This is a genomic window from Pseudomonas sp. GW821-FHT09C08, from assembly GCF_059418125.1.
Window position 1 is genome coordinate 859622 of sequence record NZ_JBWKPG010000002.1, and the last position, 57671, is coordinate 917292.

Genomic DNA, 57671 nt, shown 5'->3' on the forward strand with positions numbered 1-57671 from the left:
GCCATCAGGAACGCTTTGTCGCCGATCAACTCACGGGCTTCGCGGATGTCTTCCGGGCGTTGCACGAACGACAGCGCCACCCAGTCCACACCCAGTTCCAGGCCGAACCTCAGGTCGTTGCGGTCCTTGGCGGTGAGCGGGCTGAGTTCCAGCAGCGCCTGTGGGACATTCACACCTTTGCGGTCGGACAATTCGCCGCCATTCAGCACCGTGGTGTCGATGGCATCCGCATGCTTGGTGATGACCCGCAGGCGCAATTTGCCGTCATCCAGCAGCAGGTCCATGCCCGGCTCCAGCGCCGCGATGATTTCCGGGTGCGGCAGGTTGATACGGCGCTGGTCGCCCGGTGTCGGGTCCAGGTCCAGGCGCAGGGCCTGGCCACGCACCAATTGCACCTTGCCTTCGGCAAAGCGCCCGACCCGCAGCTTCGGCCCTTGCAGGTCCATGAGGATGCCCAGCGGGTAGTTCAGCTGGCGCTCGACCTGGCGAATCCACTGGTAGCGCTGGGCGTGATCGGCGTGCTCGCCGTGGCTGAAGTTGAGGCGGAAGATATTCACGCCGGCCTCCACCAGCTCGCGGATATCATCGATACCGTCGGTGGCCGGGCCCAGGGTGGCGAGGATTTTGACCTTCTTGTCAGGCGTCATGTTTGGCAGTCTCAAGGATCAGGATGGCGCGGAAATCATTGACGTTGGTGCGCGTAGGTTCGGTGACGATCAAGCCCTCGAGCGCGGCGAAATAGCCGTAGCCGTTGTTGTTATCCAGCTCATCGCTGGCCGACAGGCCCAAGGCCTCGGCGCGGGCATAGCTGCAGGGGGTCATGATGGCGCCGGCGTTGTCTTCGGAGCCGTCGATGCCGTCGGTATCACCGGCCAGGGCGTACACGCCCGGCAAGCCCTTGAGGCTGTCGGTCAGGCTCAGCAGGAATTCGGCATTGCGCCCGCCACGGCCATTGCCGCGCACGGTGACGGTGGTTTCGCCACCAGAGAGGATCACGCAGGGCGCCGCCAGTGGCTGGCCATGCTGCACGATTTGTCGGGCGATGCCGGCGTGCACCTTGGCCACGTCCCGCGCTTCGCCTTCAAGGTCGCCGAGGATCAGCGGGCTGAACCCGGCCTGGCGGACTTTCACCGCGACCGCTTCGAGGGATTGCTGCGGGCGCGCGATCAATTGGAAGTGGCTGCGCGCGAGTGCCGGGTCACCCGGCTTGACGGTTTCCGAGGCCGGGTTCTGCAACCAGCTGCGTACCGAGGCGGAAGCGTCGATGCCGTAGCGCTTGAGGATCGCCAGCGCCTGTTGCGACGTGCTCGGGTCGCCAACGGTGGGGCCGGAAGCAATCACCGTGGCCTGGTCGCCCGGCACATCGGAAATCGCATAGGTGTAGACCGTCGCCGGCCAGGCCGCCTTGGCCAGTCGGCCGCCCTTGATCGCCGAGAGGTGCTTGCGCACGCAATTCATCTCGCCAATGGTGGCGCCGGATTTGAGCAGGGCTTTGTTGATGGCTTGCTTGTCGGCCAGGGTGATGCCTTCGGCGGGCAGGGCGAGCAGTGCAGAGCCGCCGCCAGACAGCAGGAAGATCACGCGGTCGTCTTCAGTCAGGTTGCTGATCAATGCCAGCACGCGTTTGGCCACGGCGAGGCCGGCGGCATCGGGGACCGGGTGGGCGGCCTCGACCACTTCGATTTTCTTGCACGGCGCGCCGTGGCCGTAGCGCGTGACCACCAGGCCGGAGACTTCGCCCTGCCAGGCGTTTTCCACCACCAGGGCCATGGCGGCGGCGGCTTTGCCGGCGCCGATCACGATCACACGGCCGCTGCGGTCGGTGGGCAGATAAGGTTCGAGGACTTGCCGGGGGTGGGCGGCGTCGATGGCTGTGGCAAACAGCGCGCGAAGCAGGTGTTGCGGATCGACCGACATAAGCGGGCTCCCGGGGGATTCTTGTTATTAGGGGGGGCATCAATTCCAGGCTGGAATGCGATCAAATGTGGGAGCGGGCTTGCTCGCGAATGCGTTCTGACATTCAACATCCATGCTGACTGATACACCGCTTTCGCGAGCAAGCCCGCTCCCACATTCGACCGCACTCAAAGGTGGAAGCGGGGTGGGTTACTTATCGCGAATCGAAAAATTCGCCATGTGCTCCAGCCCCTTGATCAGCGCCGAATGGTCCCAGTTGCCGCCGCCGATCGCCGTGCAGGTGCTGAACACCTGTTGGGTGCCGGCGGTGTTCGGCAGGTTGATCCCCAGCTCCTTGGCGCCGGCCAGGGCCAGGTTCAGGTCCTTCTGGTGCAGGTTGATGCGGAAGCCCGGATCGAAGGTGCCCTTGATCATGCGCTCGCCATGCACTTCGAGGATCTTCGAGGAGGCAAAGCCGCCCATCAGCGCTTCACGCACCTTGGCCGGGTCGGCGCCGTTCTTCGAGGCGAACAGCAGCGCTTCGGCCACCGCCTGGATATTCAGCGCGACGATGATCTGGTTAGCCACCTTGGCCGTCTGGCCATCGCCATTGCCACCCACCAGGGTGATGTTCTTGCCCATGCTTTGGAACAGGGGCAGGGCGCGTTCGAAGGTCTGCGGCTCGCCACCGACCATGATGCTCAGGGTGCCGGCCTTGGCGCCGACTTCACCGCCGGACACTGGCGCATCCAGGTACTGCGCGCCGGTCTGGTTGATCTTGGCGGCGAACGCCTTGGTGGCGGTGGGGGAGATCGAACTCATGTCGATCACCACCTTGTTGGGTGACAGGCCGGCGGCTACACCGTCGGCGCGGAACAGCACGTCATCGACCTGCGGGGTGTCGGGCACCATGACGATGATGAACTCGGCTTCCTGGGCGACTTGCTGCGGGTTGGCCAACGCGATGGCACCCGCACCGATCAGCTCGGCCGGCGCCTTGCCATGATGCTCGGAGAGAAACAGTTGGTGACCTGCTTTCTGCAGGTTGGCGGCCATGGGTTGGCCCATGATGCCGGTGCCGATGAATCCGATTTTAGCCATGACGAAAATCCTCTCTTTATTCGATGTGAGAGCTGCTTTTTGTGGGAGCTGGCTTGCCTGCGATGGCATTACCTCGGTTTAACTGAGAGACCGAGTTGCCTGCATCGCAGGCAAGCCAGCTCCCACACAAGCCCTGCTTTCACATTGGGTTTTGTGTTGTTCAGTCAGATCGCGTTGTGGGTTTTGAGCCAGCCCAAACCGGCTTCGGTGGTGGTCAGCGGCTTGTATTCACAGCCGACCCAGCCCGAGTAACCGATGCGGTCCAGATGCTCGAACAGGAAGCGATAGTTGATCTCGCCGGTACCCGGCTCATTGCGCCCGGGGTTGTCCGCCAGCTGGATATGGTTGATCTCGCCCAGGTGCGCGGCCATGGTGCGGGCCAGGTCGCCTTCCATGATTTGCATGTGATAGATGTCGTATTGCAGGAACAGGTTGGCGCTGCCCACTTGCTCGCGAATCGACAGGGCCTGCGCGGTGTTGTTGAGGTAGAAGCCGGGGATGTCGCGGGTGTTGATGGCTTCCATCACCAGCTTGATGCCCACCGCTTGCAGCTTGTCGGCCGCGTACTTGAGGTTGGCGACAAACGTCTTTTCCAGGGTTGCATCATCGACACCGGCAGGCCGGATCCCCGCCAGGCAGTTGATCTGGGTATTGCCCAGCACCTCGGCGTAGGCGATGGCCAGGTTGACCCCGGCGCGGAACTCCTCGACCCGATCCGGGTGGCACGCCAGGCCGCGCTCGCCCTTGGCCCAATCACCGGCCGGCAGGTTGAACAGCACTTGGGTCAGGCCATGGGCATCAAGTTGTGCCTTGATTTCGGCGGAGCTGAACTCATACGGGAACAGGTACTCGACCCCTTCGAAACCGACCTCGGCGGCGGCTTTGAAGCGGGCGAGAAAGTCCTGCTCGGTAAACAGCATGGACAGGTTGGCGGCAAAGCGCGGCATAGGGTTCTCCTTAATCGAGCAGGGAAATGGCAGTCGGCGCATCGTTGCCGACCAGGGCCAGATCTTCGAATTCGTTGACGGCGTTGATCTCGGTGCCCATGGAAATATTGGTCACGCGCTCCAGGATGATCTCGACGATCACCGGCACCTTGAATTCCTCGATCATCTCCTGCGCCTTGCGCAGGGCCGGCTGGATCTGGCCCGGCTCGAACACGCGCAGGGCCTTGCAACCCAGGCCTTCGGCGACGGCGACGTGGTCGACGCCATAACCGTTGAGCTCCGGGGCGTTGAGGTTGTCGAAGGACAGCTGGACGCAGTAGTCCATTTCAAAACCGCGCTGGGCCTGGCGGATCAGCCCCAGGTAGGAGTTGTTCACCACCACGTGGATGTACGGCAGCTTGAATTGCGCGCCCACCGCCAGCTCTTCGATCATGAACTGGAAGTCATAGTCGCCGGACAACGCCACCACCTTGCGGCTCGGGTCGGCCTTGACCACGCCGAGCGCTGCGGGGATGGTCCAGCCCAACGGGCCGGCCTGGCCGCAGTTGATCCAGTGGCGCGGCTTGTACACGTGGAGGAATTGCGCGCCAGCAATCTGCGACAGGCCGATGGTGCTGACGTAGCAGGTGTCTTTGCCGAACACCTGGTTCATCTCTTCGTACACCCGTTGCGGCTTGACCGGCACCGCGTCGAAGTGGGTCTTGCGCTGCAGGGTGGCCTTGCGCTGCTGGCAATCATGCAGCCAGGCGCTGCGGTCCTTGAGCTTGCCGGCGGCTTTCCACTCGCGGGCCACTTCAATGAACAGGGTCAGCGCGGAACCGGCGTCGGAGACGATGCCCAGGTCCGGGGTGAACACGCGGCCAATCTGCGTCGGCTCGATGTCGACGTGAATGAACTTGCGGCCTTCGGTGTAGACCTCCACCGAACCGGTGTGGCGGTTGGCCCAGCGGTTGCCGATGCCGAGCACCACGTCCGACTTGAGCATCGTCGCGTTGCCATAGCGGTGGGAGGTTTGCAGGCCGACCATGCCGACCATCTGCGGGTGGTCGTCGGGGATGGTGCCCCAGCCCATCAGGGTCGGAATCACCGGGATACCAGTGAGTTCGGCGAACTCCACCAGCAGTTCGCTGGCGTCGGCATTGATCACGCCACCGCCGCTGACCAGCAACGGCCGCTCGGCGGCATCGAGCAGGGCCAGGGCTTTTTCCACCTGGATGCGGGTTGCCAGCGGCTTGGCCAGGGGCAGCGGCTGGTAGGCGTCGATGTCGAATTCGATTTCGGCCATCTGCACGTCGAACGGCAGGTCGATCAACACTGGGCCTGGGCGGCCTGAGCGCATTTCGTAGAAGGCTTTCTGGAACGCGTAGGGCACCTGGCCAGGTTCGAGCACAGTGGTTGCCCACTTGGTCACGGGCTTGACGATGCTGGTGATGTCGACGGCCTGGAAGTCTTCCTTGTGCATCCGTGCACGCGGGGCTTGGCCGGTGATGCACAGGATCGGGATCGAGTCCGCCGATGCGCTGTAGAGGCCGGTGACCATGTCGGTGCCCGCCGGGCCCGAAGTGCCGATGCACACGCCGATATTGCCGGCCTTGGTGCGGGTGTAACCCTCGGCCATGTGCGAGGCGCCTTCAACGTGGCGAGCAAGGACGTGATCGATGCCACCGACCTTCTGCAAGGCCGAATACAGCGGGTTGATCGCGGCGCCAGGGATACCGAAGGCGGTGTCCACGCCTTCACGGCGCATCACCAGGACGGCGGCTTCGATTGCTCTCATTTTGCTCATGATTTTGGTGCCTCTTGCGTTTTGTAATTGTATACAAGTGGTGTCTGGATAAAGTGTATTCACGGCGAGCGGCGCAGGTCAATCCATTTTGTTCGCGGCCCTTTGCGTTCGTCGGAAGGCATTTTTTCGACGTATGGAGTGTTTGTGCGAAATTATTGTATACAAAATTAATTGTCATTGTGTTCTATTTGTTTGATCGAGCATCTGATCAGACAGACCTCCACCGCTTTCCCAATAACAAAAGAAGGACGGCACCATGAGCGCTTTAACCTTGAAAATCGCCACCCAGCTCGCCAGTCAGGCCCTCAACGCAGGGCGCACGCTGTCGACGGCGCCGCTGACCATCGCGGTCCTCGACAGTGGCGGCCACTTGATCACCCTGCAACGCGAAGACGGCGCCAGCCTGCTGCGCCCGCAGATCGCCATCGGCAAGGCCTGGGGCGCGATTGCGCTGGGCAAGGGCTCGCGCTTGTTGGCACTGGACGCGCAGCAGCGCCCGGCGTTTATCGCGGCATTGAACAGCCTGGGGCAGGGCAGCGTGGTCCCGGCACCGGGCGGGGTATTGATTCGAGATCGAGAAGGGGTGGTACTGGGGGCGATCGGGATCAGTGGCGACACATCGGACATCGACGAGCAATGCGCGATCACCGCAATCGAGGGCGTGGGGTTGCTGGCGGATGCGGGGGTGCCCGCGTGATTCTTTGGCGATAGGCAGAAAGCTATCGCGGGCAAGCCCGCTCCCACAGGGGTTGTTGGTGTTCACACCAAACAGTGTGGGAGCGGGCTTGCCCGCGATGCAGGCGCCTCGGTCTCCAGTCAAAGCCAAATGGCGTCCCAGAGTGGATAGTCGCCATATCTATTGACCAGGCCCGCTCGCAAAGGATTGGCGACGATATAGCGGGCTATGCCCTCCAGGCTTTCTTCGCGGCGCACGGCATGATCGTGGAAACCGGGTTGCCAGAGACGTCCCTGGCGCCCGGAAACCGCATTCACAACTCGGGTACTTTTGGACTTTACCTGACGCATCAAATCGGCGAGTGAGCCTTTTTCCAGGGAGATCAGCCAGTGGAAATGATCAGGCATCACGACCCAGGCCAAGGAGGTCGCCAGACCTTGATGCTGGGCAATCCTGAACTGCTGTACTACAAGCCTGCCGAGTTTGAAGTCCAAGAAGATCGGCTCACGATCAAGGGTGTTGCTGGTCAGCAAGTAGATGCGATTGGGCTCGTCGTAGCGGCCAATACGCAGGCGATTTGAAGCAGGTAGATCAGGCATTCCATGGCCTCTCTTCAAGTGGTGTCCTGAGAGGCTAGATCTCGCCGATCAATGCTGGGCGCCAGGCTTTTGGCAGGATGTGTCTGGAAAGCCGCTTTCGCGAGCAAGCCCGCTCCCACTGGGGGTGGAGGGATTCGAACATTTTGTGTTCAACACCGCAGAAATGCAGGCGCTGGCTTGCCTGCGATGCAGACACCCCCCTCCATTAGTCCGGCTCACACCCCTTGAGCACCAACCGGATGATCGTCTGCGCCGCCGCTTCATAGTCCGCCTCGTCCAATTTGGCCTTTCCGGTCACCGCCGAGATCTGCCAATCGAAATCCGCATAGGTCTGCGTCGCTGCCCAGATGCTGAACATCAGGTGGTTGGGGTCAATAGCGGCGATGAGGCCGCGATCTACCCAGTTCTGGATGCAGTCGATGTTGTGCTTGGCCTGGGCGTTGAGTTGTTCAACCTGGTCGGCACTGAGGTGTGGTGCGCCATGCATGATTTCGCTGGCGAATACCTTGGAGGCGAAGGGCAGGTCGCGGGAGATGCGGATTTTCGAGCGGATGTAGTTGCTCAGCACCACCGACGGCTCACCCTCGGGATTGAACGGCGTGGACGCTGCCAGGATCGGCTCGATAATGCTTTCGAGCACCTCGCGATAGAGGTTGTCCTTGGACTTGAAGTAGTAATAGACATTGGGCTTGGGCAGCCCGGCCTTGGCGGCGATGTCGCTGGTTTTGGTCGCGGCGAAGCCCTTGTCGGCAAACTCCTCGCTGGCCGCCCGCAGGATCTTTTCTTTGTTGCGCTCGCGAATGGTGCTCATAAACCAGGGTTTTCCTTGCCAGGACAGGCGGTTGCGCATGGTAGCACCGGCCTTGCGCAGCGCTCAAGAATCCTACTCCAGGCCTTGCAGGCCGGGGGCTTGCGCCAGATTGTCTGTCTTGATGCTGAACGCATTCAAGGTTGTACAGGCATAGGCCGGGCGCGCTGCTAGAGTTCAGGTCAGCCACCGACTCATTGCAGCGGTCGGTCTATCCTGATTTCGGCGTTCGAGAGAGAAACCGTGGAGAAAAGCAAACGACGCACGTTCGCCTGGCTGGCGGGCGTCGTCCTGGTGGTACTGGCGATTGTCCTGGGTCTCCATTTCTTCACCGCGCAGCACAAGGGCAAGCCTGCAGCCACAGGTGAACCGGTGGCCGTGGTGCCCGTCGCCTTGCAGGATGTGCCGGTGTACATCGACGCCCTCGGCACCGTGACCCCGACACGCAGCGTCACGGTGGTCAGCCAGGTCGACGGCATCCTCAGCAGCGTCGAATTCAAGGAAGGCCAGCACGTCAGCAAGGGCCAGGTCATCGCCCGCATCGACGACCGTGCGCTCAAGGCGCAATTGGCTGTGGCCAAGGGCACGCTGGCGCATGACCAGGCGGTATTGAGCAATGCCCAGCGCGACCTGGCCCGTTATCGCGACCTGGTCAAGGCCGGCTCCACCAGCCAGCAAACCCTCGATACCCAGGCCGCCCTGGTGCAGGAGCAGCAGGGCACCGTCGCCGCCGACCAGGGCAATGTGCAAAACCTCGAGGTGCAACTGAGCTACTGCACCATCACCTCGCCGGTCGATGGCGTGGTTGGCTTGCGGCTGGTCGACCCCGGCAACTACGTGACCACCACCAGCACCACCGGCATTGTGGTCATTACCCAGATGAACCCGGCCACGGTGGTGTTTGCCGTGCCCGAAGATGACCTGGGCAGCATCGACCAGGCCATGGCCCGTGGCAGCGTGACCGTGCTGGCCTACGACCGCAATAAAAAGACCCTGCTGGCCACCGGCAGCCTGCTGGCCCTGGATAACCAGGTCGACACCAGCACCGGCACGATCAAGGTCAAGGCGCAGTTCGACGACGCAGGTGATGCGCTGTTCCCCAACCAATTTGTCAACGCGCGTCTCAAGGCCGACACCTTGAGCCAGGTCGCCGTGGTGCCGACCCGGGCGATCCAGCACGGCAGCAAGGGGGATTTCGTGTTTGTGGTCAACGGCGACAAGGCCGCGCTGCGCAACGTCAAGACTGGGCCGTCGATGGGCGATGTCTCGGCGATCCTCGACAACGGCGTCAAGCCTGGCGAGCAGGTGGTCACCGAAGGTGCCGATAAACTTGACGACGGTTCGCCGGTAAAAGTCGTCGCCCAGTAAGGAGCTGCCGGTCATGAATGTCTCGCGGCCCTTTATCGAACGCCCAGTGGCAACCACGCTGATGATGGTGGCCGTGCTCTTGCTCGGGTTGCTCGGGTACCACTTGCTGTCGGTGTCGGCGTTGCCCGAGGTCGATTACCCGACCATCCAGGTCTTCACCCAATACCCCGGCGCCAGCCCGGATGTGGTCAGCTCCTCGATCACCGCGCCGCTGGAGCGCCAGCTCGGCGAGATGCCGGGGCTCAAGTCGATGAACTCCACCAGCTCCGACGGCGTCTCGGTGGTAACCCTGCAATTCGACTTGTCGTTGTCCCTGGACGTCGCCGAACAAGAAGTGCAGGCGGCGATCAACGCGGCCGGTACCTTCCTGCCGGCGAACCTGCCGTACCCGCCGGTGTATAGCAAGGTCAACCCGGCGGACGCGCCGGTGCTGACGCTGTCGCTGACCTCCGATGTGCTGCCGCTGACCAAGATCGAAGACCTGGCCGACACGCGCCTGGCGCAGAAAATTTCGCAGATCACCGGGGTCGGCCTGGTCACCATCAGCGGCGGCCAGCGCCCGGCGGTGCGGGTCGAGGCCAATACCTCGGCGCTGAACAGTCTCGGCCTGTCCCTGGATGACCTGCGCACCTCGCTGGGCACCGCCAACGTCAACCAGGCCAAGGGCAATATCGACGGTAAGTTCCAGGCGTATTCCATCGGCGCCAACGACCAACTGCAATCGGCCGAGGAGTACCGTGACCTGGTGATCGCCTACAAGAACGGCGCGCCGATTCGCCTGTCGCAGATCGCCAGTTCGACCCAGGGCGCCGAGAATCCGCGCCAGGCCGCCTGGACCAACAGTACGCCGTCGATTGTGTTGAATATCCAGCGCCAGCCTGGCGCCAACGTGATCCAGGTGGTCGACCGCGTGCAGCAATTGCTGCCCAAGCTGCGCGCCAGTTTGCCAGCCACATTGAAGGTCGACGTGCTCACCGACCGCACCCAGACCATCCGCGCGTCGGTCACCGATGTGCAGTACGAATTGGCCATGGCCATCGCGCTGGTGGTGATCGTGATTTTCATCTTCCTGCGCAACGTCGCTGCGACGATCATTCCGGCGGTGACCATCCCGCTGACGCTGGTGGGGACGCTGGCGGTGGCCTATGCCCTGGGCTTTTCCCTCAACAACCTGACGCTGATGGCGCTGACCATCGCCATCGGTTTCGTGGTGGATGACGCGATCGTGATGATCGAAAACATCACGCGCTACCTGGAGGCTGGTGACTCGCCGCTGGAGGCGGCCCTCAAGGGCTCGGCGCAGATCGGCTTCACGATCATCTCGCTGTCGATTGCGCTGATCGCGGTGATGATCCCGTTGCTGTTCATGGGCGATGTGGTCGGGCGGCTGTTCCGCGAATTCGCCATGACCGTGGCCGTGACTATCGTGATCTCCGCGCTGATTTCCCTGACGCTCACGCCGATGATGTGCGCGCGGATGCTCAAGCACCGGCAGCAGGAACACCGGGTGGATTTCTTCGATCGTATCAACACGCACTATGTGCGGGGCCTCGATTGGGTGCTGGCGCACCGCACGCTTACGTTGATCTCGGTGGTGCTCACCGCAGCCCTGACCCTGGTGACACTGGTGCTGATGCCCAAGGGCTTTTTCCCTGATCAGGACACCGGCCTGATCCAGGGGATTTCCCAGGCGGCGCCGACCATTTCGTTCCAGCAGATGCAGGTGGAGCAGCAGCGCCTGGCCGCGCGGATTCTCAAGGATCCGGCGGTGCAGAGCCTGTCGTCGTTCGTCGGCATCGACCAGACCAACCCGACCATCAACCAAGGCAACCTCCTGATCAACCTCAAGCCCCGAGGCGAGCGCGACAGCAGCACCGAAGTGATCCGCCGCCTCGCCGATGCCAACGCCGACGATGCCGGCATCCGCCTGTACCTGCACTCGGTGCAGGACCTGACGCTGGACGCCACGGTGTCCACCACCAGCTATCGCCTGGGCCTGCAAGCCACCGATCCGGATGAGCTGGAGCAGTGGACCAACAAGCTGCTCGCGGCGATCAAGCGGGACCCGATGTTCACCGACGTGCAAAGCCAGGCGATGCAGTTTGGCAACCAGATCCAGCTGACCTTCGACCGCGCCACCGCCTCGCGCCTGGGCATCACCCCGCAAGCCATCGACGATGTGCTGTATGACGCGTTTGGCCAGCGCCAGGTGTCGACGATCTACACCCAGCTCAACCAGTACCACGTGGTGATCGCCACCGATCATCCGCCGCGCAACCTGCCGGATCTGCTTACCGGCTTGTACGTGGACATTCCCGCCGGCGGCGTGGCGCCGCTGTCGAGCATGGCCACGATGCAGGTGGTGCGCACCCCGGTGACCATCAATCGCCTGGGGCAATTTCCCTATGCGGATGTGTCGTTCAACCTCGCGCCGGGGCAAACCCTTGGCGCAGCGGTGACCCGCCTCAAGGACATCGAGGCCAAGGTCGGCCTGCCGCTGTCGGTGCAGGCCAACCTTGAGGGGGCGGCGGCGACGTTCGAGGCGTCGCTGTCCAACCAGGTGTTCCTGGTGGTGGCGGCGATTGTGGTGGTGTACCTGATGCTGGGGATTCTCTACGAGAGCTTCGTGCACCCGGTGACGATCCTCTCGACGTTGCTTTCGGCCGCACTCGGCGCGTTGCTTGCGCTGCTGGTCACTGGCACGCAGTTCGACATCATCGGTTTGATCGGCATCGTGCTGTTGATCGGCATTGTCATGAAGAACGGCATCATGATGGTCGACTTCGCCCTGGCACTGCTGCGCGAGGGCGGGCTGACCCCGGTGGCGGCGATCCGGCAGGCGGCGGAGTTGCGGTTTCGGCCGATCCTGATGACCAGCATGGCCTCGCTGTTCGGCGCGGTGCCGCTGGCGCTGGGCACCGGTATCGGCTCGGAACTGCGCCATCCATTGGGCATCGCGATCATTGGCGGACTGATGCTCAGCCAGTTGCTGACGCTGTTTTCCACCCCGGTGATCTTCCTCGCCATGCACGGGCTGGAACAGCGCTTCAGCCGGCGCCCGATTGAAGCGGACCCGGCGCAATGAACCTCAGCGCGCCGTTTGTCCATCGCCCCATCGCCACCACCCTGATGGCGGCGGGGCTGGCGCTGTTCGGCGCGCTGGCCTTTATGCTGTTGCCGGTGGCGCCGTTGCCGGAGGTGGATTTCCCCACCATCAGCGTCAGTGCCTCGTTGCCCGGCGCCGACCCTAATACCGTCGCCAGTTCGGTGGCCACGCCGCTGGAGCGCGAGTTCGGGCAGATCGCCGGGGTCACGCAAATGACCTCCGCCAGCAGCCTCGGCTCCACCCGCATCACCCTGCAGTTTGACCTCAACCGCGATATCGACGGCGCCGCGCGCGACGTGCAGGCAGCGATCAACGCGGCGCGCACCAACCTGCCGAGCGACCTGTCCGGCAACCCGACCTATCGCAAGGTCAACCCGGCCGACTCGCCGATCATGATCATCAGCCTGACCTCCGACAGCGCCACGCCGGGGCAGATGTACGACGTGGCCTCGACCCTGCTGGAGCAGAAACTGTTGCAGACCACCGGCGTCGGCGACGTGACGGTTGGCGGCGGTGCGCTGCCGGCGGTGCGCGTGGAGCTCAACCCGGATCGCCTCAACCGGTACGGCGTCAGCCTGGAGCAGGTGCGCCAGGTCATCAGCGCCTCGAATGCCAACCTGCCCAAGGGCAACGTGGCAATCGGTGACCGCTCCTACGGGATTGGCGCCAATGACATGCTGCTCAACACCGACGACTACGGCCCGTTGGTGGTCAAGGAACACAACGGCGACCTGATCCGCATCGCGGACCTCGGCTACGTGCGCGAAGACGTGCAGGACCTGCGCAACTTCGGCCTGTCCAACGGCAAGCCGGCGGTGTTGCTGGTGGTGTTCAAGCAACCCGGCGCGAATGTGATCGACACGGTGGACGCGGTAAAAGCCTCGCTGCCGTTTCTGCAAAGCTCGATCCCGGCGTCGATCAAGCTCAACCTGTTGATGGACCGCACCACCACCATCCGCGCCTCGTTGCATGATGTGGAAGTGACCCTGCTGGCGTCGATCCTGCTGGTGACGCTGGTGACGTTCGGGTTTTTCCGCGACTGGCGCAGCACGCTGGTGCCGGCGATCGTCGTGCCGCTGTCGTTGCTCGGCACCTTCGGCGCGATGTACTTCCTCGGCTACAGCCTGAATAACCTGTCGTTGATGGCGCTGACCATTTCCACCGGGTTTGTGGTGGACGATGCCATCGTGGTGGTGGAAAACATCATGCGCCACCTGGAGAAAGGCGAGAGCCGGGTCCAGGCCGCGCTGAATGGCGCCAAGGAGGTCGGCTTCACCGTGCTGACCATCAGCGTGTCGCTGGTCGCGGTGTTCATTCCGCTGCTGTTGATGGGCGGGATTGTCGGGCGGCTGTTCCGTGAGTTTTCGGTATCGCTGTCGGTGGCGATCGTCATCTCGATGCTGATCTCGCTGACGGTCACGCCGATGCTCGCCAGCGTGTTGCTGCGCGCGCCCAAGGAGCTGCACGAAGGCGATGAACACCCGGATTCGCGTTTTCACCGTTTCTATGACCGGACCCTGGGGTGGGTCATCGAGCATTCGATCCTGATGGGCCTGGTCACGGTGCTGGTGATCGTGCTGGCCGGGGTGCTGTATGTGCTAGTGCCCAAGGGCTTTTTTCCCCAGGAAGACACCGGCCGCCTGCAGGGCAGCATCCTGGCCAACCAGAGTATTTCCTACGGGGCGATGCAGAAGGACTTCACCGAGATCAACCGCAAGGTCATGACCAACCCCAATGTGGAAACCGCCGCCGGGTTTGTCGGTGGCGGCGGCGGTGGCGGTGGGGCGGTCAACAGTGCGCAGATGTTCGTGCTGCTCAAGCCACTGGGCGAGCGCAAGGACGACGCCACCCAAGTGATCGGGCAAATCCGCCACGCCCTCAGTGACTTGCCCGGCACCAAGCTGTTTCTGCAGTCGGCCCAGGACATCACCGTAGGCGGCCGCCAGAGCGGCGCGCAATATCAATACACGCTCACCGCCGATGACCAGTCATCCCTGGACGAGTGGGTGCCGAAGGTGGTGGCTGTGTTGCGCAAGCTGCCGCAGTTGACCGACCTGAACACCGACCAGCAGGACAACAGCCTGCTGGCCAATGTCGGCATCAACCGCGACACGGCGGAGCGGCTCGGGGTGAGCATGTCGGCCGTCGACCAGACGCTGTACGACGCCTTTGGCCAGCGCCAGGTCTCGACCCTCTACCGCGCCGCCAACCAGTACCACGTGGTGATGGAAATCGCCCCCGAATACTGGACCGACCCGTCGGCGCTCAAGGGCATTTATGTGCCGGTGGGCAGCGCGGCGCTGGCCAGCAAAGGCAGCGTCGCCGCGCCCAACCTGGCGGCGCAGTCGACCTTGGTGCCACTGTCGGCGATTGCCGATGATTCGGTGGCGCGCACGGCGATCTCCATCAGTCACCAGGGCAGTTTTCCGGCGGTGACGGTCTCGTTCAACCTGGCGCCCGGCACGTCCATCGGCCAGGCCACCGCCTTGGTCGACGACGCGGTGAAGCAACTGCGCATGCCCGCCAGTGTGGTCGGGCAGTTCGCCGGCACCGCCCAAGTGTTCCAGTCGTCGGTGGCCAGCGAGCCGTTGCTGATCGTCGCGGCATTGCTCTCGGTGTACATCGTGCTGGGCATTCTGTATGAAAACCTGATGCACCCGCTGACGATTCTTTCCACCTTGCCTTCGGCGGGTGTCGGTGCCTTGATCGCGTTGCTGCTGACCGGCACCGAACTGTCGATCATCGCGCTGGTGGGCGTGATTTTGTTGATCGGCATCGTCAAGAAGAACGCGATCATGATGATCGACTTCGCGATCACTGAACGGCGCGAATTCGGGCTCACGGCCAAGGCGGCCATTCGCCGTGCGTGCCTGATCCGCTTCCGGCCGATCATGATGACCACCCTGGCGGCGATCCTCGGCGCGCTGCCGCTGGTGCTGGGCACCGGCTATGGCTCGGAACTGCGCCGGCCGCTGGGGATTTCGATTATTGGCGGGTTGCTGCTCAGCCAGGTGCTGACGCTGTACACCACCCCGGTGATTTACCTGTGGCTCGACCGGGCGTCCCAGCGCCTGGGACGGCATAAGGAAGCAAGCGCATGAAACTCACAGACAGCGTGCTGTTGTTAAGCCTGGTACTCGGTGGTTGCATGGTCGGGCCCGACTATCAAAAGCCTGCGATGCCGCTGCCGCAGACCTTCAAGGAGGGCGCGGAGTGGCAACGCGCGGCGTCCAATCCCCAGGGCGCGTTGGACAGCCAATGGTGGCTGGCGTACCAGGACCCGGTGTTGAATGACCTGGTGGCGCGCTCGGCCCAGGCCAACCAGTCGATCATTGCCGCTGAAGCCGCGTATCGGCTGGCCCAGGCGCAAGTGGCGTCGAGCCGCGCCGGGCTCTGGCCGACGGTGGGCGTGGGGTTGTCCGGTTCGCGCGGCGAGGGCGGTGACGGCACCACGTCCAGCAGCACCACGTCGACGGGCGTGAAAAACAGCGTCAGCGCGACGTTGACCGCCAGTTGGGAGCCGGACCTGTGGGGCGAGGTGCGTCGCGGCATCGAGTCAAGCCAGGCCGCCGCGCAGCAATCCGATGCGTTGCTGGCCGGGGTGCGCTTGTCCATCAGCTCCAGCGTGGCCAGTAACTACCTGGCGCTGCGCCAGATGGATATCGACGTGCGCCTGCTCCAGCAGCAACAGGCGATCAACCAGCAGTTGCAGGCCATGATCCAGGCCCAGTTCACCCAAGGCGTGGCGACCAACGATCAGTTGCTGGTGGCTCAGGACCAACTGACCACCTCGATTGCCGACCTGCAGACTTCCCAGCGCGACCGCGAGCAATATGAACACGCATTGGCGGTGCTGGTGGGCGTGGCGCCGAGTGAATTCAGCGTGGCGCCACGCAATGACTTCAGCTTTGTCGTGCCGCGCCCACCGCTGACCCTGCCGTCGACCTTACTGCAACGGCGCCCGGATGTGGTGGCGGCCGAGCGCTCGGCGGCGGCGGCCAATGCGAAAATCGGCGTGGCTGAGGCAGCGTTCTTTCCGACACTGGATTTGACCGCCCAACTGGGTTATCGCGGCAGCGCCTTGGGCGGGTTGTTCTCCTTGCCCAACCGCATCTGGACCCTGGGGCCGGCGCTGGCAGAGACGATCTTCGACGGCGGCGCCCGTGAGGCCGCGGTCAAACAGGCCGAGGCCAGCTACGACCAGATCGCCGCAAACTACCGTGGCACGGTGCTCAGCGCCTTGCAGAACGTCGAGGACAACCTGTCGGCGATCAATCACCTGCAAACCCAGGCCGATGCCTTCCAGCAGGTCTACCAGCGCAACCAGCAACTGTTCGGCAGCCAGGAGGCGCAATTGCGTGCGGGCACGGTCAGTCGCGAAACGGTGTTGACCCAACAACTGGTGTTGCTGCAAGCCGAACAGAACCTGCGTGACACCCAAGGGCAGCTCAGCCAGGGCAGTGTGGCGTTGATCCAGAGCCTGGGCGGTGGTTGGCAGCCCTGATGCCCCGTTCATCACGCAGGCGGGGAGACCGCCATCGCCGGCAAGCCAGCTCCCATCCGGCGAGCAAGATCAGCAGCAGATCGGCAGTGATCCGCGTTATATTCGCGGCATTCTCACGGCAGGAAGTCCCCCAATGGCAGGAAGCAGTTTGCTGGTACTGATCGACGACATCGCTGCGGTGCTCGACGATGTGGCGTTGATGACCAAGATGGCCGCCAAGAAAACCGCCGGGGTCCTCGGCGATGACCTGGCACTCAACGCCCAGCAGGTCTCTGGAGTACGCGCCGAACGGGAGATCCCGGTGGTATGGGCGGTGGCCAAGGGCTCGTTTCTCAACAAGCTGATTTTGGTGCCGGCGGCGCTGTTGATCAGCGCGTTTGCGCCTTGGGCGGTCACGCCGCTGTTGATGCTGGGCGGGGCTTACTTGTGTTTCGAGGGGTTTGAAAAGCTCGCGCACACCTTCCTGCACAAACGCACCGAAGAGCAGGCGCATCTGGTCGAGGCCGTGGCCGACCCGGCAACCGACCTGGTGGCGTACGAAAAGGACAAGATCAAAGGCGCGATCCGCACCGACTTCATCCTCTCGGCGGAAATCATCGCCATCACTCTCGGCACCGTGGCCGCTGCACCGTTGATGCAGCAGGTGGTCGTGCTGTCGGGCATTGCCATTGTCATGACCATTGGCGTGTATGGCCTGGTGGCCGGCATCGTCAAGCTCGATGACCTGGGCCTGTGGCTCACCCAGAAGCCCGGCCAGATGGCGCGCAGCATCGGCGGCGCAATCTTGCGCGCGGCGCCGTACATGATGAAAAGCCTGTCGGTGATTGGTACGGCGGCGATGTTCATGGTCGGCGGCGGCATCCTGACCCATGGCGTGCCGGTGGTGCATCACTGGATCGAGACGGTCAGCCAAAGTACCGCAGGCTTGGCGTGGTTGATGCCGACCTTACTGAATGCGGTGGCGGGGATCATTGCGGGGGCGGTAGTGTTGGCCGTGGTGTCGGTGCTTGGCAAGGTATGGCGAGCGACGAAAAGCTGATTCACGGGTGTTCAAGCTTAATCCTAGTGTTCCAGGCGGCAGGTGTGCCTCCTGGTCACAGTGTTAGCTGAGTCAGCAAAATCAGCGCAATAAAAAAGGCCATTCATTCGAATGGCCTTTTTTGTCGGCGGTTACTACTCCGCAATCTGCAACTTACGCGACTCGGTATAGATATACCGCACCTTTTCATACTCGAACGGTGAGTTCATCTGCCCATAGCGGAAGCTGGTCTGGTAGCGCTTGTCGACCGCGCGCAGGGCCCAGATTTCCGGGTGGTTTTCGCTGACTTTGGACACGTTGAGGAAGTTGATCTCGGTCTCCGCGCCGTAATCGACCAGCAAGCCCGTGGTGTCACGCAGGTTCGACGGGCCGAAGATCGGCAGGACCAGGTACGCGCCGCCTGGCACGCCATAGAAGCCCAGGGTCTGGCCGAAGTCTTCGCTCTGGCGCGGCAGGCCCATGGCGGTGGCCGGGTCCCACAGGCCGGCGATGCCGATGGTGGTGTTGAGCAGCAGGCGCCCGGTGGTTTCCAGGGAACGGTGGCCCTTGAGCTGCAGCAGGCTGTTCAACAGGTTGGGCACGTCGCCCAGGTTGTTGAAGAAATTGCTCACGCCGGTGCGCAGAAAGCTCGGGGTGACGTAGCGGTAACCGTCGACCACCGGCAGGAACACCCATTGGTCGAAGCGGTAGTTGAAGTGGTACACGCGGCGGTTCCACGACTCCAGCGGGTCGTAGACGTTGAGCGCGGTCAGCGACGAACGCTCGAACTCGCGTTGGTCCAGGCCCGGGTTGAACTTGAGCTTGGTCAGCGGTTCCTTGAAGCCATCGGAGCCCACCACGGTAGGCGCATGGGCCTTGCTGTTGTCGGCGTTGGCCACGCCTGCGCACATCAAGGCGGCAAGCAGCAGAAGATATTTAGCCACGGAAGAACTCCAGCATGGCGTCGGCGTTGACGCGGTAATTGAGGTTGCCGCAGTGGCCGCCCAGCGGGTAGACGGTCAAGCGATCGCCGAAGGTTGTACGCAGGAAACCGAGGTCGCCGGGGCCCAGGATCACATCGTCGGCGTTGTGCATGACGGCGATTTTCGGGCTGTTGTGCAGGTAATCCTTGAGTGCATACAGGCTGACCTGGTCAACCAGTTGCAGCAGGCTGCCGCCATCGGAACGGGCGCGCCACATCGGGATGACCTGCTCGGTCAGGTAGCAGTCGAAATCGCATTGCAGCGCACGCTTGAGGAACGGCGTGAGGCTGGTGCCTTCGGTGATCGGGTATTTCGGCGGGATGATCAGGCCACGGCGGTTGATCAGGTCCGAAGTGAAGGCAATGTCGGCGGCCGAGAAGCGGAAGGAGGTGCCGATCAGCATGGCCATCTGTTCGTTGGTCAGGTGCTGCTTGGAGTTCTGGAAGTCGTAGAGCAGGGCGTCATTGAGGTCGATGTAGCCCTTTTGCTGGAAGTAGCGGGTGAGCTTGTTCAACACCAGCTCATAGAACGTGGTGGTGTTGTTGATGCCCTTGACCTCGGTCTGGACCAGTTTGTCGAGGTTGGTGATCGAGGTGTAGAGGTTGACTGGCGGGTTGAGCAGCAGCACTTTCTTGAAGTTGAAGCTGCGGCGGGTCTCGTCGAGCTTGCTGACAAAGGCCGCATCCAGGGCGCCGAGGCTGTAGCCGGTGAGGTAGAAGTCGGTTACCGGCAGCGAGGCATTCTGTGCACGCACGGCCTGCATCACGCGGTACATGTCTTCGGCGTCTTCCTGGCTGATCCCAGGGGTGGCAAAGCGCGAAGCCGAGGCGATGAAGTCGAAGCTGGTCGGCGACGACAGTTGCACCACGTGGTAGCCGGCCTGGTAATAGAGTTTTTTCAGGTATTCGTTGATGCTGCTGTCAAACCGCGCACCGGTACCGGCGATCAGGAAGATCAGCGGGGCGGCACGGTCCTGCTTGGCGATGCGGTAAGTCAGCTTCTTCACCGCCCAGAAGTTGTCCGGCAGGCTGAATTCGCGCTCGGGGCGCATGTTCAGGGTGTAGTCGGACTGGTTGATCTCGTCGTCGCTCGGCAATTTGGGCCGCAGGTCAGGCGGTGTGGTTGCGATGGTCGCTTCGAACGGGTTGGTCAAAGGGTAGCCATAGCTGGCTTGGTCGATATCGACGGCCAGTGCTGACGCACTCAAAAAAAGGCTGCCCAGCAAGGCAGCACAGCGCAAGGAACGGAGCATGACTTTATCCCTAAGAGGAAACGTGCTGAATGAAGTTCGCAGGCTATGACCACCGCGTTGCCACCGAAGTGCCAGCCCTCGGCACGAAAAGTCGGAAAAAACGTCGGAATCGGGGTAATAGTAGCCAGACGATACACTTTGGCACGCTTTGTTGAACAGTTATCTGCGTACACACCTTGCTAACGGCCGCCAGCGCATTAAGCTGAGCGCCGTTTTTGCCTATCGGAGTGCTCCATGTCTCGCCGCTTGCCGTTGATTTTGCTGCTTATCGCCTTGCCGTTGTGGCTGGCTGCCAGCTATGCCGCGCGTTATGGCTTCATGGAGGATGGCCAGTGGGTCGGCATCTGCGCGGATGAGGCCAGCCGCTGGGAATGCCAGGTGCGTTCGAACCTGGGCTTGATGATTCACTTCAAGGTGTTGGGCTGGGCGGCACTGGTGACGTCGGTGCTCGCGTTTTTCGTGCCGGGCCGTGCGGGGTGGGGATTGGCGGTGTTGGGGCTGGTGTTCGGGCTGCCGGCGCTGGCGCTGTACAACACCACCTTTGCGGTGTTTGCGGTGGTGATCGCGGGGTTGCGGTTGGTGCGCAAGAACAGGGCCGTCTGAATAGGCGCTAGCGCCGGCAAGCCAGCGCCTACGATCAAGTGTAGGCACTGGCTGGCCGACGAAGGCGGTGTTACGCCTTACGCACTCGCAGGCAGCGCCACAACGCTACAACCATGAGCAGGCTAACCACCGCCCAACCCCACGCCTGCTGGTTCAACAACCCTTCACGGTACAACTGCGGCGCAATGCCGGCGCCGATGATGAAGGTCAGCAGGGCAATCTCCCGGCGTGGCCCGGTCACCGGGCGTACCAGGTACACCAAGGCCGGCAATACCAGCGCTGCACTCGGGAAGCTGCGATAACGCGGGTCGAACACCAGCGCCAGCATCATCACGGCGCCAGCAAAGCCGGCGATTGCCACCAGCCAGCCCGCGCGCTGCTCCAGCCAGTTGAACGCCCGCTCGCGCCAACCTTCGCGAGCGCTCAAGGCCAGCGCAGCGTGGGCCAGCACCAGCAGGTTCAGCGCGACCAGTAACCCGGCCCATACCCACTCATCATTGAAACGCGCGGTCACGCGGGTCAGTTCAGCCCAGGTGCCGATGGAGCAGGCCGCCACTGCGCCCAGCAGCGGCAGGGCAAACGCGGCCCGGGTGCTGCGCACGCGACCGCCGAGCGCCAGCGTGCCCAGCAGGATAATCCCGCCCACCCCCAGCCACAGCGGCCAATACGGCACGTTGGTCACCGGGCCGGCAAGGATGCCCTTGTCCTGGCGATCGGCATCGAACAGGCCCCAGTAACCGCCGACGGCGCCTTCACTCGCGCGCTTCCACGGCTGGTCAAAGGCTTCGATCAGGTTGTAATGCCAGCCATTGGCTTCAGCCATGGCGACGAAACCCCGCATGAACTTGGCCTCATTGACCCGGCTCGGCACCGCCGTTTCGCGCTGGCGGCCTTCGCTCGGCCAGCCTGTCTCGCCGATCAACACGTCCTTGGGGGCAAACTTGTTGCCGAACGTCTGGCGTACATCGCCCACGTGCTTGAGCGCCTGGTCGATGCCAGACGGATCATCTTCCCAGTAGGGCAGCAAGTGAATGGTCAGGAAATCCACCGCCGGGGCGATTTCCGGGTGTTGCAGCCAGAACTCCCAGACATCGGCGTAGGTGACCGGCTGCTTGATCTGGCTTTTGACGGTATGGATCAGCGTCACCAGCTGTTTGGCGGTGACCTCCTTGCGCAGCAGGGCTTCATTGCCGACGATCACCGACGTCACCACATCAGGGTTGGCGTTGGCGGCAGCGATCAACGCGTGGATTTCTTTTTCGGTGGCAACCGGGTCACTGCTGACCCAGGCGCCGGCCATCAGCTTCAATCCATGCTTGCGCGCCATTTCCGGCAAGGCTTCCAGGCCGGTCATGGAGTAGGTGCGGATGCATTCGAAGCGGGTGGCCAGCAGGGCGAGGTCGGCATCCATGCGCTCGGGACGCAGCTTGAACGGCTGGTCGAAGGGCGATTGGTCTTTGTCGAACGGCGTGTAGGATGCACATTGCAGCTTGTGGCTGGCGCTGGCGACATCCGGCAGCACGACCGGGCGGCCGAGGCCGTACCAATAGCCAGCGAGGGCCAGCAGGCCGAGGATCAAGGCGAAGCAATAGGGCAGGGCAGGGAAGCGGGCGGTCGCGGGCATGGTCGGCTTATCTGGAGGAGCAAAGGCGCGCATCTTACCCGGATTTGCCCCGTCCCAGTGGGGCTGCATAATTTTGACATGCAAAGTTCGGGCGGGATTCCGGGTTCGAGTCCTACAAAACTTCCTACTGGCGATGTGATGTCGTTTCTTGCTTGCATGAGGTCGCTGACAGAGCAGGTCCGAGGTTCCGGCAGGTTGATGATCGAAGTGTCAGTTCTCCGCTGGCGGCGCACTACCGTGATTGATGCGCGTGAAGGGGGCGCGGTGCACCACATAACAACAGGTTGACGTCGCTCGGCATCCGTCGGGCGCAGCACTTTCGGGGAAGTACTATGAAGATGCGACGACTCTTGGGCGCGGCTGCCACGCTGGTAGTTGCGATGAGCTCCACACTGGCCAGTGCCGACAGCAAAACCCTGAGCATCGGCTACGTGGACGGTTGGTCGGACAGCGTTGCCACCACCCATGTGGCGGCAGAGGTGATCAAGGAAAAGCTCGGTTATGACGTGAAACTGCAGGCCGTCGCCACCGGGATCATGTGGCAGGGCGTGGCCACCGGCAAGCTCGACGCCATGCTTTCCGCGTGGTTGCCCGTGACCCACGGCGAGTACTGGGCCAAGAACAAGGACAAGGTGGTCGACTACGGCCCCAACTTCAAGGATGCGAAGATCGGCCTGATCGTACCGGAGTACGTCAAGGCCAAGTCCATCGAAGACCTCAAGACCGACACCACCTTCAAGAACAAGATCGTCGGCATCGACGCCGGCTCAGGCGTGATGCTCAAGACCGACGAGGCGATCAAGGCCTATGGCCTGGACTACAAGCTGCAAGCCAGTTCGGGCGCCGCGATGATCGCCGAGCTGACCCGTGCCGAAGACAAACAGGAATCCATTGCGGTCACCGGTTGGGTGCCACACTGGATGTTCGCCAAGTGGAAACTGCGTTTCCTGGACGATCCAAAAGGGATTTATGGTGCTGCTGAAACCGTCAACAGCATCGGCAGCAAGGGCCTGGAGAAGAAAGCGCCGGAAGTCGCAGCCTTCCTGAAGAAATTCCAGTGGGCCTCCAAGGACGAAATCGGCGAAGTCATGCTGGCGATTCAAGAGGGCGCCAAGCCTGACGCAGCGGCCAAGGATTGGGTCGCCAAGCACCCTGAGCGGGTGGCCGAGTGGGTGGGTAAATAAGGGTTAACCCTGTAGAAGTGACGCAGCAGGCCTAATGTGGGAGCGGGCTTGCTCGCGAATGCGGTGTGTCAGTCAGCACATTTATTGACTGATGTACGGCATTCGCGAGCAAGCCCGCTCCCACATTTTTTTGCCTGCATTCGGGCTGTTGTTTATTTGTTGACTGAAAAACTTGCGAAGTTGCTATCTCGCTCTACTACTAAGGTCGTCTGGAACCTGTCCCGCAGCCGCATACAGTGGATACGTTCCAATAATAAAAAAGCTGTGCTGCGAGGATAAAAACAATGAACGACAGCATTTACCTCTCGATTCAAAACAGCCCGCGTTTCAAGGAGCTGGTCAGAAAAAGGGAAAGGTTCGCCTGGATTCTCTCGGCGATCATGCTAGGGCTTTACTCCGCTTTCATCCTGTTGATCGCCTATGGGCCACAAGTGCTGGGGGCCAAGCTCAGCCCCGGTTCGTCGATTACCTGGGGCATTCCCCTGGGCGTCGGGCTGATTGTGTCTGCCTTTATCCTGACCGGCATCTACGTGCGCCGGGCCAATGGCGAGTTTGACGACCTGAACAATGCGATTCTCAAGGAGGCTGCGCAATGATCCGGCGTCTACTGGCAATATTCGGCGCGTCGCTGTTTGCGCCTGCTCTTTGGGCGGCGGACGCATTGACCGGTGAAGTGCACAAGCAACCGTTGAACGTCTCGGCCATCGTGATGTTTGTCGCGTTTGTCGGTGCCACCCTGTGCATCACCTACTGGGCTTCCAAGCGCAACAAGTCGGCGGCCGACTACTATGCGGCCGGCGGCAAGATCACCGGCTTCCAGAATGGCCTGGCGATTGCCGGCGACTATATGTCGGCGGCGTCTTTCCTGGGTATTTCCGCTCTGGTGTTCACCTCCGGCTACGACGGCCTGATCTACTCGATCGGCTTCCTGGTGGGCTGGCCGATCATTCTGTTCCTGATCGCCGAGCGCCTGCGTAACCTGGGCAAGTACACCTTTGCCGACGTGGCGTCCTACCGCCTGGGCCAGACCCAGATCCGCAGCCTGTCGGCATGTGGCTCGCTGGTGGTGGTGGCGTTCTACCTGATCGCGCAGATGGTCGGTGCCGGCAAGCTGATCCAGCTGCTGTTCGGCCTGGACTACCATGTCGCCGTGATCCTGGTCGGTATCCTGATGTGCCTGTATGTGCTGTTCGGCGGCATGCTGGCGACCACCTGGGTGCAGATCATCAAGGCCGTACTGTTGCTGTCCGGTGCCTCGTTCATGGCGCTGATGGTGATGAAGCACGTCAACTTCGACTTCAACACGCTGTTCGCCGAAGCGATCAAGGTTCACCCTAAAGGTGAGGCGATCATGAGCCCTGGCGGCTTGGTCAAAGACCCGATCTCGGCATTCTCCCTGGGGCTTGCGCTGATGTTCGGTACCGCTGGCCTGCCGCACATCCTGATGCGCTTCTTCACCGTAAGCGACGCCAAGGAAGCGCGTAAGAGCGTGCTGTATGCCACAGGCTTCATCGGTTACTTCTATATCCTGACCTTTATCATCGGCTTCGGCGCGATCCTGCTGGTCAGCACCAACCCGGCGTTCAAGGATGCTGCAGGCGCCTTGCTCGGCGGTAACAATATGGCGGCAGTGCACCTGGCCAACGCGGTGGGTGGCAGTATCTTCCTGGGCTTCATCTCGGCCGTGGCGTTTGCCACCATCCTGGCAGTGGTTGCCGGTTTGACCCTGGCGGGTGCCTCGGCGGTGTCCCATGACCTGTATGCCAGCGTGATCAAGAAAGGCAAGGCCAACGAGAAGGATGAGATTCGCGTGTCGAAGATCACCACCATCGCCCTGGCTGTATTGGCGATCGGCTTGGGTATCCTGTTCGAAAGCCAGAACATCGCGTTCATGGTCGGCCTGGCGTTCTCGATTGCCGCCAGCTGTAACTTCCCGGTACTGCTGCTTTCCATGTACTGGAAAAACCTCACCACCCGTGGCGCCATGATTGGCGGCTGGCTGGGCCTGGTCAGTGCGGTTGGCCTGATGATCCTTGGCCCGACCATCTGGGTCTCGATCCTGCACCACGAAAAAGCCATCTTCCCGTACGAGTACCCGGCGCTGTTCTCGATGATCATCGCGTTCGTGGGCATCTGGTTCTTCTCCATCACCGACAAGTCGGCGGCGGCAGAGAAAGAGCGTGCGCTGTACTTCCCGCAGTTTGTGCGTTCGCAGACTGGCCTGGGAGCGAGTGGGGCGGTTAACCACTAATCGCTGTAGCTGTTACAAAAAAATGCCCCGGTCGTGAGATCGGGGCATTTTTTTGCTTTTATTGGTAACGGATACGACAAAACTGTTTCTCAAATCCTGCAGCAATAAAACTGCCTGGCGAGGCCGTTTTCACCCCTGTGCACGGTGACGCTGACTGTCACGTGATGCATTCCCCCGCAGAACGTAGGAACGGTCAGCCACGACCCATTGCAGGGGGCGGCTTGCCGGTGATGGCAGCCTGACGCTGTCCTTGCGGGCATCATCGCCGGCAATCCGGCTCCTGCAGTGGGGGAGGGGCTGTTGGGGGCTGCAGAAACAAATAAGGCCTCCAGATGAGGCCTTATTCAGTGCAAGGAGGCAGTCAGCTGCTTACTTGCGATCTTCCAGCTTGGTGATGTCACGCGACTCGTAGCCGGTGTACAGCTGGCGCGGGCGGCCAATCTTGTACGGGCTGGAGAGCATTTCTTTCCAGTGGGAGATCCAGCCCACGGTCCGCGCCAGGGCGAAGATCACGGTGAACATGCTGGTTGGAATGCCGATCGCCTTGAGGATGATCCCCGAGTAGAAGTCGACGTTCGGGTACAGCGAGCGTTCGATGAAGTACGGGTCGGTCAGGGCGATCTCTTCCAGGCGCATGGCCAGTTCGAGTTGCGGATCGTTCTTGATCCCCAGTTCCTTCAGGACTTCGTCGCAGGTCTGCTTCATCACGGTGGCGCGCGGGTCACGGTTCTTGTAGACGCGGTGACCGAAGCCCATCAGCTTGAACGGATCGTTCTTGTCCTTGGCCTTGGCGATGAAGGTGTCGATGTTCGAGACATCGCCGATTTCATCGAGCATGGTCAGTACGGCTTCGTTCGCACCGCCGTGGGCAGGGCCCCACAGTGCGGCGATACCGGCGGCGATACAGGCGAACGGGTTGGCACCCGAAGAACCGGCCAGGCGTACGGTAGAGGTGGAGGCGTTCTGCTCGTGGTCGGCGTGGAGGATGAAGATCCGGTCCATTGCTTTGGCCAGCACCGGGCTGATCGGTTTGATCTCGCACGGAGTGTTGAACATCATGTGCAGGAAGTTTTCCGCGTAGGTCAGGTCGTTGCGCGGGTACATCATGGGTTGGCCCATGGAGTACTTGTAGACCATCGCGGCCAGGGTCGGCATCTTGGCAACCAGGCGGATCGCGGAGATTTCGCGATGCTGCGGGTTATTGATGTCCAGGGAGTCGTGATAGAAGGCCGACAGGGCGCCGACCACGCCGCACATGACGGCCATCGGGTGGGCGTCGCGACGGAAGCCGTTGAAGAAGGTCTTCAACTGCTCGTGAACCATGGTGTGGTTCTTCACGGTGCTGACGAACTGCGCTTTCTGCTCGGCTGTTGGCAATTCGCCATTTAGCAGCAGGTAGCAGGTTTCCAGGTAGTCCGATTTCTCAGCCAGTTGCTCGATCGGGTAGCCCCGGTGCAGCAGAATGCCATTATCGCCATCGATATAGGTGATCTTCGACTCGCAAGAGGCGGTCGACATGAAGCCTGGGTCGAATGTGAAACGGCCCGTGGCCGTCAGGCCCCGTACGTCGATAACATCGGGACCAACGGTGCCGGTTAAAATGGGCAGCTCGACGGGGGCTGCGCCCTCGATGATCAACTGCGCTTTTTTGTCAGCCATGTGGCCTCCTATTTATGCTTCAAATCATCAGACAGACCCCCCACGCAGGGCCCGCACCACTATAGTGAGATAAATTCAGATGTCAATTTGCCTAAAGTCTTGCTCCAGAAGGCTTTAACCGTACTTTTTCCTCGAAATTGACTGCCATTTACGCCTTTTATCCCGCCAGCGCAATCAGCTATTAGGGTGAGGAGCGCGCGTTGTCATTAGTAACCTAACTGTCTATACTCGGCCACCGACCGCCAAGGGCTTTTGGGCTTGCTTTCATTGGGGGTCGCACTCCCTGGGTGGTGCTTACCTGACCAGTGCACTCCCCAACAACTTTGCCCTGATTGTTAGGGGCTCTTCAGTGTGAAAAAAAGCCGTGAATAGCCAACGACCTGTAAACCTAGACCTAAGGACCATCAAACTCCCCATCACCGGCGTTACGTCGTTCCTGCACCGTGTTTCCGGCATCATCCTGTTCCTGGGCTTGGGCATCATGCTTTATGCATTGAGCAAATCCCTGGGTTCCGAGGAAGGATACGCCGAGGTGAAGGCATGCTTGACCAGCCCGCTGGCCAAGTTCGTAGCATGGGGCCTCCTGTCCGCTCTGCTGTATCACCTGGTAGCCGGTGTGCGCCACTTGATCATGGATATGGGCATCGGTGAGACGCTGGAAGGCGGCCGACTGGGCTCGAAAATCATCATCGCCATTTCCGTGGTGCTGATCGTTCTGGCAGGAGTTTGGATATGGTAACCAGCGTTACGAATCTGTCGCGTTCGGGCCTCTATGACTGGATGGCACAGCGTGTGTCTGCGGTCGTTCTCGCGGCTTATTTCATTTTCCTGATCGGATACCTCGTCGCAAACCCGGGCATTGGCTATGAGCAATGGCACGGCCTGTTTTCCCACAATGCGATGCGAATCTTCAGTCTGCTGGCACTTGTAGCCCTGGGCGCACACGCCTGGGTCGGCATGTGGACCATCGCGACCGACTACCTGACGCCGATGGCGCTGGGCAAGTCCGCGACTGCAGTACGTTTCCTCTTCCAGGCAGTATGCGGCGTCGCGATGTTCGCTTACTTCGTCTGGGGTGTGCAGATTCTTTGGGGTATCTGATTCATGGCTAACATTCCAACTATTTCATTCGACGCCATCATTATTGGTGGCGGCGGTGCTGGCATGCGCGCAGCGCTGCAGCTGGCCCAGGGCGGTCACAAGACTGCCGTGATCACCAAGGTGTTCCCGACGCGTTCCCACACCGTCTCGGCCCAGGGTGGCATCACCTGCGCCATCGCCTCCGCCGACCCGAACGATGACTGGCGCTGGCACATGTACGATACCGTCAAGGGTTCCGACTACATCGGTGACCAGGACGCTATCGAATACATGTGTCAGGAAGGCCCGGCTGCCGTATTCGAGCTGGACCACATGGGTCTGCCGTTCTCGCGTACCGAGCAAGGTCGTATCTACCAGCGTCCATTCGGCGGCCAGTCGAAGGATTACGGTAAAGGCGGCCAGGCTGCCCGTACCTGCGCTGCGTCCGACCGTACCGGTCACGCGCTGCTGCACACCCTTTATCAGGGCAACCTGAAAGCCGGCACCACCTTCCTGAACGAGTACTACGCGGTTGACCTGGTCAAGAACGCGCAAGGCGAGTTCGTCGGCGTGATCGCCATCTGCATCGAAACCGGTGAAACCACCTACATCCGCGCCAAGGCGACTGTCCTGGCGACCGGCGGTGCAGGTCGTATCTACGCGTCGACCACCAATGCCCTGATCAACACCGGTGACGGCGTTGGCATGGCCCTGCGTGCTGGCGTGCCGGTGCAAGACATCGAGATGTGGCAGTTCCACCCGACCGGTATCGCCGGCGCGGGCGTACTGGTTACCGAAGGTTGCCGTGGTGAAGGTGGTTACCTGATCAACAAGCACGGCGAGCGTTTCATGGAGCGTTATGCTCCGAACGCGAAAGACCTGGCGGGTCGTGACGTTGTTGCCCGTTCGATGGTCAAGGAAATCATCGCCGGCAACGGCTGTGGCCCGAACGGCGACCACGTACTGCTCAAGCTCGATCACCTCGGCGAAGAAGTGCTGCACAGCCGCCTGCCAGGTATCTGCGAGCTGTCCAAGACCTTTGCTCACGTTGACCCGGTGGTTGCTCCGGTGCCGGTTGTTCCGACTTGCCACTATATGATGGGCGGCGTGCCGACCAACATTCATGGCCAGGCGATCACCCAGAACGCCGAAGGCCAGGATGAAATCATCCACGGTCTGTTCGCCGTAGGCGAAGTGGCTTGCGTATCGGTTCACGGTGCCAACCGCCTGGGCGGCAACTCGCTGCTCGACCTGGTGGTATTCGGCCGTGCTGCTGGCCTGCACCTGGAAAAAGCGCTGACCGACGGCATCGAATACGATGACGCGACCGACGCCAACATCGAGGCCGCCCTGGCGCGCCTGAACGCTCTGAACGAGCGTACCGATGGCGAAGACGTGGCGACCCTGCGTCGCGAGCTGCAAAGCTGCATGCAGAACTACTTCGGTGTATTCCGTACCGGCGAATACATGCAGAAGGGGATTGCCCAGCTGGCTGACCTGCGCAAGCGCATCGCCAACGTCAAGATCAACGATAAGAGCCAGGCCTTCAACACCGCTCGTATCGAAGCTCTTGAGCTGCAAAACCTGCTCGAAGTGGCTGAAGCGACTGCGATCGCCGCCGAGGTTCGTAAAGAATCCCGTGGTGCTCACGCTCGTGAAGACTTTGAAGATCGCGACGACGAAAACTGGCTGTGCCACACCCTGTACTTCCCGGGTGACAAGCGCGTTGCCAAGCGTGCCGTGAACTTCTCGCCGAAGACGGTTCCGACGTTTGAACCGAAGATTCGGACTTACTAAGGGTGGCTGCCATGTTGAAAGTCAGTGTTTACCGCTACAACCCTGATCAGGACGCTGCGCCGTTCATGCAGGAATTCCAGGTCGATACCGGTGGTAAAGACCTGATGGTGCTGGATGTATTGGCACTGATCAAAGAGCAGGACGAAGGTTTCTCCTATCGTCGCTCTTGCCGTGAAGGTGTGTGCGGTTCCGACGGCATGAACATCAACGGCAAAAACGGCCTGGCGTGCATCACGCCACTGTCCGCTGTCGTCAAAGGCAACAAGCTGATCGTTCGTCCTCTGCCAGGTTTGCCGGTTATCCGTGACCTGGTCGTCGATATGAGCATCTTCTACAAGCAATACGAGAAAGTTAAGCCGTTCCTGCAGAACGATACTCCGGCTCCGGCCATCGAGCGTCTGCAGTCCCCGGAAGAGCGTGAAAAGCTCGACGGTCTGTACGAGTGCATCCTGTGCGCTTGCTGCTCGACGTCGTGCCCATCCTTCTGGTGGAACCCGGACAAGTTCCTGGGTCCAGCTGCCCTGCTGCAAGCGTACCGCTTCCTGGCAGACAGCCGTGACACCAAGACGTCCGAGCGTCTGGCTTCGCTGGATGACCCGTTCAGCGTATTCCGCTGCCGCGGGATCATGAACTGCGTCAACGTATGTCCCAAAGGCCTGAACCCGACTAAGGCCATTGGTCACATCCGTAACATGCTGCTGCAAAGCGGCGTGTAACGACGTTGTAGTAAAAGCAGGACCGTTGTGCCCGTAAATGCTACGGCGCAGGCTTCAACCGGCGCCGTAGTTTTAACTTGAGCAGCGACTTACAAAGCCGCGGCTCTTATTTTGAAGAAATGAGACAAGCAGGGGCATTCGGGTTGGTACCCGAACTATCAGCGTGATCCTAAGTGGCTTGTTTTGGTCGCTGCACTTGGCCTTTTGCAAGCAAACTCGGTGTTTTCGCCGGTGGTGTCCCCAAATCGAGGGTGACCAAGCATGCAAGAAAGCGTGATGCAGCGCATGTGGAACAGCGGCTATCTTTCAGGTGGTAACGCTGCCTATGTGGAAGAGCTTTATGAGCTCTACCTGCACGACCCTAACGCTGTGCCAGAAGAATGGCGCACCAAATTTCAGACGTTGTCTTCAGACGGCAACGCTGCCACCGATGTATCGCACGCAACAATTCGCGATCAGTTTGTGCTGCTGGCAAAGAACCAGCGCCGCGCCCAACCGGTTTCCGCCGGCAGCGTGAGCAGTGAGCACGAGAAGAAGCAAGTTGAAGTATTGCGACTGATCCAGGCCTACCGGATGCGTGGCCACCAGGCGGCCCAGCTTGACCCGCTGGGGCTCTGGCAGCGTCCTGCACCTGCTGACCTGTCGATCAATCATTACGGCTTGACCAATGCCGATCTTGATACGACCTTCCGTGCCGGCGACCTGTTCATCGGCAAAGAGGAAGCGAGCCTACGCGAAATTCACGAAGCGTTGCAGCAGACATATTGCCGCACCATTGGCGCTGAGTTCACGCACATCACCGATTCCGAGCAACGCCACTGGTTCCAGCATCGCCTGGAAGGCGTGCGTGGCCGTCCGGTGCTGTCTGCCGACGTGCGCAGCCACCTGCTGGAGCGCGTGACCGCAGCTGAAGGTCTCGAGAAATACCTGGGTACCAAATACCCGGGCACCAAGCGTTTCGGCCTGGAAGGCGGCGAAAGCCTGATTCCGATGCTCGACGAGTTGATCCAGCGTTCCGGTTCCTACGGCACCAAGGAAATCGTGATCGGCATGGCTCACCGTGGTCGCCTGAACGTGTTGGTCAACACGTTCGGCAAGAACCCGCGCGAGCTGTTCGACGAGTTCGAAGGCAAGAAGAAGGTCGAGCTGGGCTCCGGTGACGTTAAGTACCACCAGGGTTTCTCGTCCAACGTGATGACCACCGGCGGTGAAGTTCACCTGGCCATGGCGTTCAACCCATCCCACCTGGAAATCGTTTCTCCAGTGGTCGAGGGTTCAGTACGTGCTCGCCAGGATCGTCGTAACGACACCACCGGCGAGAAGGTCCTGCCGATTTCCATCCACGGTGACGCGGCATTCGCCGGTCAGGGCGTGGTCCTGGAAACCTTCCAGATGTCGCAGACTCGCGGCTTCAAGACGGGCGGTACCGTTCACATCGTCATCAACAACCAGGTGGGCTTCACCATCAGCAACCCGTTGGACGCGCGTTCCACCGAGTACGCCACCGACGTTGCCAAGATGATCCAGGCGCCGATCCTCCATGTGAATGGTGATGATCCGGAAGCCGTGCTGTTCGTGACCCAACTGGCCATCGACTACCGCATGCAGTTCAAGCGTGACGTGGTGATCGACCTGGTTTGCTACCGCCGTCGTGGTCACAACGAAGCCGATGAACCAAGCGGCACCCAGCCGTTGATGTACCAGCAGATCACCAAGCAGCGCACCACCCGTGAGCTGTACGCCGAAAGCCTGACCAAGGCCGGCGTGGTTGACGATGCGCGTGTTCAGGCGAAAGTCGACGAATACCGCAACGCGCTGGACAACGGTCTGCATGTAGTGAAAAGCCTGGTCAAGGAGCCGAACAAAGAGTTGTTCGTGGACTGGCGTCCTTACCTGGGCCACGCCTGGACTGCACGTCACGATACCTCGTTCGACTTGAAGACCCTGCAGGAACTGTCTGCCAAGCTGCTGGAAATTCCAGAAGGCTTCGTCGTACAGCGCCAGGTCTCGAAGATCTACGAAGATCGTCAGAAGATGCAAGCCGGCGGCCTGCCGATCAACTGGGGTTACGCCGAAACCATGGCGTACGCTACCCTGGCGTTCGAAGGTCACCCGATCCGCATGACCGGCCAGGACATCGGCCGTGGTACGTTCTCGCACCGTCACGCGGTATTGCACAACCAGAAAGACGCCAGCACCTACGTACCGCTGCAACACCTGTACGAAGGCCAGCCGCGTTTCGACCTGTACGATTCGTTCCTGTCCGAGGAAGCCGTACTGGCGTTCGAATATGGCTACTCGACCACCACGCCGAACGCGCTGGTGATCTGGGAAGCCCAGTTCGGCGACTTCGCCAACGGTGCCCAGGTGGTTATCGACCAGTTCATCACCAGCGGCGAGCACAAGTGGGGCCGTCTGTGCGGTCTGACCATGCTGCTGCCACACGGTTATGAAGGTCAGGGGCCGGAGCACTCCTCGGCCCGTCTGGAGCGTTACCTGCAGCTGTGCGCCGAGCACAACATCCAGGTGTGCGTGCCGACTACCCCGGCCCAGATCTACCACTTGCTGCGTCGCCAGGTGATCCGCCCGCTGCGCAAGCCGTTGGTAGTGCTGACGCCGAAGTCGCTGCTGCGTCATAAATTGGCCATCTCGACCCTGGAAGATCTGGCTGACGGCTCGTTCCAGACCGTGATTCCAGAAATCGACACGCTGGACGCCGCCAAGGTCACTCGCCTGATCCTGTGCAGCGGCAAGGTCTACTACGACTTGCTGGAAAAACGCCGTGCAGAAGGCCGCGAAGACATCGCCATCGTGCGTATCGAGCAGCTTTACCCGTTCCCGGAAGACGACCTGATGGAGGCCATCGCGCCTTACACCAACCTCACCAACGTGGTGTGGTGTCAGGAAGAACCGATGAACCAGGGCGCGTGGTACAGCAGCCAGCATCACCTGCGTCGCAGCATCGGTAACCACAACAAGGCCCTGGGCCTGGAGTACGCCGGTCGTGATGCTTCTGCTGCACCTGCGTGTGGTTATGCGTCGATGCACGCCGAGCAGCAGGAAAAACTGCTGCAAGATGCTTTCACTGTTTAACGCCTTCGCGCTGACTGAAACCGAATTTTAAGGACCCACAGATAATGGCTATCGAAATCAAAGCCCCGTCATTCCCGGAATCGGTTGCCGATGGCACCGTTGCCACCTGGCACAAGAAACCAGGTGAGGCCGTCAAGCGTGACGACCTGATCGTCGACATCGAGACCGACAAAGTCGTGCTGGAAGTGTTGGCCGAAGCTGACGGCGTACTGGGCGCAATCGTTGCCGAAGAAGGCGCTACCGTGCTGTCGAACCAGGTTCTGGGCTCGATCGAAGAGGGCAGTGCTGCCGCCGCCGCTCCAGCCGCTGCTGCACCGGCTGCTGCTCCAGCCGCTGCTGCTCCGGCTGCGGGTGGCGAAGATCCAATCGCTGCACCGGCTGCGCGTCAGTTGGCTGAAGAAAACGGCATCAACCTGGCTTCCATCAAAGGCACCGGCAAAGACGGCCGTGTGACCAAGGAAGACGTGGTTGCCGCTGTTGAAGCCAAGAAAAACGCACCGGCTGCCGCACCTGCCAAGGCTGCTGCCCCGGCTGCTGCTGCTCCTGTGTTCGCTGCTGGCGACCGCACCGAGAAGCGTGTGCCGATGACTCGCGTACGTGCCACCGTGGCCAAGCGCCTGGTTGAAGCACAGTCGAACATGGCGATGCTGACCACCTTCAACGAAGTCGACATGACTGAAGTCATGGCCCTGCGTTCGAAGTACAAGGACCTGTTCGAGAAGTCCCACAACGGCGTGCGCCTGGGCTTCATGTCGTTCTTCGTGAAAGCGGCCACCGAAGCGCTGAAACGCTTCCCGGCTGTCAACGCTTCCATCGACGGTAACGACATCGTTTACCATGGCTATGCAGACGTCGGCGTTGCCGTGTCCAGCGACCGTGGCCTGGTGGTTCCAGTACTGCGTAACGCCGAGCTGATGAGCCTGGCTGAAATCGAAGGCGGCATCGCGACCTTCGGCAAGAAAGCCCGTGACGGCAAGCTGACCATCGACGAGATGACCGGCGGTACCTTCACCATCACCAACGGTGGTACCTTCGGTTCGATGATGTCGACCCCGATCGTCAACCCGCCACAAGCCGCGATCCTGGGCATGCACAACATCATCCAGCGTCCGATGGCCATCAACGGCCAAGTCGTGATCCGCCCAATGATGTACCTGGCACTGTCTTACGATCACCGCCTGATCGATGGTAAAGAAGCCGTGACTTTCCTGGTGACCATCAAGAACCTGCTGGAAGACCCGGCTCGTCTGCTGCTGGACATCTAAAGACGCAGCTGCAAGTTGCGAGCTACAAGCTGTAGGAAAAAGCAGCTTGGCTTGCAGCTTGTCGCTTGAAGCTTGTCGCTGAATAGAGGATCTATTTTCATGACACAGAAATTTGACGTTGTAGTGATTGGTGCAGGTCCTGGCGGCTACGTTGCCGCCATCAAGGCCGCACAACTGGGCCTCTCGACTGCTTGCATCGAAAAATACACCGACAAGGAAGGCAAACTGGCACTGGGCGGTACCTGCCTGAACGTTGGTTGCATTCCTTCCAAGGCGCTGCTGGACAGCTCCTGGAAATTCCACGAAGCCCAAGACGGCTTCGCGATCCACGGCATCAACCATGCTGGCGTGACCATGGACGTGCCAGCAATGGTCGGCCGTAAAGCCAACATCGTCAAAGGCCTGACTTCCGGCGTTGCGACCCTGTTCAAGGCCAACGGCGTTACTTCCCTGCAAGGCCACGGCAAACTGCTGGCCGGCAAGAAAGTTGAAATCACCAAGCCAGACGGTTCGGTTGAAGTCATCGAAGCCGAGAACGTGATCCTGGCGCCAGGTTCGCGTCCAATCGACATTCCACCGGCTCCAGTCGACCAGAACGTGATCGTTGATTCGACCGGCGCCCTGGAATTCCAATCGGTTCCAAAACGCCTGGGCGTGATCGGCGCTGGCGTGATCGGCCTGGAACTGGGTTCGGTCTGGTCCCGCCTGGGTTCTGAAGTGACCGTGCTGGAAGCCCTGGACACGTTCCTGCTGGCTGCCGACACTGCGGTGTCCAAAGAAGCGCTGAAAACCCTGACCAAGCAAGGTCTGGACATCAAGCTGGGCGCACGCGTGACCGGCTCCAAGGTCAACGGCGAAGAAGTTGTCGTGACCTACACCGACAAGGATGGCGAACAGACCATCACTTTCGACAAGCTGATCGTAGCCGTGGGTCGTCGTCCGGTGACCACCGACCTGCTGGCTTCCGACAGCGGCGTGAACATCGACGAGCGTGGTTTCATCCACGTTGACGATCACTGCGCAACCACCGTTCCTGGCGTGTACGCCATTGGTGACGTGGTGCGTGGCATGATGCTGGCGCACAAGGCTTCCGAAGAAGGCATCATGGTTGTCGAGCGCATCAAGGGCCACAAAACCCAGATGAACTACGACCTGATCCCGTCGGTTATCTACACCCACCCGGAAATTGCATGGGTCGGCAAGAACGAACAGCAGTTGAAAGCTGAAGGCGTTGAAGTTAACGTCGGCACCTTCCCGTTTGCCGCTTCTGGCCGTGCCATGGCAGCCAACGACACCGGTGGTTTTGTCAAAGTCATCGCTGATGCCAAGACTGACCGCGTATTGGGCGTCCACGTGATCGGCCCAAGCGCTGCAGAACTGGTTCAGCAAGGCGCAATCGGTATGGAATTCGGCACCAGTGCCGAGGACCTGGGCATGATGGTCTTCTCCCATCCGACCCTGTCCGAAGCGTTGCACGAAGCAGCGTTGGCAGTGAATGGCGGCGCCATCCACATCGCCAACCGCAAGAAGCGCTAAGCGAGATAATAAGAAACCACGGCGGAGTTGCCCGTCGTGAGCCTTGCGCGCAAGACTCACCGCGGAATATCCGCTGGACGCAGCCTTGCGCAGCTTTACGGGCCTTGAGCCCTGCAAGTTGCGCAAGCAGCAGTCACAGGTGGCGCGGCACTCATAATGAGCGCAGCGCCGAATGCGCAGTACCTAACGAAGACGGTAAAAAGCATGAATCTTCACGAGTATCAGGGTAAGCAGCTGTTCGCTGAATACGGCCTGCCAGTTTCCAAGGGCTACGCAGTAGACACCCCGGAAGCAGCAGCAGAAGCTTGCGACAAAATCGGCGGCAGCGAGTGGGTTGTCAAAGCCCAGGTCCACGCCGGTGGTCGCGGTAAAGCGGGCGGCGTTAAGCTGGTTCGCAGCAAAGAAGACGCCAAGGCCTTCGCACAGCAGTGGCTGGGCAAGCGTCTGGTGACTTACCAGACTGATGCCAATGGCCAGCCAGTCACCAAGATCCTGGTTGAATCGTGCACTGATATCGCTAAAGAGCTGTACCTGGGCGCTGTCGTTGACCGTTCGAGCCGTCGCATCGTGTTCATGGCTTCCACCGAAGGTGGCGTGGACATCGAGAAGATCGCTCACGAAACCCCAGAAAAAATTCTGAAAGCCACTATCGATCCACTGGTTGGCGCTCAGCCATTCCAGGGTCGCGAGCTGGCTTTCCAGTTGGGTCTGGAAGGCAAGCAAGTTGCCCAGTTCGCCAAGATCTTCGTTGGTCTGGCCAAACTGTTCCAGGATCACGATCTGGCCCTGCTGGAAGTGAACCCGCTGGTGATCAAGGCTGACGGCGATCTGCACTGCCTCGACGCCAAGATCAACATCGACGCCAACGCCATGTACCGTCAGCCTAAGCTGAAGACTTTCCACGATCCGTCGCAAGACGATCCGCGCGAAGCGCACGCTGCCAAGTTCGAACTGAACTACGTAGCCCTGGAAGGTAACATCGGTTGCATGGTCAACGGTGCTGGCCTGGCCATGGGTACCATGGACATCGTCAACCTGCATGGCGGCAAACCAGCCAACTTCCTCGACGTGGGCGGTGGTGCTACCAAAGAACGCGTTACCGAAGCCTTCAAGATCATCCTGTCCGACTCCAACGTCGCTGCAGTACTGGTCAACATCTTCGGCGGCATCGTTCGTTGCGACATGATTGCCGAAGGCATCATCGGTGCAGTGAAAGAAGTTGGCGTTAAAATCCCGGTTGTTGTTCGCCTTGAAGGTAACAACGCTGAACTGGGCGCTAAAGTACTGGCAGAAAGCGGTTTGAACATCATCGCGGCTACCAGCCTGACCGACGCTGCTCAACAAGTTGTCAAAGCTGCGGAGGGCAAATAATGAGCGTCCTGATCAATAAAGACACCAAAGTTATCTGCCAGGGTATTACCGGTTCGCAAGGTAGTTTCCACACCCAGCAAGCCATCGAATACGGCACCAAGATGGTTGGCGGCGTAACTCCGGGCAAAGGCGGCACCGAGCACCTGGGCCTGCCAGTGTTCAACACCGTGAAAGACGCTGTAGCAGCCACTGGCGCCACCGCCAGCGTGATCTACGTTCCAGCTCCTTTCTGCAAGGACTCGATCCTGGAAGCAGCATTCGGCGGCATCAAGCTGATCGTGTGCATCACCGAAGGCATTCCTACCCTGGACATGCTGGACGCTAAAGTTAAGTGCGACGAGCTGGGCGTAGTCCTGATCGGCCCTAACTGCCCAGGCGTGATCACTCCAGGCGAATGCAAGATCGGCATCATGCCAGGTCACATTCACTTGCCAGGTAAAGTCGGTATCGTTTCGCGTTCCGGCACCCTGACCTACGAAGCTGTGAAGCAGACCACTGACGCCGGTTTCGGTCAGTCGACTTGCGTCGGCATCGGCGGTGACCCGATCCCAGGCTCGAACTTCATCGACATCCTGAAGCTGTTCCAGGAAGACCCGAAGACCGAAGCGATCGTCATGATCGGTGAGATCGGCGGTTCGGCTGAAGAAGAAGCGGCTGCCTATATCAAGGCACACGTGACCAAGCCGGTTGTTTCCTACATCGCTGGTGTGACTGCCCCTGCGGGCAAGCGCATGGGCCATGCTGGCGCAATCATCTCTGGCGGCAAAGGCACTGCAGACGAGAAATTCGCTGCACTGCAAGACGCAGGCGTTAAAACCGTGCGTTCGCTGGCAGACATCGGCAAGGCCCTGGCCGAGCTGACCGGTTGGGCTGTCAAGTAAGCCTCGCGCTTAGCTGACGCTTCACCACGCAAAGGCCACCTTCGGGTGGCCTTTGTGCTTTCTGCAGGTTGCTGAAAATCAAAATGTGGGAGCGGGCTTGCTCGCGAATGCGGTCTATCAGTTGATACATTCAGTGCTGACCCACCGCATTCGCGAGCAAGCCCGCTCCCACATTCGATTGCGTTCCAGCATTTAGATATACAGATGCGACATCAAAGTGTCGCTTATCGGACAGTCCGCCCCGCAACAGTGCGTTTGTCAGGCTAATTCTGTAATCTAGCCGCCTCTTTATGCGTCCGCATCCCAAAAGGAAGCTGCGCGCTAGACCGGTCGGTCCCCATCAGGGCCGGCAGTATTTCCCTCATCCATAGGGAATCCCTCTCTAAATTCCGATTCAGTAGTGTGGTATTTCCTCAAATGAAAGTGTTGAAAAGCCAGGATGTCCTGGCGCTGGGCTTCATGACGTTTGCCCTGTTCGTGGGCGCTGGCAACATCATCTTCCCGCCAATCGTTGGTTTGCAGTCCGGGCCTCACGTCTGGATGGCAGCGCTGGGTTTCCTGATCACTGCGGTGGGCCTGCCGGTGGTCACCGTGATCGCCCTGGCCAAGGTCGGCGGCGGCATGGACGCGTTGAGCAGCCCGATCGGCAAGATCGCCGGTGGCTTGCTCGCGGCGGCGGCGTATCTGGCGGTAGGGCCGCTGTTCGCCACCCCGCGTACCGCAACCGTGTCGTTTGAAGTCGGCCTGGCGCCGTTGACCGGTGAAAGTCCGCTGGCACTGTTTCTCTACAGCTCGGTGTATTTCCTGGTGGTGTTCTTCGTCTCCCTCTATCCGGGCCGACTGCTGGACACCGTGGGGCGTTTTCTCGCGCCGCTGAAAATCATCGCGCTGGCGATCCTCGGCATCGCCGCGTTTGCCCTGCCGGCCGGCGAAGTGGGCGTGGCTACCCCTGAGTACGTGGCTGCGCCGTTCTCCCAGGGCTTTATCAATGGTTACCTGACCATGGACACCCTGGGCGCGCTGGTGTTTGGCATCGTGATCGTCAACGCGATCCGTTCCCGTGGCGTCGAGTCGCCCAAGCTGATCACCCGCTACGCGATCATTGCCGGCCTGATTGCTGGCGTCGGCCTGGCACTGGTCTACATCAGTCTGTTCCGCCTCGGTTCGGGCAGCCATGCAGTGGCTGCCGGTGCCAGTAACGGCGCTGCGGTATTGCACGCCTACGTGCAGCACACGTTCGGTTCGCTGGGCAGCGGCTTCCTCGCGGTGCTGATCTCCCTCGCGTGCCTGGTCACTGCGGTGGGCCTCACCTGCGCCTGCGCCGAGTATTTCAGCCGCGTCCTGCCGCTGTCCTACAAGGCCCTGGTGGTGATCCTCGCGCTATTCTCGCTGTTCGTGTCGAACCTGGGCCTGACCAAGCTGATTGCGTTCTCGATCCCGGTGCTCACCGCGATCTACCCGCCGTGCATCGTGCTGGTGGCCTTGAGCTTCTGCAAAGATTTCTGGCAGGAACAGGGTCGTATCGTCGGTCCGGTGATGCTGGTGTCGTTCATCTTCGGTTGCATCGACGCACTCAAGGGCGCTGGCCTGGCCGATTGGATGCCGTCGCAACTGGCGCACCTGCCGTTGAGCGAGCAGGGCCTGGCATGGTTGGTGCCTTCGGTGATGACCTTGGGCGTGGCGTTCGTGATTGATCGCATGCTGGGCAAGCGCAGCGAAGCGCTCGCTTAAATAGCCGGCTTCACGCTACATGGAAATGCCCCGTATCAATCGATACGGGGCATTTTTTATGTGTTTGCAACACGATCCCGTAGGAGCCGGCTTGTATTCACCCAACCATCGCTTAATAGGACCCCCATGTCGTTCGTCGAAACCAATCAGATCCACCTGCTTGCCGCCCTCTGGTTTGTCCTGTGCTGGGGCGGCTACACCCGCTATGCCACCTGGAAGGCCCGGGACACTGCGTGCCTGGCCAGTGTGCTGCATCTGTATCGCGAAGACTGGATGCGCCGCATGCTGCTGCGCGACAACCGCATCGCCGACGCCAGTGTGATCGGCAACCTGGAACGCAACGCGTCGTTCTTTGCCTCCAGCACCTTGATCATCCTGGCCGGCATTCTCACCGTGCTCGGTGCCTCAGAGCGCGCGGTGTCGCTGCTGGCTGACATTCCCATGGTGCAGCAGGCGTCCCAGGGCATGTCGGAGATCAAGCTGCTGTGCCTGGCCCTGGTGTTCGTCTATGCGTTCTTCACGTTCAGTTGGTGCATGCGCCAGTACAACTTTGCGGCAGTGCTGGTCGGCTCGGCGCCGATGGTGGGGGAGCGGCATGTGTCGGAGCAGGAGCGCAAGGCGTTTGCGCTACGCGCGGCGCGGGTGATCTCCATGGCTGCCAACCAGTTCAACTTCGGCCTGCGCGCTTATTACTTCGGCATGACCATGCTGGCGTGGTTTGTCAGCCCCTGGTTGTTCATGTTGATGAGTGCCGGGGTGGTGGTCGTGTTGTACCGTCGCGAGTTTCATTCCGACGTACTGCAAGTGATGGTGTATACCCAGACGGACACACCGCCGCCGGAGGCGGTTAAAGAGTCGGCTTAAGTAACCTTGAAATAAAAACACCAGGCAAAGTAAAGCCCGCTATCTAAGCGGGCTTTCTTTTTGCAGCCAAGCTATTTCAAGCCGCGGTATCAAGAACCGCTGGCAGGGGTAGCAGGTGCTGCTTCTTTCGCGGCGGCTTCGTTCGATTCAGCCTGAGCTTTGGCAGCATCGGCGTTTTCTTTCGCAGCGTCGTTCACTTTATCCTGAGCCTTCGCCATATCTTTTTGAGCTTGCTCGGAATGTGCGGCGGCGTCTTGGGCTTTGTCTTCGGATTTCTTATCGCAGGCAGCGAGACCGAGGGCAGCGGCCAACATCATGGAAATAGCTAAAGTCTTGCGCATGGGGTGTTTCTCCTTATTGAAGATATCTACTGGCCTTTCGAGCATGGGCGTTCTGCATTAGTTCCTTTAATTCCACAGATATATAAACCACCGGTGCTAAGGAACTTTCCTGCCCGCCGGCTATTGCACCGATCATCACTAATAAGAGTCTTCCACGAATGACCGAAAATCCCTTGTTAGAGCGTGCGTCGCGCTTTGTATCAGCCTTGCGCCATTGTCAGGTGCTGGGCATCACCGCTCATCAGGCCAGCGAGGAGGGCATCACGCTGCTCATGCCTTATGCGCCGCAACTGGTCGGCGACCCGCGGACCGGCGTCATTCACGGTGGCGCATTGACCTCCCTGATGGACACCGCCTGCGGCATGGCCACCCTGTGCGTGTTGCCGGAGTTCGAGGTGTGCCCGACTCTCGACCTGCGTATCGACTACATGCATCCCGCCGCACCGCACCAGCCTGTCTATGGATTTGCCCAATGCTACCGGGTGACCACCGACGTGATCTTCACGCGCGGCTTTGCCTACCAGGATGACCCACAACAGCCCATCGCCCATGTCGTCGGCACGTTCATGCGCATGGGCAAGCGTCTCAAAGGGGCGCAAGGGTTGAGCAACACGATCAAGGGAGAGCAGGCATGACCCATCGATTCAAGACGCGCCTGGAGCAGGCCCATGAACGCGGCGATTATGCAGCGCTGCTCGAACTGATCCCCTACGCCAAGCTGATCGGTATCGAATGCACCCGGCTTGGGGATGAACTGCTGTTCCGCCTGCCGGCCAACAAGGACAATATTGGTAACCCGATATTGCCGGCGCTGCATGGCGGGGTCATCGCAGGCTTCATGGAGTTGTCTGCCGCGCTGCATCTGCTGGTGTTCACCGGCGCGCCGGGCTTCCCGAAAATCATCGATTTCTCCCTCGATTACCTGCGTGCCGGGCAGTTTCGCGACACCTACGCCAAATGCCAGGTGTGGCGCCAGGGCCGAAGGGTGGCGAATGTGGCGATCACCGCCTGGCAAAGCACGCAGGCTGAGCCCATCGCCACCGCCCGCGCGCATTTCAAGATTGAGGAAGTCGACCGCCCTTGAAATCCTGCTCTTAGCCCCCAACTTTGATGACAACCCGCCGCCAACCCTCAAGGGCGCGGCCACTGCCATCCAATTGGAGTTTGATGACCATGAGTGTGGAAACTCAAAAGGAAACCCTGGGCTTCCAGACCGAGGTGAAGCAACTGCTGCACCTCATGATCCATTCGCTGTATTCCAACAAGGAAATCTTCCTTCGCGAATTGATCTCGAACGCCTCTGACGCTGTCGACAAATTACGTTTCGAAGCCCTGTCCAAGCCTGAATTGCTGGAAGGCGGCGCCGAACTGAAAATCCGCGTGAGCTTCGACAAGGACGCCAAGACCGTCACCCTCGAAGACAACGGCATCGGCATGAGCCGCGAAGACGCGATCACCCACCTGGGGACCATCGCCAAATCCGGCACTGCCGACTTCATGAAAAACCTCTCGGGCGACCAGAAGAAAGATTCGCACCTGATCGGCCAGTTCGGCGTGGGCTTCTACTCGGCCTTCATCGTCGCCGACAAGGTGGAAGTCTTCAGCCGCCGCGCCGGCCTCGACGCCAGCGAAGGCGTGCATTGGTCCTCGAAAGGCGAGGGCGAATTCGAAATCGCCACGATCGACAAGGCTGATCGCGGCACGCGCATCGTCCTGCACCTCAAGTCCGGTGAAGATGAATTCGCCGATGGCTGGCGCCTGCGCAACATCGTCAAGAAGTACTCCGACCACATCGCCCTGCCGATCGAGCTGCCGAAAGAACCAGCGGCCGCCGAAGGCGAAGAGGCACCTGCCCAGGAATGGGAAGTGGTCAACCGCGCCAGCGCGCTGTGGACCCGTCCGCGTACCGAGATCAAGGACGAGGAATACCAGGAGTTCTACAAGCACATCGGTCACGACTACGAAAACCCGCTGAGCTGGAGCCACAACAAGGTCGAAGGCAAGCTGGAATACAGCTCGCTGCTCTATGTGCCGGCCCGCGCGCCGTTCGACCTGTACCAGCGTGAAGCGCCAAAAGGCCTGAAACTCTACGTACAGCGCGTGTTCGTCATGGACCAGGCGGAATCCTTCCTGCCGCTGTACCTGCGCTTCATCAAGGGCGTGGTCGACTCCAACGACCTGTCGCTGAACGTGTCGCGGGAAATCCTGCAAAAAGACCCGATCATCGACTCGATGAAGTCGGCGCTGACCAAGCGCGTGCTCGACATGCTGGAAAAACTGGCGAAGAACGAGCCTGAGCAATACAAGGGCTTCTGGAAAAACTTCGGCCAAGTCATGAAAGAAGGCCCGGCGGAAGATTTTGCCAACAAGGAAAAAATCGCCGGCCTGCTGCGTTTTGCCTCCACCCAAGGCGACGACGGCGAGCAGAACGTTGCCCTGGCCGAATACCTGGCACGCGCCAAGGAAGGCCAGGACAAGATCTACTACCTCACCGGCGAAACCTACGCGCAGGTCAAGAACAGCCCGCACCTGGAAGTCTTCCGCAAGAAAGGCATCGAAGTGCTGCTGCTGACCGACCGTATCGATGAGTGGCTGATGAGCTACCTCAACGAGTTCGACGGCAAATCCTTCGTCGACGTGGCTCGTGGTGACCTGGACCTGGGTAACCTCGACTCCGAAGAAGAGAAGAAAGAAGCCGAAGAAGTCGCCAAGTCCAAAGAAGGCCTGGTTGAGCGGATCAAGGCGTCCCTGGGCGACGTGGTCAGCGAGGTGCGGGTTTCCCACCGCCTCACCGATTCCCCGGCGATCCTGGCTATCGGCGAGCAGGACCTGGGCATGCAGATGCGTCAGATCCTGGAAGCCAGCGGCCAGAAGGTACCGGACTCCAAGCCGATCTTCGAATTCAACCCGGCTCACCCGCTGATCGAGAAACTCGACGGCGAGCAGAGCGAAGAGCGTTTTGGCGACCTGTCGCACATCCTCTTCGACCAGGCGGCCCTGGCCGCTGGCGACAGCCTGAAAGACCCGGCCGCCTATGTGCGCCGACTGAACAAGCTGTTGGTGGAACTGTCGGTTTAACACCGTTGTAGAAAAACCCGCTTCGGCGGGTTTTTTCATTTGTAGCGCTTCATTGCAGGTGCACGTCTGTCGATGAAAAACTCGATGGCACTGCGTTCATTCAGGATGCTCGCGCTATTGTTGACGTTCTTCCCGAGCAAGCGTGCGCCTACACACCTCAACTGGAGTAAATGATGAGCCAAGTCACTGTGCGTTCCGTGGTCTATCAGATTGATGGCCAGTCTTATGAAAGCCGCCTGGCATTCGATGCCAGCCACAAGGGCCCGCTGCCGGGTCTGCTGATGGCGCCGAACTGGATGGGTGTGAGTGCGGGGGCCGAAGAAATCGCCAAGACCGTCGCCAGCAAAGGCTATGTGGTGCTGATCGCCGACCTGTACGGGCAAACGGTGCGCCCATCGAACGGCGATGAAGCCGGTGCAGCGATGATGCCGCTGAAAAATGACCGCCCGTTGTTGAACAAGCGCATGCAAGCAGCGTTTGAGCAACTGCAAGGCCAGACCGAAGCCGCAGTGGACACCTCGAAACTGGCTACCTTTGGCTTCTGTTTCGGTGGCTGCTGCTCTCTGGAGCTGGCGCGTACCGGTGCGCCGCTCAAGGCTGCCGTGTCGTTCCACGGCACCCTCGACACGCCGAACCCGGCGGACGCGAAGAACATCAAGGGTTCCGTGCTGGTGCTGCACGGTGCTTCCGACCCGTTGGTGCCGAAAGAGCAACTGCCGGCCTTTGAAGATGAAATGAACGCGGCCGGTGTGGATTGGCAACTGCTGAGCTACGGCGGCGCGGTGCATTCCTTTACCGACCCGCATGCCAATGTGCCGGGCAAGATGATGTACGACGCAAAGACCGCTGCGCGGGCTTTCCAGTCGATGCATAACTTGCTGGATGAAGTGTTCAAGGGCTGAAGCTTGAGCGCCTGTCAGGGCGTCTTAGCGGCCAAGCCTACTCCCACAACACAGTTGAATGTGGGAGCTGGCTTGCCTGCGAAGGCTATCTGACAGGCAACTCGATCCTGTCGGTTTCTCCCGGCACCGTCGGCCAATCCCCAGCCGCCCAGCGCTGCCTGGCCTGCTCGATCAGCGCCGGATCGCTCGCGACAAAATTCCAATTGATCCGCCGTGGCCCATCCAGTGGCGCGCCGCCAAACACCACCAAGTGGCAATCACTGTCGGCAAACAACGTCATTGCCTGCCCGGGCTCCAGCACCACCAGGCTGTTGACATCCAGCACCTCGCCGTCCAACTGCGCTTCACCGTCCAGCACATACACGGCGCGTTCCTCATGCTCATCCGGGATCAGCAGGGTAGTGGCCGTCTGCATCTGCACCTCGGCATACAGCGTGGGTGACAGCACCGGCACCGGCGATTTCAGGCAAAAGCCGCTGCCCGCGATCATGCGGATCGTCACACCCAGATTGTTACTCACCGGCAGGCTCGCGGCTGGGTGATGGCTGTAGTGCCCGGGTCCGTTTTCGTGGTCCTTGGGCGAAGCCAGCCACACTTGCAGCCCGTGCAGGCTGAAGCCACTGGCCTTGAGCGCCTCGGGCGTGCGCTCGACGTGGGCAATTGCGCTGCCGGCAGTCATCCAGCTGACATCGCCGGCCTGTACCACCTGGTCCGAACCCAGGCTGTCCTTGTGCTGCAGTGCGCCGTCGAACAGGTAGGTCAGGGTCGACAGGCCGATATGCGGGTGCTGGCGGATATTCATGCCGCTGCCCGGTGCGTAGCGGGTGGGCAGCATATGGTCGAAAAACACAAAAGGCCCGACGCTGCGGCATTCCCGCGAAGGCAGCGGGCGCAGGATGGGCTGGCCTTCGACATCTTCGGGGCGCGGGCGGATCACGGTGAGGGCGGTCATGGTGCATCCCAGTCTGAGCGGGTTAGGTGGCTTTGAGCATAACCCGCCCGACGGGAGGTTGCCGCTATTGGCTGAAGGCGCCTTCCGATAATGTTGTCTCGATGGTGACTTCGGCCGTGGTCATCAGCTTGTGCACCGGGCAGCGATCTGCCACGCGATGCAGTTCGTCGCGCTGCTCGTCAGTCAGCACGCCCTTGAGGGTCAGCTTGACGGCGAGCTTGTATTTACCCTTTTGCTCTTCACTGGCGTCGTGGCTGACTTCTACGGTCACGCCGGTCAGCGGGATGTCTTTTTTCTGGGCGTAGAGCTTGACGGTCAAGGCCTTGCACGAGGCCAGCGCGGCATCGAAGTAGTCGTGGGGGGAGGGCGCCGAATCGTCACCGCCCAGGCTTTTGGGCAGGTCGGTAAACAGCTCGTGGTTGTTGATGTTGACGCTGTGACGGAAGTTGTCGGCGTTCAACGTATTGACGGTAACAGGCATGGCAAACCTCACAGAGTGGCAGGATGAAGGTCATGCAGTTATAGAGCATGCTGGCACTTCGGTGTTCCGCGATTTTTGCCGGCTGAACCCCGGCAAGGCGCGCAAGGTCTACCAGAGTCAGCCCCTATCGAGGTTTTATCGTGCCCTGGACCCGCCTGAGTCTTGCCCTGTTACTCACTGCCACCAGCCTGGCCGTCCACGCGCGTGACTATGCCTACAGCGACGCGCACCTGCATTACGTGGATTTTTTCCAGGAGACGGCAGGCATGGACAAGCTGCTCAAGGCCATGGCCGATAACCGCATCGAGCACGTGATGATTTCCGGTATCCCGGTAGCGAAGAAGTGGCACGAAGACGAACCCAAGCGCCCGCGCTACTACGCTGGTGATGACGCCGATGCCTATTGGTACAGTGCCACCGATGTGATCGTTGCGGCGGCGGTGACTAAACTGACGCCTGAACAGCGCCAGCACTTTCATCCCTTCCTCAGTGGCTTCAACCCCAACGACAAGAACTCGGCCGCGCACATCCAGCGCATGCTCGACCTCAATCCCGGGCTGTGGCAAGGCATCGGCGAGGTGTTCACCCGCCATGACGACCTGACGGCCCTGACATCCGGCGATACCCCGCGCGCGAATAACGAAGCCATGACCCGCATCTATCACCTGGCGGCCGAGAACGACCTGCCGGTGATGCTGCACTCCAATATCACCTCCAAGCGCGAACGGAATCCGCTGTACCTGGCCGAAGTGGAGGAATCACTGCGCAACCATCCGCACACGCGCTTTATCTGGGCGCATGCCGGCACCAGCAAGGAAATCCATCGCCACCAGGTGCAGATGGATTTTTTACTGCCCACCTTGAGTCGGCTGCTGGAGGCCTATCCCAACCTGTACATCGACCTGTCCTGGAGCATGCTCACGCCTTACTTGCTGGATGACGCGGGTAAGCCTCGGCCAGAGTGGACAGCGTTGGTGGAGCGCTTCCCGGAGCGTTTTATGCTGGGGTCGGACGTGGTAGGGCGTTTCAACAAGCTGGGTAAGGAGATGCACCGCTTCGAGCCCTTCCTCGACGCGCTCCCTGAGGACATTGCCCACAAGGTGGCGCGGGATAACTTCCTGGCCATCCTGCCTAAAGCGCCTCGCGATTTGCCTCCTCGTTGATATCGCGTTTTGGTCTTACGCAATCGGGCGAGGACGCCGATAACGTTCAGGAGACCGGCTGCAGGTGGATGCAGCGCTTCTGGAAGGAACCTACGCAATGAATGTTCGCAGTTTGAATATCGCCCCACGCGCCGGCTTGGGCTTTGGCGTATTGGCATTGATGGTGTTTGCCCTGGGCGGCTTTGCCCTTTTGCAGATGGCCAATATGCGCCAGCAATCGGATCAGGTGGAGAACAACTGGCTGCCCAGCGTGATGGCGGTGGGGGAGATGAGCCAGGACCTGCTGCGGGTGCGCGCGCTGACCTTGCGCTTGCTGCTTAACCGCGAGCCCGAGGCGCTGGCGCAGAACGAGCGCAAGCTCAATGACCTCAAGAGCGGCTTGCATCACGCGCAGACCCTTTACGAAGCGCTGATCGTGCTGCCCGAGGAGCGCACGCTGTTTGACCGCTTCAAGGTCCAGGAACAGCAATACCTGCAACGCCAGGAACAGGTGATGGGGTTTTCCAGGGCCAATCAGCTGGAGGACGCTATCAGGGTGGTCAACGGCGAGATGAATCAACTCGCCGATGAGATGGCCGCGACCCTGCGCGACCTGGTCAATCTGAATAAGACCAACGCCAACCTGGCGGCAAGCCTGGCGCAGAGTGTGTTCAGCCAGTCGCGCAGTTGGGTGATCGGCATGATCGTGCTCACGGCGTTGATTACCATCGGGCTGGCGGTGTGGCTGACGCGCAGCATTGTGTTGCCACTGGCGCAGTCGTTGAAGGTCGCCCAGGGCGTTGCCAGTGGCGATCTCACCGGCAACATAAGCGTCACCGGCAACGACGAGCCCGCGCGCCTGCAGCAGGCGCTCAAGGGCATGCAGGAGAACCTGCGCGACACTATCCGGCGTATTTCCGAGTCGTCGAACCAGTTGGCGTCGGCTTCCGAGGAACTCAGTTGTGTCACCGAGGACGCCACGCGCGGCCTGCATCAGCAAAACCAGGAAATCGAACAGGCGGCCACGGCGGTCAACCAGATGACGGCAGCGGTGGAGGAAGTGGCGAGTAACGCCGTGGCCACCTCCCAGGCCTCGCGCGAGTCCGACCGCATTGCCCAGCAAGGGCGTGAGCAGGTGCACCAGACGGTGGTGTCCATCGAGGCGCTGGCCACTGACGTGACCGACAACGTGACGCAGGTCGAGGACCTGGCGCAAAAGGTCTATGGCATCAGCAAGGTGCTGGACGTGATCCGCTCGATTGCCGAGCAGACCAACCTGCTCGCACTGAATGCGGCCATCGAGGCGGCGCGGGCCGGGGATGCCGGGCGCGGCTTTGCGGTGGTGGCCGATGAAGTGCGTGCCCTGGCCCATCGTACCCAGCAGTCGACCCAGGAAATCGAGCAGATGATCAGCGGCATTCAGCAGGGCACCGACCAGGCGGTCAGTTCGATGCAACAGAGCAACAGTCGCGCGCGTTCCACTCTGGATATCGCCAAGTCGGCGGGGATGGCACTGGAGGAAATTGCCTCGGCGTTTACCTTGATCAACGAGCGCAACCTGGTGATCGCCAGTGCTTCCGAGCAACAGGCGGCGGTGGCGCGGGAGGTGGATCGCAATTTGATGAACATTCGCGACCTGGCGCACCAGACATCGACCGGGGCGAACCAGACCAGCGCGGCGAGCCAGGAGTTGTCGCGGCTGGCGGTGGACCTGAATTCGATGGTGGCGCGGTTTTCAGTGTAGGGCAGCAGGTCGAGCTGGCGCCATCGCAGGCAAGCCAGCTCCCACATTTGGCTGTATTCACACTTCAAAATGCGGGAGCTGGCTTGCCTGCGATAGAGGCGCCGCGGTCTCGCCTGTAATCACCCACAAAAAAGCCCCGAACCAGTCGGGGCTTTTTATTGGGTCGAGCTACAGGTCTTACTTACCCTGCCAGCGTTTCAGTACCAGGGTGGCGTTGGTGCCACCGAAGCCGAAGCTGTTGCTCATCACGGTGTCGATCTTGGCGTTCTCGACGGTCTTGGTCAGGATCGGCATATCGGCGACGACCGGGTCGATCTCGTCGATGTTGGCCGAACCGGCCATGAAGTTGCCTTCCATCATCAGCAGGCAGTAGATCGCTTCGTGAACGCCGGCGGCGCCCAGGGAGTGACCGGACAGGCTCTTGGTGGAGCTGATGGCTGGCGCCTTGTCGCCGAATACCGCACGCACACCTTCCATTTCCTTGGCGTCACCGACCGGAGTCGACGTGCCGTGGGTGTTCAGGTAGTCGATTGGGGTATCCACGGTGGACATGGCCATCTGCATGCAACGGATGGCGCCTTCACCGCTTGGCGCAACCATGTCGTAGCCGTCGGAGGTCGCGCCGTAGCCGACGATTTCCGCGTAGATCTTGGCGCCACGGGCGAGGGCGTGTTCCAGCTCCTCGACCACCACCATGCCGCCACCGCCGGCGATGACGAAACCGTCACGCTTGGCGTCGTAGGCGCGGGAGGCCTTCTCCGGAGTTTCGTTGTACTGGGTGGACAGTGCGCCCATGGCGTCGAACAGGAACGACTGGCTCCAATGTTCTTCTTCACCGCCGCCGGCGAACACGATGTCCTGCTTGCCCAGCTGGATCTGCTCAACGGCAGTCCCGATGCAGTGGGCGCTGGTGGCGCAGGCGGAGGAAATCGAGTAGTTCACGCCCTTGATCTGGAATGGCGTGGCCAGGCAGGCGGAAACGGTGCTGCCCATGGTCCGCGTGACGCGGTAAGGGCCTACACGCTTGACGCCTTTTTCGCGCAGGATGTCCAGCGCTTCCATCTGGTTCAGGGTGGATGCGCCGCCCGAACCGGCGATCAGGCCGGTGCGTACGTTCGAAACCTGGTCTTCGCTCAGGCCGGAGTCGGCAATCGCGTCTTTCATGGCCAGGTAGGCATAGGCGGCAGCGTGGCCGACGAAGCGGTAGATCTTGCGATCGATCAGTTCTTCGAGGGGCAGGTCGATGGAGCCGGAAACCTGGCTACGCAGACCCATTTCGGCATATTCCGGGTTGAAGCGGATGCCAGGGCGACTTGCACGCAGGTTAGCGGTGACGGTCTCTTTGTCATTGCCCAGGCAAGAAACGATGCCCAGACCAGTGATAACGACGCGGCGCATGCGGATAACCCTTAAAAGTTGTCAGTGGAAGTGAATACGCCGACCCGAAGGCCTTCGGCAGTATAGATCTCGCGACCGTCGACGCTCACCGAACCATCGGCGATGGCGAGGTTCAGCTTGCCCTTGAGGACGCGCTTGATCTGAATGTTGTAGGTGACTTTCTTGGCGGTCGGCAGGACCTGGCCAAAGAACTTCACTTCGCCCGAACCCAGGGCACGGCCGCGGCCCGGCAGGCCTTGCCAGCCGAGGAAGAAACCGACCAGCTGCCACATGGCGTCGAGGCCCAGGCAGCCCGGCATCACAGGGTCGCCTTCGAAATGGCAGGCGAAGAACCACAGGTCCGGGGTGATATCCAGCTCGGCGACCAATTCACCTTTGCCGTACTTGCCACCCTCTTCGCTGATATGGGTGATGCGATCCACCATCAGCATGTTCGGGGCGGGCAGTTGCGCGTTACCTGGGCCGAACAGCTCACCGCGACTGCAGCGCAGCAGGTCTTCCCGAGTAAAGGCGTTTTGTTTGGTCATGCGAGCTCCTCAATAATCCCATGCGGCAGGGTAGGGCAAATCTTCCCGAACCGAATGAAGCGTTCATGCTTCATGTCGGCAGCCTACACATAGACTATTGCGTTGTAGTGAAAGTCACAGCGGCAAGGTACTGAATGTACACTTGTTCACTGAAATTTTAAACCGGGCCTGTTTATCGGCCCGTTTGGGTGCCTAAGACTGCCGCACTTTCGTCTTTCACGCCAGTCGGAAGTGGCTGATGGCGCGGCGCTATTGCACCCAACGCTGCAGTATTTGCTGCAAATCCGTGCGTTTGAACGGCTTGGCCAGGTAATCGTTCATTCCCGCTGCGAGACACGCCTCACGGTCGCCCTGCAGGGCGTTCGCGGTGAGGGCGATAATCGGCAGGTCGGCGCAGCCCGGCAACTGGCGAATCTGGCGGGTCGCTTCATAGCCGTCGATCAGCGGCAGCCGGCAATCCATCAGGATCGCAGTGAAAATCAGGCTCTCGGCGCTGCGGATCGCCTCGGCGCCGTCGGTGGCCAGACTGACCTGGAAGCCCAGGCTGCGCAGCATGGCTTCGACCACCGTGCGGTTCACCGGATTGTCCTCCACCAGCAACACATGGCGACCCTCTCCGGCGCTGGTCTTGCCTTCGGCGTTGGCGGCAATCGCCGGCACGCTGTGCTGGTCGATGGCCAGCGGGATTTCCAGGGTAAACACCGAGCCACGGCCTTCTTCGCTCTGGGCGCGCAAAGTGCCACCCATGCGCTCGGCCAGGGTACGGGCGATGGGCAGGCCAAGGCCGGTGCCGCCGTAACGTCTTGAAATGGAACTGTCAGCCTGCTGGAACGCATCGAACATCAATTCCAGGCGTTCGGCGGAAATCCCGATGCCACTGTCGCGCACGGTGCAGGTGAACCACACCAGTTCATGGTCCAGGGTCTGCCAATGGGGCTCGACGCTGACGGTGCCGTGCTCGGTGAACTTCAGCGCATTGCCGATCAGGTTCACCAGGATCTGGCGGATACGCGTCGGATCGCCCTGCACCCGCAGGGTGTCCATGCCGGGCGGGATCGGCAGCTGCAGCGCCAACCCGCGCTGCTGGGCGCTGTGCTGGAAGGCCTGGGCGCAGCTGTTGATCAGGTCCGCCAGGTTGAACGGAATGTGCTCCAGCTCGAGGGCGGCGCGCTCGATGCGCGAGAAGTCGAGGATGTCGTTGATGACCTTGAGCAGGTGCTCGGTGGACTCCGAGGCCAGCGCCGCGTATTCGGTCTGCTCCTCGGTCATCTCGGTGGTTTCCAGCAACTGCAGCATGCCCAGCACGCCGTTCATCGGCGTGCGCAGCTCATGGCTCATCATCGCCAGGAAGTCTGACTTGGCGTTGTTGGCGCGCTCAGCCTCCTCGCGGGTCTGGATCAACTGCGCCATGGCCTGCTGCTGTTCGCGACTGGCCTGGTTGAGGCCTTCGGCGAGGTTGTTGATATGCCGCGACAGGTCGCCCAGTTCCGAGTCATCGACAATCGGCAGCGGCGTCTTGTAGTCGCCTTGCTGGATGGCTTTCACCGCGTGGCCCATGGCGCTGATCGGCTGCGACAGGCTGGCGGCCAGGCGCCGTGCGAGCAGGAAGGTAAACAGCAGGGCGAACAGCGCGAGGATCCCGGCCTTGAACAGGATTTCCTGCTGGCGCTGGCTGAACGCATCGTTGGACATGCCGACAATCACCCGGCCCAGGTAGTCCGCGCGGGGTGCCTTGGGTTCGTTGAGGTTGTCCTGGAAAAAGTCGTTGCCCAGCTGGATATGCTGCAGGCGGATCGGCGCCTGGAAGACTTTCACCGACAGCGAGCGGTCATGTTTTTCCGAGGGCTGCTCGACGTAGACGAGGATGTTCTCGCTGCTGTCCTGGATCTCCAGGAAGCGCACGTGGGGCGTGGCCAGCGTGGCGCGCAGCAGGCTGTCGAGCACGTCGTTGTTGCCGGAAATCACCCCGTATTCAGTGGCCGGCGCCAGTTGGTTGGCGATCAGTTGGCCGGTGTGGTCGAGTTCCTGGCGCAGGTCCTGGATACGCACGAAGGTGAAGAAGCTGATCAACAGCAACGTCAGCAACAGCGCCGGGCCCAGGGTGATGAGCTGGGTGCGGGTGTTGATGTCCCAACGACGACGCAAGGTCATGGGTGTTTTTCTCCTTCGGCCAATCGGGCGGCGACGCTGGCGTCGTCCACCTGTTCGATGCCCAGTGAGCGCGCAACTTGCGGGTTGCCGACGACTTTGAAGTGTCTCGGGTACAGCGCGCGCGGCCAGGTGGCGGGCGGTTGCTCAAGCAAATGGTCGAGCACGGTCAGCCAGTCGGCCTGGTCGCTGTAAGTGCTGGCCAGGCTGCCGGCCCGCACGAACCCGGCGTTCGGTCCCACCAACGGCAATTGTTGGGCGTAGCTGCTGAGCAACAGGTTCTTCGCGGTTTTCGGGTTGTAGAGTTGTGGATCGTCGAGGCCGAGCAGCACGTCGCTGTTTCTGAACAGCGATTGCAGCGGGCGGCTGTCGTTAATGTTGTCCCAGCGCTGTGGCACGATTTCCAGGCCCAGCAGCGTGGCCTGCTGGCGCAACTCGGGCAGCAGGAATTCGCTGTCGGCGCTGTAGAGCACGCCAATGCGCTGCGCTTGCGGCAGGATATTGTTGATCAGGCGCAGTTGGCGCTCCAGCGGCGGGTCGCTCCACAGCAGGGTAATGCGTGGATGCTGGGTGCTGCCCGGCCGTTCATGGGCTTGCAGGCGGCTGATGCGCAGCACCAGGGTCGGCGGGCCCTGCGCGTCCTGCAGGCGCCAGTCGAGGCCGGGCAGGTCGAGCAGGATCAGGCGGGTCGTGGCCGGCAGGTGGCTGGGGGCCGGCAGGTCCTTGAGGGGCGTGAAGGTGACGTGGTCGTGCGGTCGTTGCTCGGCCAGGGCCCGGGTAAAGGCCTGCACGCCGGCGCCGTCCTCGGCAGCGGTCAACAGGATCTCGGCACTCCAGGCCGGTGTGGCCAGCAACAGACAGGCCAGCAGCACGCTGCGCCGGCAGAGTGTGTAGAGGTCAATAAAGAAGAAGGTCATCCGTGACGAGTCGCCCATATCAGAACTCTAACTCCGCGCTGAAGTAGAGTACGTGACGGTGGTCGTAATTGTTATCGGCCCATGTCGTGGGCTGGTTATCGAGGCGTTGTTGCAGCATGCCGGCCAGCTCCACATTGGCTTTGCCCAGGGCAATACGCTTGGCCACGCGCAGGTCGACCCGTTCGAAGCGATATTGGTTGAGTGCGTCGTCGCCATAGTAGAACAGCGCGCTGGACCAGCCGTGGCCCCATTCGCGCAACCAGCCGGCCGAGCCACTGTTACGCGCGGTCTGCGCTTTGTCCAGCGGATTGCTGGAGCTGGCATCCACATAAGCATAGGTGAGCCGCAGGCGGTCGGCGTTGCTCATGCGCCAGTCGAATTGCGATTCGGCACCGCTGAACCGTGCGCTGTTGGCGTTGCTGGCAATGTACTGGTTGTTGCGCAGCGGCGAGCTGATCATGTCGGTGATTTCGTCGTAGAACAGCTTGACGTCCATGTTCAGCCCGATATCGGCAAAGAAACCGTTGTAGCCCAGTTCCCGCGAGCGCATCAGTTCTTTGTCGAGGTTGCCCGGGCCGCGCGTCTTCACGAAGTACTGGCCGCTGGTCTGGCCATAGGCCGGGGAGCTGAGGTTGGTGACGCGATAGCTCCAGTTGACATTGTTTTCGAACATGTCCGGCGAGCGGATTGCCTCGGAGTACACCGCGCGCAGGCCGTGGCGCGGGTTGATCAGGTAGTTGACCGCCACCCGCGGCGTCAGCGAGTTGCCGCTCAGGTGCGTGTCTTCATACATCGCGCCGCCCTGCAGCAGCCAATGTTCGCTGGCGCGCCATTCCAGTTGGCCGAACAGGCGCCAGGTGGTGTCGTCCAGGGTGCCGTTGAAGTAGGTGTCGGAATCGGCCCGGTCGTAGCGATAATTCATACCGCTGACCAGGCGCAGGCTGTCGGACAGGCTGAGGGTGTCCTGGACCTCGATGTCATAGCGGCTTTCGCGGGTGCTTTGGTCGATATCGCCGCACACGCTCTGGTTGTTGCCGTCGCGCCACTGGTCCAGCACCCGGTTGGCCAGCGCTTGCTCGGCAGCGCTGCCGGGTGGCGCGCTGCCCTGGCTGTAGGTGTCCATGTGGCGGGCGAGCCGCTCGGCGTAGTTGGGGTTCATCTGCCACAACTGGGTCAGTTCCGGACTGAACGAGACCTTGGCGTCGCAGGCCTTCCAGACTTGCTGGCGGTCCCACTGTTGCGCAGAGCCCTGGATGTACAGGCTGTGGTCGGGGTTGAAGTCGAAATTCCAGCGCAGGGAGCCGGCATAGTCCTTGGATTTGACGTCGGAATTGTTACCGCCTTCGGTAATCCCAGCGAAGACCGGGGTGTAGGTATAAGGCCGTTGATTGGTGCCTTCCTTGGCATCCAGTTGCCAGTCGATACTCTGCTGCGCATTCAACGTCTGGCTCACCGCCAGGCTGAAGCGGTTGAGGCGGCGGCTGTCACGGCGATCGGCGCCGCTGGCGTCAGTGTCGAAACCGTCGTCCTGCTGGCCGGACAGCGACAAGCGCAGATCGCCGGTTTCCCAACCCACGCCCTGGCTGGCATAGAAGTCATTGATGCCCCGTTCGCCGCGCACCACCTTGACCCTTGAGCCATGGCTGTTGGCCGGCGAGCGCGTGAGGATATTGACCACCGCCATCAATGCATTGGCGCCGTAACTGACGGTGTTGGGCCCGCGAAAAACCTCGATGCGCTCGATGTCTTCCATGGCCACCGGAATATCGCTCCAGTCCACCGTGGCCAAGCCGGCGCGGTACACCGAGCGGCCGTCGATCAGCACCTGCATGCGCCGCGCATCGCTGGCGCTGGTGCCGTGGTAGTTCACTGCCGCCTGGTTGCCGGTGGTGTAGCCGACCATCATCCCCGGTACCAGGCGCAGCAGTTCGCTGATGTCGCGTGCGCCGCTGGCCTTGATCAGCTCGCTGTCGATCACGGTCATGCTGCCGGGCACCGCGGCGGCCGATTGCTTCAGGCGCGTGGCGGTCAACACTTGCGGCAGCGGCTGGCTGTCGAGGAACAGGTCGTCGGCCAATACCGGTGCACTGCACAACAGCATCAGCCACAGAGATGAACGGGGAGGAGGGCCCAAATACACGGCACGGCCTTGATAATTACGGATAGCCGCCCATGTTAACTGAGGTAGGGTCTTTTGCCAGTCGTCGGACTTGCAATTACTTCACCCGCGCGCGGCATTTTCCGACAAGCGTACGAATTCATACGGGGGCTGGCCGCAAGCGGGTCGCTCCGTATAATGCCGCCATCGCCACTGGTATGGATTAACGGATTGCATATGACTG

At 61.0% G+C, this 57671-nt stretch carries 47 protein-coding genes and 1 pseudogene (2 of these 48 running past the window's edge); 29 read left to right on the forward strand and 19 right to left on the reverse strand.

Annotated features, from left to right (window positions below; genetic code table 11):
- From pyk to gcl, 5 genes are all read right to left on the reverse strand, one after another.
- Nucleotides 1-647, reverse strand: partial view of a pyruvate kinase gene (pyk, locus tag AC07OJ_RS10685; protein ID WP_495094505.1) — the start only. 769 nt of this gene lie to the left of the window's left edge; 647 of the gene's 1416 nt are visible here — the first part of the coding sequence; the start codon lies at nt 645-647; the stop codon falls past the left edge of the window.
- Entirely contained in the window at nt 637-1917 is a 1281-nt protein-coding gene (locus tag AC07OJ_RS10690; protein ID WP_495094506.1) for a glycerate kinase type-2 family protein, read from the reverse strand. Before AC07OJ_RS10690 ends, pyk begins: the two co-directional genes overlap by 11 nt.
- 189 nt (nt 1918-2106) lie before the next feature.
- A complete protein-coding gene (locus AC07OJ_RS10695; protein WP_106804702.1) occupies nt 2107-2997 on the reverse strand; it encodes a 2-hydroxy-3-oxopropionate reductase in 891 nt (296 codons plus the stop codon).
- Nucleotides 2998-3161: 164 nt separating this feature from the next.
- The gene (gene hyi / locus AC07OJ_RS10700) at nt 3162-3944 is read right to left on the reverse strand and encodes a hydroxypyruvate isomerase (protein ID WP_495094507.1); all 783 of its coding nucleotides are present in this window, start codon (nt 3942-3944) and stop codon (nt 3162-3164) included.
- A gap of 10 nt (nt 3945-3954) precedes the next feature.
- Nucleotides 3955-5730, reverse strand: a complete 1776-nt coding sequence (gene gcl / locus AC07OJ_RS10705; protein ID WP_495094508.1) for a glyoxylate carboligase — start codon at nt 5728-5730, stop codon at nt 3955-3957.
- A gap of 256 nt (nt 5731-5986) precedes the next feature.
- On the opposite strand from gcl, the gene AC07OJ_RS10710 reads away from it, so the two are divergent.
- Nucleotides 5987-6427 (forward strand): GlcG/HbpS family heme-binding protein, encoded by a 441-nt coding sequence (locus AC07OJ_RS10710; protein ID WP_065901586.1) that lies wholly within the window; start codon nt 5987-5989, stop codon nt 6425-6427.
- Between the two features lie 119 nt (nt 6428-6546).
- On the opposite strand, the gene AC07OJ_RS10715 is transcribed toward AC07OJ_RS10710, so the two are convergent.
- Together AC07OJ_RS10715 and AC07OJ_RS10720 are read right to left on the reverse strand one after the other, a co-directional pair.
- Nucleotides 6547-7005: an REP-associated tyrosine transposase gene (locus AC07OJ_RS10715; protein ID WP_120447991.1), complete on the reverse strand. Its 459-nt coding sequence runs from the start codon at nt 7003-7005 to the stop codon at nt 6547-6549.
- 205 nt (nt 7006-7210) lie between these two features.
- Entirely contained in the window at nt 7211-7816 is a 606-nt protein-coding gene (locus AC07OJ_RS10720) for a TetR/AcrR family transcriptional regulator (protein ID WP_065901582.1), read from the reverse strand.
- A gap of 240 nt (nt 7817-8056) precedes the next feature.
- Between AC07OJ_RS10720 and AC07OJ_RS10725 the strand changes: the two genes are divergently transcribed.
- The 5 genes from AC07OJ_RS10725 to AC07OJ_RS10745 all read left to right on the forward strand — a co-directional run bounded on the left by AC07OJ_RS10725 (nt 8057) and on the right by AC07OJ_RS10745 (nt 17830).
- Nucleotides 8057-9181: an efflux RND transporter periplasmic adaptor subunit gene (locus tag AC07OJ_RS10725; RefSeq protein WP_495094509.1), complete on the forward strand. Its 1125-nt coding sequence runs from the start codon at nt 8057-8059 to the stop codon at nt 9179-9181.
- Nucleotides 9182-9194: 13 nt separating this feature from the next.
- Nucleotides 9195-12266 carry an efflux RND transporter permease subunit gene (locus AC07OJ_RS10730; protein ID WP_495094510.1) on the forward strand — a complete coding sequence of 1024 codons (3072 nt, stop codon included), beginning with the start codon at nt 9195-9197 and terminating at the stop codon, nt 12264-12266.
- On the forward strand, nt 12263-15388 hold the full coding sequence (locus AC07OJ_RS10735; RefSeq protein ID WP_495094511.1) for an efflux RND transporter permease subunit: 3126 nt from the start codon (nt 12263-12265) through the stop codon (nt 15386-15388). The genes AC07OJ_RS10730 and AC07OJ_RS10735 overlap by 4 nt, the downstream gene beginning before the upstream one ends.
- Nucleotides 15385-16791 carry an efflux transporter outer membrane subunit gene (locus AC07OJ_RS10740; protein WP_495094512.1) on the forward strand — a complete coding sequence of 469 codons (1407 nt, stop codon included), beginning with the start codon at nt 15385-15387 and terminating at the stop codon, nt 16789-16791. The genes AC07OJ_RS10735 and AC07OJ_RS10740 overlap by 4 nt, the downstream gene beginning before the upstream one ends.
- A gap of 133 nt (nt 16792-16924) precedes the next feature.
- Nucleotides 16925-17830, forward strand: a complete 906-nt coding sequence (locus AC07OJ_RS10745; RefSeq protein WP_495094513.1) for a DUF808 domain-containing protein — start codon at nt 16925-16927, stop codon at nt 17828-17830.
- Between the two features lie 134 nt (nt 17831-17964).
- Here AC07OJ_RS10745 and AC07OJ_RS10750 read toward each other — a convergent pair whose 3' ends face one another.
- Together AC07OJ_RS10750 and AC07OJ_RS10755 are read right to left on the reverse strand one after the other, a co-directional pair.
- Nucleotides 17965-18753 (reverse strand): MlaA family lipoprotein, encoded by a 789-nt coding sequence (locus AC07OJ_RS10750; RefSeq protein ID WP_065901571.1) that lies wholly within the window; start codon nt 18751-18753, stop codon nt 17965-17967.
- Entirely contained in the window at nt 18746-20044 is a 1299-nt protein-coding gene (locus AC07OJ_RS10755) for a serine/threonine protein kinase (RefSeq protein ID WP_065901569.1), read from the reverse strand. The genes AC07OJ_RS10750 and AC07OJ_RS10755 overlap by 8 nt, the downstream gene beginning before the upstream one ends.
- 234 nt (nt 20045-20278) lie before the next feature.
- Here AC07OJ_RS10755 and AC07OJ_RS10760 point away from each other — a divergent pair, with 234 nt between their 5' ends.
- Nucleotides 20279-20647, forward strand: a complete 369-nt coding sequence (locus tag AC07OJ_RS10760; RefSeq protein ID WP_065901568.1) for a hypothetical protein — start codon at nt 20279-20281, stop codon at nt 20645-20647.
- A 70-nt stretch (nt 20648-20717) separates the two neighbouring features.
- On the opposite strand, the gene AC07OJ_RS10765 is transcribed toward AC07OJ_RS10760, so the two are convergent.
- Nucleotides 20718-22271, reverse strand: coding sequence for a glycoside hydrolase family 17 protein (locus AC07OJ_RS10765; protein ID WP_065901567.1), 1554 nt, complete (start codon nt 22269-22271; stop codon nt 20718-20720).
- A gap of 332 nt (nt 22272-22603) precedes the next feature.
- Between AC07OJ_RS10765 and AC07OJ_RS10770 the strand changes: the two genes are divergently transcribed.
- From AC07OJ_RS10770 to AC07OJ_RS10780, 3 genes are all read left to right on the forward strand, one after another.
- Complete coding sequence (locus AC07OJ_RS10770) at nt 22604-23455, forward strand: glycine betaine ABC transporter substrate-binding protein (protein WP_065901566.1); 852 nt, start codon at nt 22604-22606, stop codon at nt 23453-23455.
- Between the two features lie 284 nt (nt 23456-23739).
- Nucleotides 23740-24051 carry a DUF485 domain-containing protein gene (locus tag AC07OJ_RS10775; protein WP_016972153.1) on the forward strand — a complete coding sequence of 104 codons (312 nt, stop codon included), beginning with the start codon at nt 23740-23742 and terminating at the stop codon, nt 24049-24051.
- On the forward strand, nt 24048-25706 hold the full coding sequence (locus AC07OJ_RS10780) for a cation acetate symporter (protein ID WP_065901564.1): 1659 nt from the start codon (nt 24048-24050) through the stop codon (nt 25704-25706). The genes AC07OJ_RS10775 and AC07OJ_RS10780 overlap by 4 nt, the downstream gene beginning before the upstream one ends.
- A gap of 369 nt (nt 25707-26075) precedes the next feature.
- Here the strand turns inward: AC07OJ_RS10780 and gltA are convergent, their stop codons facing one another.
- Nucleotides 26076-27365: a citrate synthase gene (gene gltA / locus AC07OJ_RS10785; protein ID WP_014717728.1), complete on the reverse strand. Its 1290-nt coding sequence runs from the start codon at nt 27363-27365 to the stop codon at nt 26076-26078.
- A 364-nt stretch (nt 27366-27729) separates the two neighbouring features.
- Here gltA and sdhC point away from each other — a divergent pair, with 364 nt between their 5' ends.
- From sdhC to AC07OJ_RS10840, 11 genes are all read left to right on the forward strand, one after another.
- Nucleotides 27730-28104: a succinate dehydrogenase, cytochrome b556 subunit gene (gene sdhC, locus AC07OJ_RS10790; protein WP_003172804.1), complete on the forward strand. Its 375-nt coding sequence runs from the start codon at nt 27730-27732 to the stop codon at nt 28102-28104.
- Nucleotides 28098-28466, forward strand: coding sequence for a succinate dehydrogenase, hydrophobic membrane anchor protein (gene sdhD, locus AC07OJ_RS10795; RefSeq protein WP_003172805.1), 369 nt, complete (start codon nt 28098-28100; stop codon nt 28464-28466). Before sdhC ends, sdhD begins: the two co-directional genes overlap by 7 nt.
- Before the next feature lie 3 nt (nt 28467-28469).
- Nucleotides 28470-30242 (forward strand): succinate dehydrogenase flavoprotein subunit, encoded by a 1773-nt coding sequence (gene sdhA, locus AC07OJ_RS10800; RefSeq protein WP_065901559.1) that lies wholly within the window; start codon nt 28470-28472, stop codon nt 30240-30242.
- Nucleotides 30243-30253: 11 nt separating this feature from the next.
- Nucleotides 30254-30958, forward strand: a complete 705-nt coding sequence (locus AC07OJ_RS10805; protein ID WP_003172807.1) for a succinate dehydrogenase iron-sulfur subunit — start codon at nt 30254-30256, stop codon at nt 30956-30958.
- Between the two features lie 261 nt (nt 30959-31219).
- Nucleotides 31220-34051, forward strand: coding sequence for a 2-oxoglutarate dehydrogenase E1 component (locus AC07OJ_RS10810; protein ID WP_065901555.1), 2832 nt, complete (start codon nt 31220-31222; stop codon nt 34049-34051).
- A gap of 44 nt (nt 34052-34095) precedes the next feature.
- A complete protein-coding gene (gene odhB / locus AC07OJ_RS10815) occupies nt 34096-35316 on the forward strand; it encodes a 2-oxoglutarate dehydrogenase complex dihydrolipoyllysine-residue succinyltransferase (RefSeq protein ID WP_495094514.1) in 1221 nt (406 codons plus the stop codon).
- A gap of 99 nt (nt 35317-35415) precedes the next feature.
- Entirely contained in the window at nt 35416-36852 is a 1437-nt protein-coding gene (lpdA, locus tag AC07OJ_RS10820) for a dihydrolipoyl dehydrogenase (RefSeq protein ID WP_065901549.1), read from the forward strand.
- A gap of 204 nt (nt 36853-37056) precedes the next feature.
- On the forward strand, nt 37057-38223 hold the full coding sequence (sucC, locus tag AC07OJ_RS10825) for an ADP-forming succinate--CoA ligase subunit beta (RefSeq protein ID WP_003190011.1): 1167 nt from the start codon (nt 37057-37059) through the stop codon (nt 38221-38223).
- A complete protein-coding gene (gene sucD, locus AC07OJ_RS10830; protein WP_003172813.1) occupies nt 38223-39104 on the forward strand; it encodes a succinate--CoA ligase subunit alpha in 882 nt (293 codons plus the stop codon). Before sucC ends, sucD begins: the two co-directional genes overlap by 1 nt.
- 417 nt (nt 39105-39521) lie before the next feature.
- Entirely contained in the window at nt 39522-40835 is a 1314-nt protein-coding gene (gene brnQ / locus AC07OJ_RS10835; protein ID WP_106804692.1) for a branched-chain amino acid transport system II carrier protein, read from the forward strand.
- A gap of 126 nt (nt 40836-40961) precedes the next feature.
- Nucleotides 40962-41699: a DUF599 domain-containing protein gene (locus AC07OJ_RS10840; protein WP_065901545.1), complete on the forward strand. Its 738-nt coding sequence runs from the start codon at nt 40962-40964 to the stop codon at nt 41697-41699.
- 89 nt (nt 41700-41788) lie between these two features.
- On the opposite strand, the gene AC07OJ_RS10845 is transcribed toward AC07OJ_RS10840, so the two are convergent.
- On the reverse strand, nt 41789-42040 hold the full coding sequence (locus tag AC07OJ_RS10845; protein WP_065901929.1) for a hypothetical protein: 252 nt from the start codon (nt 42038-42040) through the stop codon (nt 41789-41791).
- A gap of 158 nt (nt 42041-42198) precedes the next feature.
- On the opposite strand from AC07OJ_RS10845, the gene AC07OJ_RS10850 reads away from it, so the two are divergent.
- From AC07OJ_RS10850 to AC07OJ_RS10865, 4 genes are all read left to right on the forward strand, one after another.
- Nucleotides 42199-42675 (forward strand): PaaI family thioesterase, encoded by a 477-nt coding sequence (locus tag AC07OJ_RS10850; protein ID WP_065901542.1) that lies wholly within the window; start codon nt 42199-42201, stop codon nt 42673-42675.
- The gene (locus tag AC07OJ_RS10855; RefSeq protein WP_262133573.1) at nt 42672-43124 is read left to right on the forward strand and encodes a PaaI family thioesterase; all 453 of its coding nucleotides are present in this window, start codon (nt 42672-42674) and stop codon (nt 43122-43124) included. Before AC07OJ_RS10850 ends, AC07OJ_RS10855 begins: the two co-directional genes overlap by 4 nt.
- Nucleotides 43125-43213: 89 nt before the next feature.
- On the forward strand, nt 43214-45118 hold the full coding sequence (gene htpG / locus AC07OJ_RS10860) for a molecular chaperone HtpG (protein ID WP_495094515.1): 1905 nt from the start codon (nt 43214-43216) through the stop codon (nt 45116-45118).
- Between the two features lie 173 nt (nt 45119-45291).
- Nucleotides 45292-46020 (forward strand): dienelactone hydrolase family protein, encoded by a 729-nt coding sequence (locus tag AC07OJ_RS10865; RefSeq protein WP_065901536.1) that lies wholly within the window; start codon nt 45292-45294, stop codon nt 46018-46020.
- A gap of 85 nt (nt 46021-46105) precedes the next feature.
- On the opposite strand, the gene AC07OJ_RS10870 is transcribed toward AC07OJ_RS10865, so the two are convergent.
- Nucleotides 46106-46972, reverse strand: a complete 867-nt coding sequence (locus AC07OJ_RS10870; protein WP_495094516.1) for a pirin family protein — start codon at nt 46970-46972, stop codon at nt 46106-46108.
- Between the two features lie 64 nt (nt 46973-47036).
- Nucleotides 47037-47453 carry an OsmC family protein gene (locus AC07OJ_RS10875; protein ID WP_065901531.1) on the reverse strand — a complete coding sequence of 139 codons (417 nt, stop codon included), beginning with the start codon at nt 47451-47453 and terminating at the stop codon, nt 47037-47039.
- A 140-nt stretch (nt 47454-47593) separates the two neighbouring features.
- On the opposite strand from AC07OJ_RS10875, the gene AC07OJ_RS10880 reads away from it, so the two are divergent.
- From AC07OJ_RS10880 to AC07OJ_RS10890, 3 genes and pseudogenes are all read left to right on the forward strand, one after another.
- Nucleotides 47594-48616: an amidohydrolase family protein gene (locus tag AC07OJ_RS10880; RefSeq protein WP_495094517.1), complete on the forward strand. Its 1023-nt coding sequence runs from the start codon at nt 47594-47596 to the stop codon at nt 48614-48616.
- Between the two features lie 97 nt (nt 48617-48713).
- Nucleotides 48714-49484 (forward strand): annotated as a pseudogene (locus AC07OJ_RS10885) (MCP four helix bundle domain-containing protein); the annotation flags it as partial.
- Nucleotides 49476-50339 carry a methyl-accepting chemotaxis protein gene (locus AC07OJ_RS10890; protein ID WP_404940335.1) on the forward strand — a complete coding sequence of 288 codons (864 nt, stop codon included), beginning with the start codon at nt 49476-49478 and terminating at the stop codon, nt 50337-50339. The pseudogene AC07OJ_RS10885 and the gene AC07OJ_RS10890, both read left to right, overlap by 9 nt.
- Nucleotides 50340-50516: 177 nt before the next feature.
- On the opposite strand, the gene fabB is transcribed toward AC07OJ_RS10890, so the two are convergent.
- The 5 genes from fabB to AC07OJ_RS10915 form a co-directional block, all read right to left on the reverse strand.
- Nucleotides 50517-51737, reverse strand: coding sequence for a beta-ketoacyl-ACP synthase I (gene fabB, locus AC07OJ_RS10895; protein WP_017134470.1), 1221 nt, complete (start codon nt 51735-51737; stop codon nt 50517-50519).
- Nucleotides 51738-51748: 11 nt separating this feature from the next.
- A complete protein-coding gene (gene fabA / locus AC07OJ_RS10900) occupies nt 51749-52264 on the reverse strand; it encodes a 3-hydroxyacyl-[acyl-carrier-protein] dehydratase FabA (protein WP_010211704.1) in 516 nt (171 codons plus the stop codon).
- A 249-nt stretch (nt 52265-52513) separates the two neighbouring features.
- Nucleotides 52514-54415: an ATP-binding protein gene (locus AC07OJ_RS10905; protein ID WP_120448002.1), complete on the reverse strand. Its 1902-nt coding sequence runs from the start codon at nt 54413-54415 to the stop codon at nt 52514-52516.
- Nucleotides 54412-55347: an ABC transporter substrate-binding protein gene (locus tag AC07OJ_RS10910; protein WP_495094518.1), complete on the reverse strand. Its 936-nt coding sequence runs from the start codon at nt 55345-55347 to the stop codon at nt 54412-54414. Before AC07OJ_RS10910 ends, AC07OJ_RS10905 begins: the two co-directional genes overlap by 4 nt.
- Before the next feature lies 1 nt (nt 55348).
- A complete protein-coding gene (locus AC07OJ_RS10915) occupies nt 55349-57469 on the reverse strand; it encodes a TonB-dependent receptor plug domain-containing protein (protein ID WP_495094519.1) in 2121 nt (706 codons plus the stop codon).
- A gap of 195 nt (nt 57470-57664) precedes the next feature.
- Between AC07OJ_RS10915 and AC07OJ_RS10920 the strand changes: the two genes are divergently transcribed.
- Nucleotides 57665-57671, forward strand: partial view of an NAD(P)H-dependent glycerol-3-phosphate dehydrogenase gene (locus tag AC07OJ_RS10920; protein ID WP_106804683.1) — the 5' portion only. The gene runs 1019 nt beyond the window's last position; only the first 7 of its 1026 coding nucleotides appear in the window; its start codon is at nt 57665-57667; the stop codon falls past the right edge of the window.

Coding starts and splice junctions, on each gene's coding strand:
- sdhD (WP_003172805.1), top strand. CDS start 28,098: ATGGTAACCAGCGTTACGAATCTGTCGCGTTCGGGCCTCTATGACTGG.
- AC07OJ_RS10810 (WP_065901555.1), top strand. CDS start 31,220: ATGCAAGAAAGCGTGATGCAGCGCATGTGGAACAGCGGCTATCTTTCA.
- AC07OJ_RS10840 (WP_065901545.1), top strand. CDS start 40,962: ATGTCGTTCGTCGAAACCAATCAGATCCACCTGCTTGCCGCCCTCTGG.
- AC07OJ_RS10740 (WP_495094512.1), top strand. CDS start 15,385: ATGAAACTCACAGACAGCGTGCTGTTGTTAAGCCTGGTACTCGGTGGT.
- fabB (WP_017134470.1), bottom strand. CDS start 51,737: ATGCGCCGCGTCGTTATCACTGGTCTGGGCATCGTTTCTTGCCTGGGC.
- htpG (WP_495094515.1), top strand. CDS start 43,214: ATGAGTGTGGAAACTCAAAAGGAAACCCTGGGCTTCCAGACCGAGGTG.
- AC07OJ_RS10770 (WP_065901566.1), top strand. CDS start 22,604: ATGAAGATGCGACGACTCTTGGGCGCGGCTGCCACGCTGGTAGTTGCG.
- AC07OJ_RS10855 (WP_262133573.1), top strand. CDS start 42,672: ATGACCCATCGATTCAAGACGCGCCTGGAGCAGGCCCATGAACGCGGC.
- AC07OJ_RS10870 (WP_495094516.1), bottom strand. CDS start 46,972: ATGACCGCCCTCACCGTGATCCGCCCGCGCCCCGAAGATGTCGAAGGC.
- AC07OJ_RS10745 (WP_495094513.1), top strand. CDS start 16,925: ATGGCAGGAAGCAGTTTGCTGGTACTGATCGACGACATCGCTGCGGTG.
- AC07OJ_RS10730 (WP_495094510.1), top strand. CDS start 9,195: ATGAATGTCTCGCGGCCCTTTATCGAACGCCCAGTGGCAACCACGCTG.
- AC07OJ_RS10735 (WP_495094511.1), top strand. CDS start 12,263: ATGAACCTCAGCGCGCCGTTTGTCCATCGCCCCATCGCCACCACCCTG.
- AC07OJ_RS10780 (WP_065901564.1), top strand. CDS start 24,048: ATGATCCGGCGTCTACTGGCAATATTCGGCGCGTCGCTGTTTGCGCCT.
- hyi (WP_495094507.1), bottom strand. CDS start 3,944: ATGCCGCGCTTTGCCGCCAACCTGTCCATGCTGTTTACCGAGCAGGAC.
- AC07OJ_RS10865 (WP_065901536.1), top strand. CDS start 45,292: ATGAGCCAAGTCACTGTGCGTTCCGTGGTCTATCAGATTGATGGCCAG.
- AC07OJ_RS10690 (WP_495094506.1), bottom strand. CDS start 1,917: ATGTCGGTCGATCCGCAACACCTGCTTCGCGCGCTGTTTGCCACAGCC.
- AC07OJ_RS10905 (WP_120448002.1), bottom strand. CDS start 54,415: ATGACCTTGCGTCGTCGTTGGGACATCAACACCCGCACCCAGCTCATC.
- AC07OJ_RS10890 (WP_404940335.1), top strand. CDS start 49,476: ATGCAGGAGAACCTGCGCGACACTATCCGGCGTATTTCCGAGTCGTCG.
- gcl (WP_495094508.1), bottom strand. CDS start 5,730: ATGAGCAAAATGAGAGCAATCGAAGCCGCCGTCCTGGTGATGCGCCGT.
- AC07OJ_RS10845 (WP_065901929.1), bottom strand. CDS start 42,040: ATGCGCAAGACTTTAGCTATTTCCATGATGTTGGCCGCTGCCCTCGGT.
- AC07OJ_RS10805 (WP_003172807.1), top strand. CDS start 30,254: ATGTTGAAAGTCAGTGTTTACCGCTACAACCCTGATCAGGACGCTGCG.
- AC07OJ_RS10760 (WP_065901568.1), top strand. CDS start 20,279: ATGTCTCGCCGCTTGCCGTTGATTTTGCTGCTTATCGCCTTGCCGTTG.
- AC07OJ_RS10910 (WP_495094518.1), bottom strand. CDS start 55,347: ATGGGCGACTCGTCACGGATGACCTTCTTCTTTATTGACCTCTACACA.
- AC07OJ_RS10775 (WP_016972153.1), top strand. CDS start 23,740: ATGAACGACAGCATTTACCTCTCGATTCAAAACAGCCCGCGTTTCAAG.
- AC07OJ_RS10715 (WP_120447991.1), bottom strand. CDS start 7,005: ATGCCTGATCTACCTGCTTCAAATCGCCTGCGTATTGGCCGCTACGAC.
- AC07OJ_RS10710 (WP_065901586.1), top strand. CDS start 5,987: ATGAGCGCTTTAACCTTGAAAATCGCCACCCAGCTCGCCAGTCAGGCC.
- sucC (WP_003190011.1), top strand. CDS start 37,057: ATGAATCTTCACGAGTATCAGGGTAAGCAGCTGTTCGCTGAATACGGC.
- sdhA (WP_065901559.1), top strand. CDS start 28,470: ATGGCTAACATTCCAACTATTTCATTCGACGCCATCATTATTGGTGGC.
- brnQ (WP_106804692.1), top strand. CDS start 39,522: ATGAAAGTGTTGAAAAGCCAGGATGTCCTGGCGCTGGGCTTCATGACG.
- lpdA (WP_065901549.1), top strand. CDS start 35,416: ATGACACAGAAATTTGACGTTGTAGTGATTGGTGCAGGTCCTGGCGGC.
- AC07OJ_RS10720 (WP_065901582.1), bottom strand. CDS start 7,816: ATGAGCACCATTCGCGAGCGCAACAAAGAAAAGATCCTGCGGGCGGCC.
- AC07OJ_RS10755 (WP_065901569.1), bottom strand. CDS start 20,044: ATGCTCCGTTCCTTGCGCTGTGCTGCCTTGCTGGGCAGCCTTTTTTTG.
- AC07OJ_RS10875 (WP_065901531.1), bottom strand. CDS start 47,453: ATGCCTGTTACCGTCAATACGTTGAACGCCGACAACTTCCGTCACAGC.
- sucD (WP_003172813.1), top strand. CDS start 38,223: ATGAGCGTCCTGATCAATAAAGACACCAAAGTTATCTGCCAGGGTATT.
- AC07OJ_RS10695 (WP_106804702.1), bottom strand. CDS start 2,997: ATGGCTAAAATCGGATTCATCGGCACCGGCATCATGGGCCAACCCATG.
- gltA (WP_014717728.1), bottom strand. CDS start 27,365: ATGGCTGACAAAAAAGCGCAGTTGATCATCGAGGGCGCAGCCCCCGTC.
- fabA (WP_010211704.1), bottom strand. CDS start 52,264: ATGACCAAACAAAACGCCTTTACTCGGGAAGACCTGCTGCGCTGCAGT.
- AC07OJ_RS10850 (WP_065901542.1), top strand. CDS start 42,199: ATGACCGAAAATCCCTTGTTAGAGCGTGCGTCGCGCTTTGTATCAGCC.
- odhB (WP_495094514.1), top strand. CDS start 34,096: ATGGCTATCGAAATCAAAGCCCCGTCATTCCCGGAATCGGTTGCCGAT.
- AC07OJ_RS10765 (WP_065901567.1), bottom strand. CDS start 22,271: ATGCCCGCGACCGCCCGCTTCCCTGCCCTGCCCTATTGCTTCGCCTTG.